This window comes from Martinezella sp. CNPSo 3957 (assembly GCF_057784395.1).
On the sequence record NZ_JBXSOU010000008.1, the window covers coordinates 53593 to 110455 of the forward strand.

General features: G+C 58.9%; 51 protein-coding genes and 2 tRNA genes (1 of these 53 cut by a window edge). 32 read left to right on the forward strand and 21 right to left on the reverse strand.

Annotated elements, in window-relative coordinates:
- Positions 1 to 1980, reverse strand: the 5' portion of a protein-coding gene (locus AC13QE_RS19095) for a bifunctional 2',3'-cyclic-nucleotide 2'-phosphodiesterase/3'-nucleotidase (protein WP_488484857.1). The gene continues 9 nt to the left of window position 1, outside the view; the window shows 1980 of its 1989 coding nt (coding positions 1-1980); its start codon is at positions 1978 to 1980; the stop codon falls past the left edge of the window.
- 137 nt (positions 1981 to 2117) lie between these two features.
- Positions 2118 to 2477: a PilZ domain-containing protein gene (locus AC13QE_RS19100; protein WP_112337591.1), complete on the reverse strand. Its 360-nt coding sequence runs from the start codon at positions 2475 to 2477 to the stop codon at positions 2118 to 2120.
- Positions 2478 to 2636: 159 nt separating this feature from the next.
- On the opposite strand from AC13QE_RS19100, the gene AC13QE_RS19105 reads away from it, so the two are divergent.
- Positions 2637 to 3440 (forward strand): endonuclease/exonuclease/phosphatase family protein, encoded by an 804-nt coding sequence (locus tag AC13QE_RS19105; RefSeq protein ID WP_488484858.1) that lies wholly within the window; start codon positions 2637 to 2639, stop codon positions 3438 to 3440.
- Between the two features lie 6 nt (positions 3441 to 3446).
- Here AC13QE_RS19105 and AC13QE_RS19110 read toward each other — a convergent pair whose 3' ends face one another.
- Entirely contained in the window at positions 3447 to 3908 is a 462-nt protein-coding gene (locus tag AC13QE_RS19110) for an Lrp/AsnC family transcriptional regulator (RefSeq protein WP_488484859.1), read from the reverse strand.
- A gap of 152 nt (positions 3909 to 4060) precedes the next feature.
- Here AC13QE_RS19110 and ald point away from each other — a divergent pair, with 152 nt between their 5' ends.
- Positions 4061 to 5179 carry an alanine dehydrogenase gene (ald, locus tag AC13QE_RS19115; RefSeq protein WP_095434729.1) on the forward strand — a complete coding sequence of 373 codons (1119 nt, stop codon included), beginning with the start codon at positions 4061 to 4063 and terminating at the stop codon, positions 5177 to 5179.
- 17 nt (positions 5180 to 5196) lie between these two features.
- Here ald and AC13QE_RS19120 read toward each other — a convergent pair whose 3' ends face one another.
- The 5 genes from AC13QE_RS19120 to AC13QE_RS19140 all read right to left on the reverse strand — a co-directional run bounded on the left by AC13QE_RS19120 (position 5197) and on the right by AC13QE_RS19140 (position 9056).
- On the reverse strand, positions 5197 to 5706 hold the full coding sequence (locus AC13QE_RS19120) for a DUF1203 domain-containing protein (protein ID WP_488484860.1): 510 nt from the start codon (positions 5704 to 5706) through the stop codon (positions 5197 to 5199).
- 81 nt (positions 5707 to 5787) lie between these two features.
- Positions 5788 to 6402: a GNAT family N-acetyltransferase gene (locus AC13QE_RS19125; protein WP_488484861.1), complete on the reverse strand. Its 615-nt coding sequence runs from the start codon at positions 6400 to 6402 to the stop codon at positions 5788 to 5790.
- Positions 6357 to 7214: a 3-mercaptopyruvate sulfurtransferase gene (gene sseA, locus AC13QE_RS19130; protein ID WP_488484862.1), complete on the reverse strand. Its 858-nt coding sequence runs from the start codon at positions 7212 to 7214 to the stop codon at positions 6357 to 6359. Before sseA ends, AC13QE_RS19125 begins: the two co-directional genes overlap by 46 nt.
- A gap of 59 nt (positions 7215 to 7273) precedes the next feature.
- Positions 7274 to 8011 carry an alanyl-tRNA editing protein gene (locus AC13QE_RS19135; RefSeq protein ID WP_488484863.1) on the reverse strand — a complete coding sequence of 246 codons (738 nt, stop codon included), beginning with the start codon at positions 8009 to 8011 and terminating at the stop codon, positions 7274 to 7276.
- Between the two features lie 4 nt (positions 8012 to 8015).
- The gene (locus AC13QE_RS19140) at positions 8016 to 9056 is read right to left on the reverse strand and encodes a cysteine synthase A (RefSeq protein WP_112415176.1); all 1041 of its coding nucleotides are present in this window, start codon (positions 9054 to 9056) and stop codon (positions 8016 to 8018) included.
- Positions 9057 to 9362: 306 nt separating this feature from the next.
- Here AC13QE_RS19140 and AC13QE_RS19145 point away from each other — a divergent pair, with 306 nt between their 5' ends.
- Positions 9363 to 10193 (forward strand): SDR family NAD(P)-dependent oxidoreductase, encoded by an 831-nt coding sequence (locus AC13QE_RS19145; RefSeq protein ID WP_488484864.1) that lies wholly within the window; start codon positions 9363 to 9365, stop codon positions 10191 to 10193.
- A 44-nt stretch (positions 10194 to 10237) separates the two neighbouring features.
- On the opposite strand, the gene AC13QE_RS19150 is transcribed toward AC13QE_RS19145, so the two are convergent.
- Positions 10238 to 11266 (reverse strand): methyltransferase, encoded by a 1029-nt coding sequence (locus AC13QE_RS19150; protein ID WP_488484865.1) that lies wholly within the window; start codon positions 11264 to 11266, stop codon positions 10238 to 10240.
- Between the two features lie 574 nt (positions 11267 to 11840).
- Here AC13QE_RS19150 and AC13QE_RS19155 point away from each other — a divergent pair.
- Positions 11841 to 12953, forward strand: coding sequence for a sn-glycerol-3-phosphate import ATP-binding protein UgpC (locus AC13QE_RS19155; protein WP_488484866.1), 1113 nt, complete (start codon positions 11841 to 11843; stop codon positions 12951 to 12953).
- Between the two features lie 188 nt (positions 12954 to 13141).
- On the opposite strand, the gene AC13QE_RS19160 is transcribed toward AC13QE_RS19155, so the two are convergent.
- From AC13QE_RS19160 to AC13QE_RS19170, 3 genes are all read right to left on the reverse strand, one after another.
- Positions 13142 to 14056, reverse strand: coding sequence for an ABC transporter permease subunit (locus AC13QE_RS19160; RefSeq protein WP_488484867.1), 915 nt, complete (start codon positions 14054 to 14056; stop codon positions 13142 to 13144).
- Positions 14057 to 14063: 7 nt separating this feature from the next.
- Positions 14064 to 14948: an ABC transporter permease subunit gene (locus AC13QE_RS19165; protein ID WP_132716453.1), complete on the reverse strand. Its 885-nt coding sequence runs from the start codon at positions 14946 to 14948 to the stop codon at positions 14064 to 14066.
- Positions 14949 to 15046: 98 nt separating this feature from the next.
- The gene (locus AC13QE_RS19170; protein ID WP_132716454.1) at positions 15047 to 16399 is read right to left on the reverse strand and encodes an extracellular solute-binding protein; all 1353 of its coding nucleotides are present in this window, start codon (positions 16397 to 16399) and stop codon (positions 15047 to 15049) included.
- Between the two features lie 325 nt (positions 16400 to 16724).
- On the opposite strand from AC13QE_RS19170, the gene AC13QE_RS19175 reads away from it, so the two are divergent.
- Positions 16725 to 17282, forward strand: a complete 558-nt coding sequence (locus AC13QE_RS19175; RefSeq protein ID WP_488484868.1) for a sugar O-acetyltransferase — start codon at positions 16725 to 16727, stop codon at positions 17280 to 17282.
- 10 nt (positions 17283 to 17292) lie between these two features.
- On the opposite strand, the gene AC13QE_RS19180 is transcribed toward AC13QE_RS19175, so the two are convergent.
- Entirely contained in the window at positions 17293 to 17604 is a 312-nt protein-coding gene (locus AC13QE_RS19180; RefSeq protein ID WP_488485008.1) for a hypothetical protein, read from the reverse strand.
- Between the two features lie 116 nt (positions 17605 to 17720).
- Here AC13QE_RS19180 and AC13QE_RS19185 point away from each other — a divergent pair.
- From AC13QE_RS19185 to AC13QE_RS19195, 3 genes are all read left to right on the forward strand, one after another.
- Positions 17721 to 17795 (forward strand) — tRNA-Asn (locus tag AC13QE_RS19185).
- A 296-nt stretch (positions 17796 to 18091) separates the two neighbouring features.
- Positions 18092 to 18496, forward strand: a complete 405-nt coding sequence (locus AC13QE_RS19190; protein WP_488484869.1) for a DoxX family protein — start codon at positions 18092 to 18094, stop codon at positions 18494 to 18496.
- Positions 18497 to 18807: 311 nt separating this feature from the next.
- Positions 18808 to 18996, forward strand: a complete 189-nt coding sequence (locus AC13QE_RS19195; RefSeq protein ID WP_488484870.1) for a hypothetical protein — start codon at positions 18808 to 18810, stop codon at positions 18994 to 18996.
- 186 nt (positions 18997 to 19182) lie between these two features.
- Here the strand turns inward: AC13QE_RS19195 and AC13QE_RS19200 are convergent, their stop codons facing one another.
- Complete coding sequence (locus AC13QE_RS19200; protein ID WP_488484871.1) at positions 19183 to 19374, reverse strand: hypothetical protein; 192 nt, start codon at positions 19372 to 19374, stop codon at positions 19183 to 19185.
- Between the two features lie 339 nt (positions 19375 to 19713).
- Positions 19714 to 20820, reverse strand: a complete 1107-nt coding sequence (locus tag AC13QE_RS19205) for a porin (protein ID WP_459459144.1) — start codon at positions 20818 to 20820, stop codon at positions 19714 to 19716.
- A gap of 988 nt (positions 20821 to 21808) precedes the next feature.
- Here AC13QE_RS19205 and AC13QE_RS19210 point away from each other — a divergent pair.
- Positions 21809 to 21882, forward strand: a tRNA-Cys gene (locus AC13QE_RS19210).
- Positions 21883 to 22376: 494 nt separating this feature from the next.
- On the opposite strand, the gene AC13QE_RS19215 is transcribed toward AC13QE_RS19210, so the two are convergent.
- Together AC13QE_RS19215 and AC13QE_RS19220 are read right to left on the reverse strand one after the other, a co-directional pair.
- Complete coding sequence (locus tag AC13QE_RS19215; RefSeq protein ID WP_488484872.1) at positions 22377 to 22820, reverse strand: hypothetical protein; 444 nt, start codon at positions 22818 to 22820, stop codon at positions 22377 to 22379.
- A gap of 576 nt (positions 22821 to 23396) precedes the next feature.
- On the reverse strand, positions 23397 to 23837 hold the full coding sequence (locus AC13QE_RS19220; RefSeq protein ID WP_112338269.1) for a Rap1a/Tai family immunity protein: 441 nt from the start codon (positions 23835 to 23837) through the stop codon (positions 23397 to 23399).
- A gap of 454 nt (positions 23838 to 24291) precedes the next feature.
- On the opposite strand from AC13QE_RS19220, the gene AC13QE_RS19225 reads away from it, so the two are divergent.
- The 5 genes from AC13QE_RS19225 (at position 24292) to exoR (ending at position 32283) form a co-directional block, all read left to right on the forward strand.
- Complete coding sequence (locus tag AC13QE_RS19225) at positions 24292 to 24942, forward strand: protein-L-isoaspartate O-methyltransferase family protein (protein ID WP_112610129.1); 651 nt, start codon at positions 24292 to 24294, stop codon at positions 24940 to 24942.
- Between the two features lie 253 nt (positions 24943 to 25195).
- Positions 25196 to 26068, forward strand: a complete 873-nt coding sequence (locus AC13QE_RS19230) for a PopZ family protein (RefSeq protein WP_488484873.1) — start codon at positions 25196 to 25198, stop codon at positions 26066 to 26068.
- Positions 26069 to 26190: 122 nt separating this feature from the next.
- Entirely contained in the window at positions 26191 to 29034 is a 2844-nt protein-coding gene (locus tag AC13QE_RS19235; RefSeq protein ID WP_488484874.1) for a valine--tRNA ligase, read from the forward strand.
- A 504-nt stretch (positions 29035 to 29538) separates the two neighbouring features.
- Positions 29539 to 30798, forward strand: a complete 1260-nt coding sequence (locus tag AC13QE_RS19240; RefSeq protein ID WP_488484875.1) for an OmpP1/FadL family transporter — start codon at positions 29539 to 29541, stop codon at positions 30796 to 30798.
- 681 nt (positions 30799 to 31479) lie between these two features.
- A complete protein-coding gene (gene exoR, locus AC13QE_RS19245; protein WP_112338273.1) occupies positions 31480 to 32283 on the forward strand; it encodes an exopolysaccharide production regulator ExoR in 804 nt (267 codons plus the stop codon).
- A 63-nt stretch (positions 32284 to 32346) separates the two neighbouring features.
- Here the strand turns inward: exoR and xth are convergent, their stop codons facing one another.
- Positions 32347 to 33138 (reverse strand): exodeoxyribonuclease III, encoded by a 792-nt coding sequence (gene xth / locus AC13QE_RS19250; RefSeq protein ID WP_488484876.1) that lies wholly within the window; start codon positions 33136 to 33138, stop codon positions 32347 to 32349.
- 129 nt (positions 33139 to 33267) lie between these two features.
- Positions 33268 to 33600 carry an iron-sulfur cluster insertion protein ErpA gene (gene erpA / locus AC13QE_RS19255; RefSeq protein WP_015339680.1) on the reverse strand — a complete coding sequence of 111 codons (333 nt, stop codon included), beginning with the start codon at positions 33598 to 33600 and terminating at the stop codon, positions 33268 to 33270.
- Positions 33601 to 33908: 308 nt separating this feature from the next.
- Between erpA and AC13QE_RS19260 the strand changes: the two genes are divergently transcribed.
- The 13 genes from AC13QE_RS19260 (at position 33909) to AC13QE_RS19320 (ending at position 49224) form a co-directional block, all read left to right on the forward strand.
- Positions 33909 to 35126, forward strand: a complete 1218-nt coding sequence (locus AC13QE_RS19260) for a deoxyguanosinetriphosphate triphosphohydrolase (protein WP_488484877.1) — start codon at positions 33909 to 33911, stop codon at positions 35124 to 35126.
- 55 nt (positions 35127 to 35181) lie between these two features.
- Positions 35182 to 36942: an arginine--tRNA ligase gene (gene argS, locus AC13QE_RS19265; protein ID WP_132716711.1), complete on the forward strand. Its 1761-nt coding sequence runs from the start codon at positions 35182 to 35184 to the stop codon at positions 36940 to 36942.
- A gap of 61 nt (positions 36943 to 37003) precedes the next feature.
- Positions 37004 to 39745, forward strand: a complete 2742-nt coding sequence (locus AC13QE_RS19270) for an SPOR domain-containing protein (protein ID WP_488484878.1) — start codon at positions 37004 to 37006, stop codon at positions 39743 to 39745.
- A 123-nt stretch (positions 39746 to 39868) separates the two neighbouring features.
- Positions 39869 to 40882: a beta-N-acetylhexosaminidase gene (gene nagZ, locus AC13QE_RS19275; RefSeq protein ID WP_488484879.1), complete on the forward strand. Its 1014-nt coding sequence runs from the start codon at positions 39869 to 39871 to the stop codon at positions 40880 to 40882.
- A gap of 74 nt (positions 40883 to 40956) precedes the next feature.
- Positions 40957 to 41754 (forward strand): segregation and condensation protein A, encoded by a 798-nt coding sequence (locus AC13QE_RS19280; RefSeq protein ID WP_051043255.1) that lies wholly within the window; start codon positions 40957 to 40959, stop codon positions 41752 to 41754.
- A 42-nt stretch (positions 41755 to 41796) separates the two neighbouring features.
- A complete protein-coding gene (gene scpB, locus AC13QE_RS19285; protein ID WP_488485009.1) occupies positions 41797 to 42483 on the forward strand; it encodes an SMC-Scp complex subunit ScpB in 687 nt (228 codons plus the stop codon).
- Positions 42484 to 42730: 247 nt separating this feature from the next.
- Complete coding sequence (locus tag AC13QE_RS19290; RefSeq protein ID WP_113233363.1) at positions 42731 to 42943, forward strand: twin-arginine translocase TatA/TatE family subunit; 213 nt, start codon at positions 42731 to 42733, stop codon at positions 42941 to 42943.
- Between the two features lie 55 nt (positions 42944 to 42998).
- The gene (tatB, locus tag AC13QE_RS19295; protein ID WP_488484880.1) at positions 42999 to 43721 is read left to right on the forward strand and encodes a Sec-independent protein translocase protein TatB; all 723 of its coding nucleotides are present in this window, start codon (positions 42999 to 43001) and stop codon (positions 43719 to 43721) included.
- Positions 43718 to 44545: a twin-arginine translocase subunit TatC gene (tatC, locus tag AC13QE_RS19300; RefSeq protein ID WP_132716469.1), complete on the forward strand. Its 828-nt coding sequence runs from the start codon at positions 43718 to 43720 to the stop codon at positions 44543 to 44545. The genes tatB and tatC overlap by 4 nt, the downstream gene beginning before the upstream one ends.
- 99 nt (positions 44546 to 44644) lie before the next feature.
- The gene (serS, locus tag AC13QE_RS19305) at positions 44645 to 45928 is read left to right on the forward strand and encodes a serine--tRNA ligase (protein ID WP_488484881.1); all 1284 of its coding nucleotides are present in this window, start codon (positions 44645 to 44647) and stop codon (positions 45926 to 45928) included.
- An 11-nt stretch (positions 45929 to 45939) separates the two neighbouring features.
- Positions 45940 to 46704 (forward strand): 5'/3'-nucleotidase SurE, encoded by a 765-nt coding sequence (surE, locus tag AC13QE_RS19310; RefSeq protein WP_015339691.1) that lies wholly within the window; start codon positions 45940 to 45942, stop codon positions 46702 to 46704.
- 4 nt (positions 46705 to 46708) lie between these two features.
- On the forward strand, positions 46709 to 47362 hold the full coding sequence (locus tag AC13QE_RS19315; RefSeq protein ID WP_041677382.1) for a protein-L-isoaspartate(D-aspartate) O-methyltransferase: 654 nt from the start codon (positions 46709 to 46711) through the stop codon (positions 47360 to 47362).
- Between the two features lie 170 nt (positions 47363 to 47532).
- On the forward strand, positions 47533 to 49224 hold the full coding sequence (locus tag AC13QE_RS19320) for a peptidoglycan DD-metalloendopeptidase family protein (protein ID WP_488484882.1): 1692 nt from the start codon (positions 47533 to 47535) through the stop codon (positions 49222 to 49224).
- Between the two features lie 85 nt (positions 49225 to 49309).
- Here the strand turns inward: AC13QE_RS19320 and AC13QE_RS19325 are convergent, their stop codons facing one another.
- A complete protein-coding gene (locus AC13QE_RS19325) occupies positions 49310 to 50182 on the reverse strand; it encodes an ATP-binding protein (protein ID WP_488484883.1) in 873 nt (290 codons plus the stop codon).
- A 205-nt stretch (positions 50183 to 50387) separates the two neighbouring features.
- On the opposite strand from AC13QE_RS19325, the gene yajC reads away from it, so the two are divergent.
- The 5 genes from yajC to AC13QE_RS19350 all read left to right on the forward strand — a co-directional run bounded on the left by yajC (position 50388) and on the right by AC13QE_RS19350 (position 55242).
- Positions 50388 to 50735, forward strand: a complete 348-nt coding sequence (yajC, locus tag AC13QE_RS19330) for a preprotein translocase subunit YajC (protein WP_488484884.1) — start codon at positions 50388 to 50390, stop codon at positions 50733 to 50735.
- Positions 50736 to 50893: 158 nt separating this feature from the next.
- Positions 50894 to 53437, forward strand: coding sequence for a protein translocase subunit SecDF (gene secDF / locus AC13QE_RS19335; RefSeq protein ID WP_488484885.1), 2544 nt, complete (start codon positions 50894 to 50896; stop codon positions 53435 to 53437).
- Between the two features lie 4 nt (positions 53438 to 53441).
- Entirely contained in the window at positions 53442 to 53828 is a 387-nt protein-coding gene (locus tag AC13QE_RS19340) for an Mth938-like domain-containing protein (RefSeq protein WP_069611981.1), read from the forward strand.
- Positions 53829 to 53843: 15 nt separating this feature from the next.
- Positions 53844 to 54704, forward strand: a complete 861-nt coding sequence (locus AC13QE_RS19345; RefSeq protein ID WP_488484886.1) for a phytoene/squalene synthase family protein — start codon at positions 53844 to 53846, stop codon at positions 54702 to 54704.
- A gap of 76 nt (positions 54705 to 54780) precedes the next feature.
- Positions 54781 to 55242 (forward strand): hypothetical protein, encoded by a 462-nt coding sequence (locus AC13QE_RS19350; protein ID WP_488484887.1) that lies wholly within the window; start codon positions 54781 to 54783, stop codon positions 55240 to 55242.
- Between the two features lie 121 nt (positions 55243 to 55363).
- Here the strand turns inward: AC13QE_RS19350 and trmFO are convergent, their stop codons facing one another.
- The gene (gene trmFO / locus AC13QE_RS19355) at positions 55364 to 56800 is read right to left on the reverse strand and encodes a methylenetetrahydrofolate--tRNA-(uracil(54)-C(5))-methyltransferase (FADH(2)-oxidizing) TrmFO (protein ID WP_488484888.1); all 1437 of its coding nucleotides are present in this window, start codon (positions 56798 to 56800) and stop codon (positions 55364 to 55366) included.
- Between the last annotated feature and the right edge of the window lie 63 nt (positions 56801 to 56863).

Genomic DNA, 56863 nt, shown 5'->3' on the forward strand with positions numbered 1-56863 from the left:
CAGCCGGTAGCTGCGGAAGCCGTCGGCACCTTCGCCGGCATCTTCGATCTTCACGCTCTTGACCTGATCAAGGAAATCCTTGGCCTTCGGCGAACTCTGGAACCGGACGGTCGTGTCCGCCAGCGGCTTGAAGGTCCAGTTGCCGTCGGCGGTCGGGTTGATCGTGCCCTGCTCGTGGACATAGCGCACGATAACGTCGCGGTTGGTGTCCGGCGCCTGATAGACCACCTTGTCCGCCGCGATTTCCGGGAAGTTGCCGCCACCGCCGGCGCGGTAGTTGTTGGTGACGACCAGGAACTTCTGTGCGGGGTCGATCGGCTTGCCACCGAACTGCAGGTTCTGGATGCGGTTTGCATCGGCATTCAGAACCTTGCCGTCATCGCCGAAGCGGCGCGGCTGCGAGAGGTCGATCTGGTAGGTGACGCCGTCGATGACATCGAAATTGTAGGAGGGGAAGCTGCTGTTGATCAGATCCGCATCCTTGGCGCCGGGCTGCACCTGGTTGAACATCGCAGCCGACATTTCCAGCCAGTTCTTGACCTGCGCGCCGTTGATGACGACGGCCTGCACGGTGTTCGGGTAGAGGTAGAGATCGGCGACGTTCTTGATGGCGATATTGCCGGCGGGAACATCCGTATAATAATCGGCGCCGTTGCGGCCGCCGCATTTGAAGGGGGCAGCAGCCGAAAGAACCGGCAGGTCCTTGTACTGCGTCTCCTTCAATATGTTCTTGATGTACCAGATCTGCGCCTGGCTGACGATCTGGACAGAGGGATCGTCGGCGACCAGGGCGAAGTAGGAATAGAGCGGCGCGGAGGTCTTGCCGACAGGTGTGCGGACATAGGTCAGCGTCGCCTCATGCTCCGCCTTGGCGGCTTCGACGACTTCCTTCTTGTCGGCGACATCGGCGACGACCTTCTTCTTGTCGTCGCGATGGTAGATCGGGCGTGCCTCGGAAGTAAAGTCGACGATCTTCCAGCTCTTGCCGTCCTTTTCGAGCAGCAGGTCGATGAGGCCGAGATGCGAACCCCAGAAGCCGGCCATGACGGCGGGCTTGCCATGCAGCGTTCCCTTGATTGGATCGGCGTCCTTGATGCCGTCCCAGGTCTTCGGGCCAGGGAAGACGAGATGCTGGTGGCCGGTGAAGACAGCGTCGATGCCGTCGACCGCGGCGACATAGAGCGAGGCGTTTTCCATCTTCTCGCTCTGGCCGCTGCCGTCGATGCCGGAATGAGAGAGGGCGATGATGATATCGGCGCCTTCTGCCTTCATGACCGGGACCCAGGCCTTGGCGGCTTCGACGATATCGCGCGTCTGCGCCTTGCCTTCGAGGTTCTTGATGTCCCAGAGCATGATCTGTGGCGGCACGAAGCCGATGAAGCCGATCTTGATCGGGCTTTCATTGCCGGCGCCGTCCTTGATCTTCTTTTCGAGGATCAAATAGGGTTTGAAGAACAGGTCGTCCTTGGTGGGGTCGGAGGCAAGTTGGCCCTTGGTCAGGTTGGCGCAGACGAAGGGGAAGTTCGCGCCGGCCAGCACCTTGAACATGAAGTCGAGGCCGTAGTTGAATTCGTGGTTGCCGAGCGTGCCTACGGAATAGCCGAGCGTGTTCATCGCCTTGATGACAGGATGGACGTCGCCGTCCTTCATGCCGTGCTGATAGGCCATGTAATCGCCCATCGGATTGCCCTGGAGCACGTCGCCATTGTCGATGAGGAGCGAATTGGTGGCTTCGGCGCGGATATTGTCGATGATCGTTGCCGTACGCGTCAGGCCCATCGTGTCGTTCGGCTTGTCGGCATAATAGTCATAGGGGAAGACGTTGACGTGAATGTCGGTCGTTTCCATAAGGCGCAGATGCGCCTGGTTGCTCGCAGCGCGGGCGGCGAAAGGATGCAGCACGATCAGCGCCGCTGTGGCACTGAGGCCTTGCAGCAGGGAACGGCGCGACATGCTGGGCAAATCCAGAATGGAAGACATAAAACACTCCTTCAACGATGGGGCTATGGTCCGTCGATCATCTCTCGGGCGAGGGAGATTAGGACGATTTTTGAAGGTGTGCACCAGGAATGTGACAGGCTTATTGTGGATCGTAGCCGGCTCACGCCGACATGCTATCAACGTTTGAGAACCGGCTTCATGTCCTTGTGGAAAAAGCGGAAATAGGACGCGACCTTAGCCGAGGCATTGGACGAGCGGTCGAATTCGATGCCGATGCGGCCGTTGTGAGCCCAGCGCACGAAACCATCCAGGAGGCCGATGTCGTCGCATTCGACGCGAACCTTGCTGCCAGCGGCGGCATAAAGCGGCGCCTGCAGATCGAGCGCGATGCCGCTGGTCGAAATATCGACAACGCGGCCGGTAACAAGCTTGGTGAAATATCGAACCTGGCCCATGAGCCGCGCATGGTGGCGCGACGAGCCGCGCGTCTTGATTTTCAGATTGCCCTGAATGGGAGATTTCGAAGAGAACTGCATGATGTTGTCCCGGCTCATCCGTCTTTTCTCGCTTTGGATATCAGATGTGCCTTGCGGGATGTTTAGCATAATCGCTAAAATTGTAGCCGGGCGTCCCGAATCGGTACCGCATCGCGATGGCCGCTGCGATCGGCGGTGTGACTATGAGAGGTGCAGGATATGCGTATCGTTTCATTGAATGCATGGGGCGGCCGGCTGCATGAGCCGCTAGTCCCCTATCTCGTTGATATCGATGCGGATGTTCTCTGCCTACAGGAAATGGTTCGCACGCAGGGAGCAGAGGCCGATTGGCTGGTCTATCGCGATCACGGCATCGAGCTCTTGCAGCGCGCCAATCTCTTCGAGGAACTGAAGGCTGCTTTGCCGGCTCACGATGCTTTCTTCCTCCCCGTAGCGCGAGGCGACCTTTTCGATGGGGACCGGCGATTCGATTCCGAGTTCGGACTGGCAACCTTCGTGCGCCGGACCTATCCGGTCATCGGCCAGGCAGCCGCCTTCGTTCATGGTGAATTCTCGGCTGATGGCTATGGGCCTCATCCGCGTTCGCGCAATGCCCATTGCATCCGCCTGTTCGACTATGAGCGCGGCTACCCGATCACGATTGCCCATATGCATGGCCTGCGGGATCTGGAAGGAAAGGGTGACACGCCCGCTCGTCGTCATCAGGCAAACGCGTTGGTCGATCTCATCCGGCAAGTAAAGCACGAGGGTGACAGGCTCGTCGTCTGCGGCGATTTCAACCTGCTGCCCGGCAGCGAGACCTTCGATATTCTCGGCTCACTTGGCCTTATTGATCTCGTCACTTCGCGGGGACATGATGACACGCGCACGTCCCATTACAAGAAGCAACCGCGCTTTGCCGACTACATGCTGGTGACGTCCAATGTCGAGGTGATCACTTTCGATCCTGTCGCAGAGCCTGAAGTCTCGGATCACCGCGCTTTGCTGTTGGATTTGAAATAGGAAAGGTCACAGGCCGACGTTTGGCCGGTCGATGATTTCGCGCAGCGCGAAGCTCGAATTGATCTTCACGACATGAGGCAGGGCCGAGAGCCAGTCGCGATGGATGCGTTCGTAGTCCTCAAGGTCGCGCGCGGCGACCCGCAATATGTAGTCGTATTCGCCCGACATGAGGTAGCAGGACAGCACGTTGGGGCAGCGTTTTACCGCCGTTTCGAATTCCGAAAGCGTCTTGGCGAACTGGCCGGACAGCGAGATGTGTACGAAGGCGATCATCTTGTAATCAAGCGCCTTGTGCGAGAGATGCGCGTGATAGCCGTCGATGACGCCGCTCTTTTCCAGAATATCGAGCCGCCGCGAACAGGCCGAGGGTGAAAGACCAACCTTCTCGGCCAGTTCCGCATTGGTGATCCGGGCATTCTGCTGAAGTATCCGCAGAATCGAATGATCTATGGCATCTAGGTCGGACATTCGAAGAACTTTCGAAAAAACTCCTGTTCGCGCAATAAATCACGAAAAATGACGGCAGCGCAAATCGTCTTTGCAAGGACATTGCGGCGCGGTGGTGGTCTGATTTCAGTTGGAGAAAATGAAAGACGCAAAAGCATTCGAGGAGGAATGAAATGCGCGTTGGCTGCCCGAAGGAAATCAAGAACCACGAATACCGCGTCGGTCTGACGCCCGCGTCCGTTCGCGAATATGTCGCTCATGGCCATGAAGTCTGGGTCGAGACCAAGGCCGGTGCCGGCATCGGTGCCGACGATCATGCCTACATTGCCGCAGGCGCCAAGATCGCCGCAAGCGCCAAGGATATTTTCGAGAAGTGCGACATGATCGTGAAGGTCAAGGAGCCGCAGCCCTCCGAATGGGCGCAGCTTCGCGAGGGACAGCTTCTTTACACCTATCTGCATCTTGCGCCCGATCCGGAGCAGACCAAGGGGTTGCTCGCCTCGGGCGTCACCGCCGTTGCCTATGAAACTGTGACCGATGAGCGCGGCGGCCTGCCGCTGCTGGCGCCGATGTCCGAGGTTGCCGGCCGCCTGTCGATCCAGGCGGGTGCGACGGCTCTGCAGAAGGCCAATGGCGGCCTCGGCATCCTGCTCGGCGGCGTGCCCGGCGTGCTGCCGGCCAAGGTAGCGATCATCGGCGGCGGCGTCGTCGGCCTGCATGCCGCCAAGATGGCGGCCGGCCTCGGCGCCGATGTCAGCATCCTCGATCGCTCGCTGCCGCGCCTGCGCCAGCTCGACGACATCTTCAACGGCCGCGTCCATACGCGCTATTCCAGCATCCAGGCTCTGGAAGAAGAGGTCTTTTCCGCCGATCTCGTCATCGGTGCCGTGCTGATCCCCGGCGCCGCCGCACCGAAGCTGGTCACGCGCGAAATGCTATCGGGCATGAAGCAGGGCTCGGTCATCGTCGATGTCGCCATCGACCAGGGTGGCTGCTTCGAGACCTCGCATGCAACGACGCATTCCGATCCGACCTATGTGGTCGAAGGCGTCGTGCATTATTGTGTCGCCAACATGCCCGGTGCGGTTCCCGTCACCTCGGCGCATGCCTTGAACAACGCCACGATCTATCACGGCTTGGCGCTTGCTGATCGTGGCCTGCGTGCCATCGCGGAAGACAAGCATCTCCGCAATGGCCTCAATGTGCATAAGGGCCGCATCACGAACCGGCCGGTGGCCGAAGCGCTCGGCTATGAGGCCGTTGCGCCGGAGAGCATTCTGAACGTCGCGTAAAGCCCATCGCGCGGACGTCAGATGGAGGCGCCGGCATCCGCGTATGCCGGCGCTCCTATTTTATCGATCCGGCATTGATAGCAATTGTTGCGGGCCGAGCGGACGTGGACATAGGCGATGTCGGGACGTTCGAGCAACGAAGCCGCATAGGCTGGGATGTCATCGGTGGGTGTCACGGCGCCAGTTCCGTAAACGATGCGGTCGTTCTTCCCATAGCCACGAACGATGAAATCCTTGCTGGTCATCAGCACCGGCGGCAGGACTTCTTCCGCTTCGTAACGTTGGCACGGAGTCTTATGCAGGAAGATCGGACCCGTCTCCGCATAGGGCTGCAATTCCGGGAAGGGGCGATAGGCGAAGACGAACAGCTCTTCGCCGGCATCGATATTGCGCAGGCAATGGCGGCAGGGATGGCCTGGACCATCGGAAATCATCGTCTCCGGCTGGTGACCATAGGCATCTGCGCCGCCGTTCCACAGAAGTTCGGCGTCGGACGTAGGCATGGCTGCAAAGGCGATGGAAATCATGGCAAAGCTCCTTTCGAGATTTGCCATGTGATGCGCCGGCGCGAGGCGCGAAGCCACCCGATTCCTGCGGCTACAGCGCCCCTAGCCCTTCTTGGCGAGCTCGAGCAGTTCCTTGTCGCTCAGCGGCCTGACGATGCCTTCTCCGGTCGAAATCGGCGAAAATCCGAACATCTGATAGAGCTGCAATGCCCTTGGATGATCGAGATTGTTCGTCGTCGTCACGATCCGCTGCGGGTTCAGCGTCCAGATGGCATAGAGCGACTGCAGCAGGAACCATTTGCCGATTCCGAGGCCGAGCGTGTTTTCGATGAGGCCGAAATGGCTGAGCTCGATCGTCTCGTCGTCCTGGCGGAAATATTCGAAGAATCCGCCCGGCGCGCCGTTGACGTAAAGCACGCTAATATCGTTGCGCCGGTCGTGAAGGACAGCGGTCAGTTGCTCGTCGGAGAGGCGCAGACGCTCCACCCAATGCCAGCGGGCACCGACCTGACGATAGAGATAGCGGTAGAAGGGCAACGGAATACCGGGCGCGCGCATGATCGCGGTCTGGATATTGACCGGCACCGGCAGGCTGGCCTTGGGCGGCGCGGTCATTTCCAGACGGGTGATGTGAACTTTGATCGACGAGGGCGTCTTCACGGCTATGATGCTCAATCTTGACCGGTGACGATAGGCGTATCCGCCCGGCTGCCCCATTCCGACCAGGAGCCGTCATAGAGCTTGTTGTTGCCATGGCCGAGGGATTCGAGCGCCAGCGTGATGATGGCGGCGGTAATGCCGGAGCCGCAGGTTGTCACGACGGGCTTTTCGAGATCTATGCCGGCATTCTCGATGGTTTCCCTCAATTCCGGCAGCGACTTGAACTTGCCGTTCGTGGCGAAGACGCCGGATGGCAGACTTTTTGCGCCCGGCATATGACCCGAGCGCATGCCTTCGCGCGGCTCCGGTTCGGTTGCCGCAAAGCGGCCCGCGCTGCGGGCATCGGCGATCTGCAGGGAACGGCTGTCGACGATTTCTCGCATCTCGTCGAGCGAAACGACGCGATCGGCATTGAACTTCGGCTTGAATGTCGCGGGCGCGAAGCTAGGCGTCGCCGTCTCCAGCGGCCGACCCTCGGCCTTCCAGCCATCCAGGCCGCCATCCAGTACGAAGACATTCGGCGCGCCCATGACGATGTGGAACAGCCACCAGACGCGCGGCGAGGCAAACAGGCCGGGACCGTCATAAATGACGATGCGATCGCTCTCGCTGATGCCGAGCTTGCCGACCTCTGCCGCGAAGAATTCGGGCGAGGGGACCATATGCGGCAGGTTCGTTGAATGGTCTGATATCTTGTCCTGGTCGAAGCGGATCGCGCCCGGAATATGGCCGCTGGCATATTCGGCATCGGCATCGCGCTTCTGTGCCGGCAGATAAAAGGATGCATCGAGGATGCGCAGATCTTTGGCGCCCAGCTCGCTCTGCAGCCAGTCGGCGGATACGACGAAACGGCTCTTGTCCGCTGCCATGATGATCACTCCCTGCTTTGGTTTATTGGTCTTTATATCGAGATATAGGCGCTTGCCGGTCAATTCTCGTCGGTCGGCGCGCCGAAACGGATACGGAAGCGGCGGTTTTCCTTGCCCTTCTTCTCGATCTTGGCGATGTGGATCGCGCCGACCTCCTGCGTTTCCGACACATGCGTGCCGCCGCAAGGCTGGCTGTCGATGGCTGAATCCTCGCCGATGCAGACGAGGCTGACGCGGCCAAGGCCCATCGGCGGGCGTACATTCTTGGATTTGACGATGCCGGGATTGGCGATCAGCTCCCCGTCGGTAATCCAGCGGACGAAGACGGGGTGGTTCTCGTTGACGAGCGCCATCATCTTCGCCGTTACCTCGTCCTTGTCGATCGTCTCGCCCATGTCGAAATCGACCCGGCTCTCATCCTCGCCGACCGCCGCGCCCGTGATCGGATAGGGGCAGACCACCGAAAGCAGATGGCAGGCCGTATGCATGCGCATCAGCTTGTAGCGCCGCGCCCAATCGATATGCAGCACCAGCTTCTCACCAACGATGGGCAAGGGCTGATTTTCGAGCGGGACATGAATGATGATGTCCTTGATCGGCCCATGCTTCGTTTGACCGAGCATGATCCTCGAGCCGTCGCCGCGCTCGAGGAAACCGGTATCGCCAGGCTGTCCGCCCGAAGTCGCATAAAAGCAGGTCTGATCGAGCTCGATGCCCCCGTCTTCGTGGATCGCGGTAACGACTGCTTCGGCCGTCGATAGATAGAAATCGTCACGATAGAGGGCATTGACGGTCATAAGATCACGCTGTTGTTTCGTAGGGGACGGCAATTTCAGTCCGCTTTTCCAAGTAGCCCGGCAGCGGCAGGCCCTTCGACTTCAGGAAGTCCGGATTGAAGAGCTTGGACTGATAGCGATTGCCGTAATCGCACAGGATGGTCACGATCGTATGTCCGGGACCGAGATCCCTGGCGAGACGAACCGCACCGGCAATATTGATGGCAGTCGAGCCGCCTAGGCATAGGCCTTCGTATTCGACCAGATCGAAGACGTAGGGAAGCGCTTCGGCATCGGTGACCTGATAGGCGAAATCGGGCGTGAAACCTTCCAGGTTCGCCGTGATGCGGCCCTGGCCGATGCCCTCGGTGATCGAAGAGCCGGAGGATTTCAGCTCGCCGTTCTTGTAAAATTCATAAAGGGCGGCACCTTCGGGGTCGGCAATACCGATCTTGATGTCCTTGTTAAAGGCATGCAGCCCCATGGCGACGCCGGCGAGCGTGCCGCCGGAACCGACCGAGCAGATGAAGCCGTCGATCTTGCCATCGGTATCGTACCAGATTTCCTTGGCGGTCGTCTCGATATGGGCCTGACGGTTGGCGACATTGTCGAACTGGTTGGCCCAGATCGCGCCGTTAGGCTCGGTCTTTGCGAGCTGCTCGGCCAGCCGGCCCGAGACCTTCACGTAGTTGTTCGGGTTCTTGTAGGGGACAGCGGGAACTTCCACCAGTTCGGCCCCAAGCAGTTTCAATGCATCCTTCTTTTCCTGGCTCTGTGTCTCAGGAATGACGATGACGGTGCGGTAGCCGAGTGCCTTGGCAACCAGTGTCAGGCCGATGCCGGTATTGCCGGCCGTGCCCTCAACGATGACGCCGCCCGGCCTCAGCAGCCCCTTCTTCTCGGCGTCGCGGATGATGTAGAGCGCGGCGCGATCCTTCACCGATTGACCGGGATTGAGAAATTCGGCCTTGCCGAGAATGGTCGAGCCCGTCGCCTCGGAGGCGCCCTTGAGCTTGATCAACGGCGTATTGCCAATTGCTTCGAGGACGGACGGATGGACGGTCATTGGAATCTGCCTTCTGTTCGCAACTACTGTAAGAACGGTCTTTTCCCTTCACAAGGCGGGATAGGCAAGAAATTCTGTTCCTTGCTATCTATTCGCCTCGCAAAATTCGACTTGGCGGGCGTCTCGACCTCCCTCTTTCATCCAAGTCATCGGTCTCCAATTGGTGACATTTGGTGACATCGTTTTCCCGATGACGCCGTCAGTCTGGCCGAAAGCGGCCACAATGATGCGCTATTTCTAAAATGCCACGGACGGCCGCAGTTTAAGCGTTTGATGTAGGCGGCCGCCAAGCCAAGGAGAAGAGCCATGAGCCCGTTCATCGCACGTCCTGAACACGGAGTCGTCTGGATTACCGGCGCCAGTTCCGGTATTGGCCGCGCGCTCGCGCTGAAGCTGGCAGAAGAAGGCTACAAGGTCGCCGTTACGGCGCGCAGCCACGACAAGCTTCTGGCGCTGCAGGCCGAGGCAAGCGCGCTTGCAGGCAGCATTGTCGTGCTCGACGGCGATGTGACCGATACAGAGGACATGGAGCACACAGTTGCGGCAATTGAATATCAGCACGGCCCCATTGCCCTGGCGGTTCTGAACGCCGGCGTCTATTTGCCGGCACGGGGCGAAGATCTCAATCATGAAGTGTTCGAACGCAGTTTTGCCGTCAATCTCCATGGCGTCGTCAACTGCCTCGTTCCGGCGGTGCGGCATATGCGGGCGCGGGGATACGGCCAGGTTGCCCTTGTCTCATCCGTCGCCGGTTATGGCGGTCTACCCGGCGGTGCGGCTTACGGCGCCAGCAAGGCCGCGCTGATCAACATGGCGGAAAGCCTGAACTTCGAGCTCGATCGCATGGGCATCCGCATCCAGCTCATCACCCCGGGCTATGTCGACACGCCGTTGACGGCTCAAAATAAGTTCGACATGCCTGAGATCGTGTCGGCACAGGAGGCGGCTGACGCGATCGCCGCCGGGTTGAAATCATCATCCTTCGACATCAGTTTCCCGAAGAGCATGGTCTATCGGGCAAAGCTGCTGAAGTTTCTGCCCTATAGCGTGTATTTCAGGGTGCTCAGATATTTTCTCGGAATGAGCGATAAACGCCGGCGCGTCGGCCCGCACGTCACCGCGCATCCGGCCGAATAGCGCCATCCGTCATTTCCCGCTTTCACATGGTGTTGTTGCTGACCCTAAGCAACGGCCTCCACTACCCCCATGCTCGCATGCGGAGGATAGTGCGTACGAATGAATCGCCACCCAGAAGCTCTCAGAAGTGTCGCACACTCCCGTTCTGTCCTTTCCTTCACTGTACCCCAGCACATCATATGTATGTCAAAAAGCTTGGAAGAATGCGGTTGATTGCCTTCTGGGACTACATGTTCCACTACCATCAGCCGATTGCCGGGCTTCGCCTTCAGGCGGATATTGCGCAAGATCTGTTTGCATTCCTCGTCATTCCAGTCGTGCAAGATCATTTTCAGGCTGTAAATGTCCGCTTCGACAGGGACTTCCTTGAACATGTCGCCCGCAATGTAGCTGCACCGGTCTTCCAGCTTCATTTTGGGAGCCCACAGCTGATCGAACTCAGCGACTACTTCTGGCAGATCCAAGATAGTACCTGTGAGATGTAGGTAAACTTTAAGGAACGAACACATCATATGGCCGTGGCCACCCGCCACGTCGCACCATGTCCGAACGTCAGTGAAATCATAATCGCGCAGTGCTTCCAATGCCCACTGGGATTGCACTGCGGAAAAACCCGACATAGCACGCCCAAACACTGCACCGTATCCTTCGGGGTGCGATCGGGCATAATCGAATGCCATCTGGCCAAACTCACGCATGAAACCATTCTGGCGCCCATCTTTTACCATGGCCTGTACGTGTTTCCAAATGGCCCAGTGCTCGGCCCCGCCTTCAAGCATCGCCATATAGCGAAGAGAGTTCGGTACGTCGGTGCGCAGCGTTTCACCACTTTCGGTCAGCGTGAAACGCTTATCCGCCGTTTCGTCCAGAAGCCCCAGCGATGCGAGCGCACGCAGCAGCCTATAGAGCAATAAGTCATCTAAATGGGCTTGATCCGCAACTTCTTGAGCGCTGCGTGGCGCATGGCGATCAAGGTAATCGAACACACCCAGCTGCGCGGCAGCGCACAGTGTCTGGCTACCCCATTTCCACATAAAGATCATATCCGTCACTTGTTCCGATACAGTCTTCATTTCCTAACCCTCACAGGATTTCGTTCGGCTCTGATTGGTTCACATCTGCCTGTAGAAGTCTGCTTGATATGATGTGGGAAAAAAGCATTCCGCGATGAAACTGAGCGGTGTCGTGGAGACGGTCGGCACGGACCCCAACGATATTCGACTATGCCACACGGAATGCGAGTGTCAATCAACCACTCGCGTCTCTCTATCAGCTTCTAAAAACCTGAAGGCCCTGTCGAGATGGCCCTCTCTCAGGTTTGGAAAGAACCCCTGGAAATTTCGGAGCGCTACCTCTTTGTGAATATTTGCATGTTTGACGCGGCAACTACGCAAGCAGCCGCGGCGTGATCGACAATCGCCCAGATTTTTGCTGCCGGAACAAGCAGACGATATCTGTCGCGAAATGATTCCACCAATGCGCGTTTCATCGCGAAATAGCACCCCCAACTCTCGTGAGGAAATCCGGATGCAGTTTGTGATATAAGGGGTGCTTGTCACTGTTCTGTAATGCAAATTCGCTAGCAGTCCACCCGATTGACCGGCCCGGAATTGATGGGGCCAAAATTCACAGGCGGGGAAGATTAAAATGGCGGAAATCCGCATCGAACAAGTTCGCAAGGCCTATGGCCGCAATCCGGTCGTTCATGGCGTCGACCTGAATTTCCGATCGGGCGAATTTGTCGTCATTCTCGGACCTTCCGGCTGTGGCAAGTCCACGCTGCTGCGCATGATCGCCGGTCTCGAAGATATCACTTCGGGCGAGATCATCATCGATGGCAAGGTGGTCAATCAGCTCGAGCCGCGCGAGCGCGGCTGCGCCATGGTTTTCCAGAACTATGCGCTCTATCCTCACATGGATGTCGCAGCCAACATGGGCTATGCGCTCAAGGTCGCCGGCGTGCCGCGCGCCGAGCGCGACCGCCGCATCAGGGAAACCGCCAAGATCGTCGGCCTCGAGGATTTCCTGGCGCGCAAGCCGGCCGAGCTTTCCGGCGGTCAGCGCCAGCGCGTCGCCATGGGCCGCGCCATCATCCGTGAGCCGAAGGTCTTCCTTTTCGACGAACCGCTTTCCAATCTCGATGCCAAGCTGCGCGTGCAGATGCGCGTTGAAATCCGCCGCCTGCACAAGCGCCTGTCGGCGACATCGGTCTTCGTGACGCATGATCAGGTCGAGGCCATGACACTCGCCGACAAGCTGGTCGTCATGTACAAGGGTAATGTCGAGCAGGTCGGTACGCCGCTCGAGGTCTACAACACGCCGCGCACCCGTTTCGTCGGCTCCTTCATCGGCTCTCCGGCCATGAATTTCCTGGAAGGCACTTTCGCAGCCAATGGCGAGCAATTCATCTTCGACGGCATTCCGATCGCCATCGACGCCAACATCGGCAAGCGCCATGCCGGCCAGCCGGTCGCCCTCGGCCTCCGGCCCGAACATGCACGCCTCGTTCCTGCCGGCACGCCCGGTGCCATCCCGGCAACGGTCGATTTCGTCGAAGAACTCGGTGCCGGCCGTGTCATCCATTGCGATATCAACGGTTCAAGCTTCGCCGTCGCCGTTGCCGATCATACGACAGGCCAGACCGGTCAGTCGGTTGCGCTGGAACTGCCGCAGCAGCACACGCACCTCTTCGCCCAGGATACTGGGCTTCGGCTCGACGCCGTTGCTTCGGTCACGCCGCTGAAGGTGCTGGCGAGCTGATTTCAAACATACCTTTTCAATAGATATAGCCCGGAAGTTTTCCCGACTTCCGGGCTTTTTATGTGTCTGAGGTCGACTGAGTTTAAGTGCAAGTTGGGTTTGCGTGGGGATATTCCGGCACGATACAGATGAATACTCGATCGCAGGGGACAGCCGCGCCCGCAAATGCGGCGCGGCAAGAAACGAGATTACTTCTCGGTTGCGATCAGCCCACGAACGAACCAGCGCTGCATCAGCACGACGACGGCCAGCGGTGGCAGCATGACGATCAGCGTGCCGGCCATAGCGATGTGCCATTCCGGAAGGCCGCCGATGTTCGGGATGAGCTGCTTGAGTTCGGTCACGGCGGTTGCATGCGCCGGATCGGTGGTGACGAGCAACGGCCAGAGATACTGATTCCAGGCCCAGAGGAACATGATGGTGCCGAGGGCAGCCATATTGGTGCGCGACAGCGGCATCAGGATATCGATGAAGAAGCGCAGCGCACCGGCGCCGTCCATGCGAGCGGCTTCCGTCAGCTCATCCGGTATCGTCAGAAAGAACTGGCGATAGAGGAACGTACCGGTCGCCGTGGCGATCAACGGTAGGATCAGGCCGGGATAGGAATTGAGCAGCCCGAGGTTCAGCGAGACTTCGATGCCCGTAAGCTTTGCGATGAGCCATGTGATGCCGGTGAGGTCGAGCAGCCCCTGGTAGGGTGACAGGACGTTGGCGGCAACGGCATAGGTCGGCACGATACGCACTTCGAGCGGGAGCATGAGCGTTATGAAGATCAGCCAAAAAATAAAATGGCGCCCAGGATAGCGGAAATAGACCAGGGAGAAGGCCGTTATCGCCGAAATGAGCACCTTGCCCACCGCAACGCCGGTGGCGAAGATCAGGCTGTTCAGCAGCTTGGGGCCAAGATTGGCGGTCGTCCAGGCCGTCTTCATGTTGGCCCAGAAATCCGAGCCGGGGATCAGCGACATCGGCACTTTGTTGACGTCGGCGATGTTATGCGATGCCGCAATGGCGACGATAGCCAGCGGGCCTACGGCGATGATGAAGCCGATGAACAGGATCAGATGAGTGAAGAAATTAAGGATGGGGGTGCGCTCGATCATGTCAGCCTCAACGGTAATGCACGCGCTTCTCGATGAAGCGGAACTGGAAGATGGTCAGCAAGACGATCAGCAGCATGAGAATGATGCTTTGCGCCGCCGCCCCGGAAAAATCGAGACCTTTGAAGCCGTCTGAATAGATCTTGTAGACCATGAGGTTGGTCGAGTTGTGCGGGCCGCCCGATGTCATGATGTCGACGATGCCGAATGAATCCTGGAAGCTTTCGGTGATGTTGATGACGAGCAGGAAGAAGATCGTCGGCGTGATCAACGGGAACTGGATATCCCAGAAGCGGCGGAGCACGCCGGAGCCGTCCATGGCGGCCGCTTCGATCAGCGAGCGTGGAATGGCCTGGAAGGCGGCGAGAAAGAAGATGAAGCTGTAGCCGATATATTTCCAGGAGAAGGCGGCGATGACCGAGGCCATGGCGGCGTTGCCATCGAGACCCGGATCCCAAAATCCCGGCCAATAGTGATTGACGATGGACATGAAGCCGGCTTCAGGCGCCAGGATGAAGCGGAAGGCCATGGCCGATGCGGGAGCAGCGATGCCGTAAGGCCAGATGAGCACGACACGGTAGATTTTCGAGCCCCGCAGCTGCCGGTCGGTCAGTGCAGCGAGGATCAGCGCGACCACCATGGAAATCGCGGTGCTGATGGCTGCGAAGGCGATGCTGATCGTGACCGAGTTCCAGTAGTCGGAATTGGCAAGGATGGATCTGAAATTATCGAGCCCCACCCAGATATTGCCGCCGCCCCAGGGCTGCTGCAGCGTTAGGGACCAGAAGATCGCCTGACCGGCCGGCCAATAGAAAAAGGTGAAGATTAGGAGCAGCTGCGGCACTGCGAACAGGATGCCGACGCTCCACTTGTTGAAAGTTACTCGCTTTTCCATTGTCTCTTCCGGCTTGGAATTCCGATGGCACTCTTGCCCTCATAACGAACGTCCGCCGGGAAACCCCGACGGACGCTGCGTGGCACGAGTTCTGCTGCTTACGGCAGCTGCTTGCCCTTGTAGGTGGCTTCGAAGCGCTCGAGCACGGCATTGCCGTTCTTGGCGAGATTGTCGATGCCTTCCTGGACGCTGACCTTGTTGGCAAAGATGGCCTGCATCTGGTTGCCGAATTCAGCGCGGATCTGCGTGAAGTTGCCGAGACGGATACCGCGGGTAATCGGGGTCGGCTCGGAAGCGGTCAAGCTGGCGATGGCGACTTCGCGGCCCTTATAGGGAGCCTTGTCGTAGAAGCCGGAGGACTTCATGAATTCAAAACCGGAATTCGTAACCGGGATGTAGCCGGTATTGGTCGACCAGAAGAGAGCGGTCTTGGGGTCGTGGATGAAGTTCAGGAACGCAGCGGCGCCCTTGTATTCGTCAGCCGACTTGCCGGAGAGAACCCAAAGCGAAGCGCCGCCGACCAGCGAATTCTTGCGCTCGGTGCCGGCATAGACCGGAAGCTCGGCAACATCCCAGTTCATGCCGGCTTTCTGCGTCTTGCCAACCGTGCCGTGGTCGCCGACCGAGGTCATGATCATCTGGCAATCGCCCGCTGCAAAGGCCTGAACCATGTCCTGGCCGAGGTCCTTGGACTTGATCTTGATGAGGCCCTGATCGTACCAGCTTTTGAGGTCGGTCACATATTTGACGAACTTGGTCTTGTTGACCTCAAGGCGGGCGTCGAGGCCATCATAGCCGTTATTCTTTGTGGCGATCGGCTGATTGTGGATGGCAGAGAACTGTTCCATCAGCTGCCAGCTTTCGTTGCCGGAGATGTTGATGGCCATCGGGCAATCATAGCCGGCACCCTTAAGCGCCTTCATGTCTTCGGCGGCTTCTTCCCAGGTCTTCGGAGCGGCAGTCTTGCCGATCTTCGCGAAGGAGTCCTTGTTCCAGTAAAGCAGGGCGGTCGAGGAGTTGAACGGGAAGGAGAGCAGCTCGCCCTTCGACGTTGCATAGTAGCGTGCAATGCCGGGGAAATAGTCGTTCCAGTCGATCTTGTAACCGTTTTCGGACATCAGCTTGCCGGCCGGATAATAGGCACCGGAGAGCATCATGGTCGCAGTGCCGGCATCGTAGACCTGAACGATTGCGGGCTGCTTGCCGGCGCGGAAGGCGGCGATGGTGTTCTGCAGGGCGGCGTCATAGTTACCCTGGCTGACGCAGGAGACTTCATAATCCTTTTGGGAATCGTTGAAGTTCTTGCAGAGCGTCTGAACGACGCGCTCAAGGTCGCCCGACAGACCGAACCAGAAATCGAACTTGACCGGAGCTGCTGCAGCCGGCATCGCCAGAGCGACGCTCATGACGCCAGCGGCGGCGGCAGAAATGTAATTTTTAAGTTTCGACATATCCCTATTTCCTTTTGAAAGCTCGGAACCGGTGGTCTTGCGCAAGTCCGCGGTAGCGCGGGTTATAGACAAGCTGTGTGACAGTTTGTTGTGGGCAAGAATCCCGCATTGACGGGCTTTTTCACAAGGGCAGCGGCTCAATGGAGCAGCGTTCATTGCAGGATCGTGCATTTGAGGTTTTGCTAATCAAGGGATGTGGGCTGCGCACGTTCACCCATAGATTGCAGTGCGATCAAGAAGGCGCGATGGTCTTCCTTGCCTCTGCCCCGGGCGGTGTTGCAAGATCGCCGCCGGGACGTTTGGAAGGCATTAGAGGAATGAGAATATGGGTCTCGGCGAGCGGCAGAAAATGGCGGCGGGGGAGTGGTACTGTTGTTTCGATCCGGAACTCGATGCCTTGCGCTGGCAGGCACGCGAGGCTGTGCATGCACATAATACAATGCCGCCCGCCCAGCGCGGCAATCTTGCGCCGGCTTTGTCTGCGCTCTTTGCCGAGATCGGCGAGAGCGTCTTCATCGAGGCGCCGTTTCATTGCTCCTATGGAATCAATATCTCGCTCGGCCGCCGAGTCTACATGAATGCCGGCTGCACCATCCTCGACAGCGCCAGCGTCCGCATCGGCGAAGGCAGCATGCTGGGGCCGGGCGTCCATATCTATTGTGCCGAACATCATAAGGACGCTGAATTGCGCGGAGCGGGCATGGAGATCGCACGGCCGGTAACGATAGGTAGAAGCGTCTGGATCGGCGGTGGAGCGATCCTCGTCGGCGGCATTATGGTAGGCGATGGCGCGATCATCGGCGCCGGCGCGGTGGTCACCAGGGATGTTGCCGCCGGTGCCACTGTTGTCGGCAATCCGGCTCGGCCAGTTCGCGCGGGATAGGATAAAAGAGTTAGTTTGCCGGGCGGCGTTTTCGCGTCCACCATACGGCGAAGCGGCGGCGCCAGCGGCGCACCATGGGCATATCGTGCGAGAGCACGATGAAGCCCAATGGCAGCATCCAGAAACCGAGCACCGGCAAGAAGCCGAGCAGTCCGCCGAAAATCAGCGCTATCCCTACGCCGACGCGGGCAAGGCGCGATCGGGGCAGGGGGATTCTCACAGAGCCGAAAACCAGCTCGCGGGTCGCGGGATCAATGCCAAAACGGCGGGTTTTCCGGCCATTCCGATCGGCATTTGCTGTCGTTTTGCTTTGATCGGTCATCCACAGGAAATGGTGGCGGGAGGAAATAATGCAAGAGAATTCATTTTTTTTGAAAAAACCGCTTGGCAAATCGGGAAAGCATTTGTATTACCCCGCTCACACCGCGCCAAGCGCATTCCCTGGTAGCTCAGCGGTAGAGCATTCGACTGTTAATCGACAGGTCGCCGGTTCGAATCCGGCCCGGGGAGCCACTTTTTTCCACAGAACTGAAGTAGATAACGGCGCTAGAGCGCTCGGTTGGATGTAGTTCCGCTTCTGCGGTTCTCAAGGCTGGTCAATGTGGCCGGGCTTATAGCAGCGCATTTTTGCAGTTTTATTGCATCTGTCTCGCGGTAGTGATTTCCGCGGAGGCTCGTTCGGTTCGATCACCGCATCTTCGTTGACCTGTCTTTCCCATTCATGCCAGATTGCCGCCACTTGTCAGCCAGGCACCAATGCCGGCGGGCAATTCGGGGATATCGGCCAAATTCGGCGGATTGGGGATAAAATGGCTGAGAATACGAGCTTTCGTGGTGGGGTGGCGCTGGGCTGGATTCTGAGCGCGATCGTAATTCTTGCATTAGCGGCCGATGCGGCTGTCGATCTCTTGGTGCCGTCATTGATTGGCCCGCAGATGGCGGAGACGGGCTTTCCCGCTAATCTGGCTACGGTGGTGGGTTTGATCATCCTCGTCAGCGTTGCTCTTTACGCAATTCCGCGCACCGCGGTTCTTGGAGCGATCCTTGCGACCGGCTTCTTCGGCGGTGCCATTTGCACCCATTTACGTCTCGGAGAAATCGGTTCTCCACCACAACTTATCAGTTTATTGCTCGGCATCATGGCGTGGGGTGGTCTCTATCTTCGGGATGAACGTATTCGGTGCCTGCTGCCCCTACGTTCGGTGAGTGGCTGAAAGTCGGCCCGGGCCTCACTTGCAGTTTTTTGCGGTGCAATAACAGTATCTTGCGCCGCAACTTATCTCGGCGGCAACCGCGAATGATAGCGGGCTAAAGGGATTGTTCCAACATGAGACATCAACGAGCTGCAAGAGCTTGGGGAGCCGAATTCCGGGCTGGTATATGTGGTATTTCTGAAAAAATTAGTTCAAGGTATGGTTGCTCTCGCGAATGTGAGCGCATGTTCATGTGCCGTTAATGCGATGCGGCACATGAACGTAATGCGCGATCTGCGCAGCATAGTCCCCCAATGCTTTAGAGGTTCGACATGAAAAATCTGATTCTTGCTTCTGCAGTAGCTGTGGCGTCCGTCTTTGCCTTCAGCGTGCCGTCCGAGGCTGCTCCGATGCATCATCGTCATTATCATCAGCACCATCATCATCGCTGTCATGTAAAGAAGGTAAAGCGCAAGGTTCATGGACGCTGGGTTATCCGCCATGTGCGCGTCTGCCGCTGATCGGAAGCGCTAGGAAGCGGCGCGGATTCCTCTTAAAACAATAAGGCCGCCGCCGGAGTTCCGGTGGCGGCCTTATTGTTTGTGTTATTCCTGGAAGTGACCCGCCGCCTACCTTGTGTCCGGCGTGAGCTCGGCAGGTATCATTCCGATAAGGCAACCGGCCGCACTAAGGCCGAATCTCGAATATCACGCCGCCATGGCGGCGATGATGATAGCGACGGTCGTCCCGCCATCCGTCATCCCAATGGCGGCGGCGATCCCAGCCGCGGTCACCATGCCAGTGACGGCGATCGCGATCACGCCAGTGGGGACGGTCGCGATCACGCCAGCGGGGACGGTCGTCATCGCCCCATCGGCGCGATCCTTGCTCTTGCACAAAAATAAGATCCGACGCTCGCGATATAGATGGACTGCTCGGCGGCGCGGCCATCGCGGGCAGGGCGGCGGGTAGCGCGGAGCCTATAGCCAGCGTCACGCTCAAGGCGAGTGAAGCAAGGTGGTGTTTCAAGTTTCCAACTCCTGTATTCAGCCATGTCCCTTTTCATCGCTAAACGTCAGGGCGGCGACTAGGTTCCCCTTTTCGTTGACTGGAGATCCTTGTGACACGCGTATTGATTGCAGGAGGAGCCGCTGATTGCGGGTGCTACAATAAAAAAGGGGGCAGGCAGGGAAAGCCGGCCCCCTTCCTTCTCTGATCGGAGGTCAAGTCTGATCAGGTTAGAAGTTGCGTTCGAAGCGCAGGATGCCCGAAACAGTGTCGTCGTGGGCATAGTCATAGTGAACGTAAGTCAGTTCCGGCTCGACCAGGAGGTTCTTGACCGGGTTGAACTTCAGGTTCGTGGTTGCTTCGAAGATCTTCGAGTCGCTGTAAGCAAGCTGCAGGTTCCACTTCAGCTTATCGTTGACAGGAACGCCGACGCCGCCCCAGACAGCCCAGTCACCCCAGCCGCACTTCGATGCGTTGACGGTGCCGTTCGGCGCCGTGCAGGCGGAGACGTCCTGGTTGGTGCCGGCATACTTGTTGAGCTTGTCGCCGTCGGTGTTCCAGCCGCCCATCAAGAAGGCCGTGAATGCGCCAAAGTCAGCATCGATACGAGCCTTGATGGCGCCTTCTTCGACGATCGAGTCATAACCGCCGACAACCTTGAAGCCCCATGCGCCGGACTTGAAGCCGGCACCGGCAACGACGTCCGGAGCGTAGTGGTTCGTCCTGTCGTCCGTCCACCAGCTTGCACCATAAGATGCCGAACCGGTCGTAGCAGAATTGGAATCTTCAAGCGAGATCACAGCCGAGAAGCCGTTGCCACCGTCATATTCATAGGTCAGCTGGTTCAGTTCGTACGGGCCGTCATAGATCACGTCGTCGTTGATGACGTCGCCGGCGTAGCCGATGTACAGGTTGTACTGCGAGTCCTTCTTACCAACCGTAAAGCCGCCGAGGCTGATGTAAGACCACAGCAGGTTGGTGGAGGTGGAGCCGCCATCGTTCCAGTCCCAGCGAACGATGGTTTCGGTCTTCAGCGGACCGTATTCAGTGTCGGTTGCGGTATCGACGTTCAGTTCGGCGCGCGTATGCCACAGCGTGCCCTGATGGCTGTCACGGTTGTAGGCGTTGTACCACTCACCTTCGGTACGTACCTTGCCGCCGATCTTGAGGCAGGTTTCGGTGCCCGGGATGAAGAAGTAACCAGCACCGTAAGCGTCGCAGATGCGGACGTATTCCAGCGGCTCCGGCTCAGCTGCTACGATCGCATCAGCCGCGTGAGCACCGGATACTGCTGCAAGCGCAGCAGCGGAGCCGAGAAGAAGGCTCTTGATGTTCATAATAACTCCAATCTTTCTTGATTGGGCATGAGATATCGCGCCGAAAAACGACGTGCCCAACCCCATCCCGTTCATGTTCCCTATCAGTAGGTGCGAAGTAATAAGCCTCGCGAACTATTTCCTGAACCCGCTTCGGTGATTTGGCAAGATACTAAGGGTATGGAACTATATGTGTACTACTTGAAATCCGACGTTGTTGCAAAAATGACGCAATTCGCGGAGCCTCCGCGACCACAACGCCGTTGGATCGCACCTGAATAGGCTTTGTTCCACGAACAAGAAAAGCGTTTACGCCTCCGCGCGCTAGAGGCGGCGGCGGCCCGATGTGGGTGGTGACCCCGAGACATTTTACCGAGCCATGAGTGTTGAAATAATTGTCGGGTGGAAAAACTGAGCATCATCCTATAGCGGAGAAGATGACAGCTCGTCTGGCATTCCACCTCGTTGCGATTGCAGCTATCTGGCCGTGGTGCGTCCGACGACATTACTGGGGGCGTAGTCTCGTCGGACGCGGCACTGTCCGGTCTGTGGGTGGCGTACAAACCGGTAGTACTAATTCTAGCATCTACCTTAGGTGCCTATAACCTACCTGAATGGGCTGGCATCAACCGCACCTTCGGACGGGTGACGATCCCCCTAATCGGCAATGTTCTTTTGCTCCTAAGACCCGGTTGGTTCGCGATAATTCGGGGCGATTGGCAGAGCATCCGGGTTCGCCCGTTGTAGGCAGCTGCGCCTCATGTTGCAGTCGGTCTTTGCCGATGCAAAGGAAGGATCGGGTAGGCGCCTCTGATTGTCTATATCGGGCGTGTCCCGTCGGCCTGAAACCGAGCCGCGCGTTAAGGCCGAGGGGGTCGGCATTTTGCTCGCCCGCATGAGCAAATATCTTTTCGGAATGAAAAAAGGACAGGATTCGGAATGAACCCTCTTGCGGTTTTCTTTGGATCATTCTAAATCCGCGCCACCACAACGCAAATTGCTTTCGGATGGCCTCGTGGCGGAGTGGTTACGCAGAGGACTGCAAATCCTTGCACCCCGGTTCGATTCCGGGCGAGGCCTCCACTCTACTCAAGAGAGTCACTTATCTATTTGAGTTTTCCTGCATTTCTATTCAGGTGTCGCAACTAGAACCATACCGTTTGGTAAGGTGCGGCAGTCCGTGCTCGTTTTCACCCATCTGCCGCTAGCAGTTTCGCTCCCATCCGCTCCCAATCAATCGTGTTGACAGTCAGTCGTGCAAGGCGAGCTCCCTGCATTCCAGTTATAGATCTTGGGCGTCCTGCCATCCTTCCAGCCGAACATAGCTTCGAGCATCGAATCGCTGGCGCCGTTATGCGCTTGGTCGGTCGCCAGGCCTTTTGGAATTGAATGCGCGGTGCAATACGGAGGGTCGGCTTGTGTAAACCACTTCAAATCGCGGTTCCCGAGACCCTTGATAGCTTATGGCGTGATGAGCTTCTGTCTGAATACGGAACGGCTCCACCATAGCCGGTACGTGGCAGAGATTGCAGGTGAAGCTGAGTCGATAAGACAGAGCGAAGCGCAAAATAGCCGTGTTACGAGGCTGGCACTCCCATGCTCCCGAGAATGCCACGCTCAATCAAGCCCGTCGATTTGCATTCTCCCACAATGGGCTGTCCGTCAAATTGGCGCATAATCTTAAAATCGGTGTTCACGGTCACCTGGATTTTACCTTTGGACACTTCTCGAACAAAAACGTTCAGCGTTCCGGAGCGGCTAACATCGACTGCTAAACCACCTTGGCCGCAATCTGCATACGCCGTATCAACACCAGACCGCTCGGCATAAATTACGCCACTGTCCTTCTCGATAGTCTTGATTTGGACGTTGTTGCTGGTGAAGAACGCTATCAGCTTCTCCCATGCCTGATCCTTAGTGAGAGCGAACGTCTCGCTGTTCTTGAAAACGGTTGTCTTTGGTGGCGTGGCGCAAGCGGAGAGAACCGCCAATGCAGCGGTCGAAAGCAATCTATAGTTCATGAAATACCCCTATGTCCCCGCAGCAATTCAACCAGAGCGAGGGGCGCCTGTCGAGTCACTCCTGCAAATATCCCATGACGAATAAGCCGGTCGCAAAGGATGTGGCGGATGGCCTCGGAAGCCCATCATTTCATCAGCTTCAACATGTCGTCCGACAGAGTAACCTGCACTGATTAGGCGTTGCGGAGCTTCAGCCGCGGCAGCTGTAAACGGCTCGGTCTCGCCGGTTACAGCCTGGCGAATATGTGCCAGTGAATTCGCGATCCATTAAAAGCAAAAGCGGTCCAGTCTAGGGAAAAAACTGGGCCGCCTTTTGCTGGACTAGAGGTCAATCAAATTCAGCATGCTAATTATAAGCTGTACTTAGTATTTGTCAACGGAGATGCGAGGCTGTGCTTTCGTGTATCGCGCACGGTGTTCTCCACTTGATGGCAATCCTCTCTCGCAAGATCGTCTCCGCCGTGCATTCGGTTCGCAATATTGGCGGACAGGGCCGTCACCTGGATTGGTGCTCGAAAATTTGGGACATGTCCGCAGCGGCGTTGCCGCATGGAATATCGGGCCTTGCTGGCGGGCCTATTCCTCAAGGCATGGAAAGGCGAATTTGTAGGCGCGCGCGATCAGAGAACTGGCGGGCCGTTCCAGTTGCCAGGAGTGCTCCGCCATCCATTTGCAGGCTATCGTCGTTGCCTTTGTATTGCTGAGCTCGGGCGGCAGACAGAAAGCGCCCACGAACTGTTGAAGGTAGCGCTCGTAGCGCGACGAGTTCTTAGGCGTCTGCTTCGTGGCCCGGATCGTCAGGTTCTTCGTTCGCTGGGCCTCGTCGAGAATGCCCTGAATATAGACCGAAGCGAGCGTTCGGTCCTCTTCGCACCATTCGTCGAGCTGCTTTCCGGTAACGACATGTCCGATGATTGGGGCTGTGTCCTTCGCCTCGTCCTCGCTTGATGTTTCCTCGCTCAACGCGACTTGGGGCAGGAGAAGGAGAAGCGCTGCGGCGAAGAGCGAAAGCCTCATTCGGAAAACCTACATCATCGAGGAAAGACTCGCGGCCAGAAAAACCACCAGCGGCAGCGACGTTACGACGAAAAGAACGAGAGAAACAGGCATCCCAGCCACCTTCTATTCAAATTTCATATCTGGGCCGAATGGCTTCGGGCCGGAAGGTCGATTGGTCACCACACGGGTCCAACGCATTGAAGCGTGGTCGCGCGAAGTTAACATTTTGCTAACGGGTGTCCCGGTCCGGAGCGTGGCGCATCCGTAAGATGTCGCATATCCCGGATGCAGGGCGCTGACTCGTAGCTGACTTGTATTTGCGGATGTCAATTGTTGTTCGTCGGCGACGCCTCGCCATGAATCTCTGCGGCTGTTGCCGCAATGCCTTGAAAGCGCGGCGTCAGGCGATTAAGACACGCGTAACAGAAAGCAGAGCCAGCTCGTTCTGGCACCAAGGGCGCAAGAGGATAAGATGGATTTCGAAGCAGCGCGCGTGAAGATGGTCGAGAACCAGATCCGGACGACGGATGTCACCTCCCATTCCGTGTTGAATGCATTTTTCGCCGTGCCGCGCGAAAATTTCGTACCGGAGAAGTCGAAGCTCCTGGCCTATGTCGATTGCGATATCGAGGTCGCTCCTGGCCGTTTCCTGATGGAAGCCTCGCCGCTCGCAAAGTTGCTGCAGCTCGGCGCCATTACTAAGGATGACAAGGTTCTCGATGTCGGCTGCGGCACGGGTTATGTGTCCGCCGTCCTGTCGCTTCTCGCCGGTAAGGTTATCGCGCTTGAATCCAACGAGGAGCTCGCGGCTCAGGCGAAGGCTAATCTTGCCGCGCTTGGCTACGACAATGTGACCGTCGTTGGCGGAGACCTTGAAAAGGGTCATGCCGCCGATGCACCCTATGATGTGATTTTCCTCAACGGTTCGATCGAACAATTGCCGCAGGGCCTGCTGGACCAGCTCGGCGAAGATGGCCGCCTTATCACCGTTATCGGCTACGGCCATGCCGCCCGCGCCACCGTTTTCATGCGCGAACGCGGTGCGTTTTCGGAAAATGTCTTCTTCAACGCCTCGATCAAGCCGCTGCCGGGCTTTGCCAAGGCCAAGGAATTCGTCTTCTGATTTCCTGAACGGTCCGATGATTGAGTTTGCGACAGGCGCCTTCGGGTGCCTGTTTTTTATTGTCGCGCCCTGTGGCAGAATCACGCTTAGCAGAGCGATTCGTCGTGATCGTAACAAAACTGTGCATCACCGGGTTTAGTGCTTTTCAGGTGATTTTGTTCCCGAAGACAGTCATCTAGGGTGGCCCTGATTCGGGTGCCGCCTGGCGAGTTTATGGTGCGAGTTTCCGGTCGTCGAATATGGGAAAACGGGGATGAATATGGCTCAGCCAAATGTAGTGCGTGAACCGTCCATGGAAGAAATTCTGGCGTCGATCCGCAGGATCATCGAAAGCAACGAACCCGTAGGTGCCAAGCCGACCCCCGTGACGCATTTTGCCGGCTCCGGCGTGCGTGACGACGACATTCAATTGACTGTGGATGAAGAATTCGCCGCCGCCGATCGCGCACGCGCTGCCGAGCAGGATCCGCGTTTCGTTGCGGCAAATTCGCAGGTGCCTGCTGTCGAGCCAGAAGCTGCAGGCCGCGGTCTATCGCTGGCCGATGTTGCAGCGCGCGTGCGCGCTGCCTCCGAACGCAATACCGCCGCCTTGCTGAATGCCGGGCGGGAGCCGCAGCCGCGCGAGCTGCCGCCGGCCATAGCCGCACGCCTCGCCGAGGTGCATGTCGAGCCGATCGCCGATGTCCCTCTGAGACAGGCCATTGCAGATGTTGCCGCACCGGTCGCTCAGCCTGTTATGCGGGCGGTGGCCGAGGGTGAACCTGAGATGGAAGCGCAGAGGCCAATGGCTGCTTCTACGGCGCCTCAGGTCGCAGCACCCGTCGAGGCACCTATTTTTGAGGCGCCGGAACCAGCCGTTGCCATGGAAGTGGAAGCGTCCCTGCCATCGGCCCAGGCCGTGTCTGTGTCTCCACTGCTGTCGGAAGCCGCCGGCGCACAGGTTTCCCGCTCGTTCGAGGAGTTGGCCGCCATCGTGGACGGCGGTCCGCGCCGCTCCCTTGACGAGTTGGCCCAGGAGATGCTGCGCCCGATGCTGCAGGAATGGCTCGACGATAATTTGCCGACTCTTGTGGAGCGCCTCGTGCGTGAGGAAATTGAAAGGGTGGCTCGCGGTTCGCGCCGCTGACCAGCCTGAGCTTCGGGTAGCCGATCCGCCGCTCCGGGCTCCGGGGCGGCTTTTTTATTGACTTGCCCACAGCCATCCTATTTACAACCCGCATCACTCAGTCCTCTAGATCCGGTCCTAAAATGCTCGACAAAACATATGATTCCGCCACCGTCGAACCGAAGATCGCCCAAAAATGGGATGAGGCCGACGCCTTTCGCGCCGGCGCGAACGCCAAGCCGGGCGCGGAAACCTTCACGATCGTCATACCGCCGCCGAACGTGACCGGTTCGCTGCACATGGGCCATGCGCTGAACAACACGCTGCAGGACATCATGGTGCGGTTCGAGCGCATGCGCGGCAAGGACGTTCTCTGGCAGCCGGGCATGGACCATGCCGGCATCGCCACGCAGATGGTCGTCGAACGCCGTCTCGCCGAACGGCAGCAGCCGGATCGCCACAAGATGGGACGCGAAGCCTTCATCCAGAAGGTCTGGGAGTGGAAGGACGAGTCGGGCGGGTTGATCTTCAACCAGCTGAAGCGCCTCGGCGCATCCTGCGACTGGTCGCGCGAGCGCTTTACCATGGACGAGGGCCTGTCAAAGGCCGTTCTCGAAGTCTTCGTCACACTCTACAAGGAAGGTCTGATCTATCGCGACAAGCGGCTGGTCAACTGGGATCCGAAGATGCTGACCGCAATTTCGGACATCGAAGTCGAACAGCACGAGGTCAACGGCAATCTCTGGTACCTGCGTTATCCGCTGGAACCCGGCGTCACCTATCAGCATCCGATTGCGTTCGACGAAGAGGGCAAACCGACGGAGTGGGAAACGCGCGATTATCTCGTCGTCGCCACCACGCGTCCCGAAACCATGCTCGGCGATACCGGCGTTGCCGTTAATCCGGAAGACGAACGCTACAAGCCGCTCGTCGGCAAGCATGTCATCCTGCCGATCGTCGGTCGCCGCATCCCGATCGTTGCCGACGAATATCCGGATCCGACGGCCGGAACGGGCGCGGTCAAGATGACGCCTGCGCATGATTTCAACGACTTCGACGTCGGCAAGCGCCGCGGCCTGCGCGTTGTCAACATTCTGACGCCGGAAGCGACCATCACCATCAAGGACAACGAGGATTTCCTTGAAGGTCTCGACAACCCTGCAGCCCTGCACGGGGCCTGGGACGAGCTGGAAGGCAAGGACCGCTTCGAGGCGCGCAAGATCATCGTCCGCATTTTCGAGGAATCGGGCCTGCTGGACAAGATCGAGCCACACAAGCACATGGTTCCGCATGGCGACCGTGGCGGCGTGCCGATTGAGCCGCGCCTGACGGAACAGTGGTATGTCGACGCCAAGACGCTCGCCGAACCGGCGATCGCCTCGGTCCGCGAAGGGCGCACGAAGCTCGTTCCGAAAAGCTGGGATAAGACCTATTACGACTGGATGGAAAACATCCAGCCATGGTGCGTTTCCCGTCAGCTGTGGTGGGGCCATCAGATTCCGGCCTGGTATGGTCCCGATGGCCAGGTCTTCGTCGAAAAGACCGAGGAAGAGGCACTGCAGGCCGCGATCCAGCATTATCTGTCGCATGAAGGGCCGATGAAGGCCTATGTCGAGGACCTGCTGGAGAACTTCAAGCCGGGCGAAATCCTGACGCGCGACGAAGACGTGCTCGACACGTGGTTCTCGTCGGCGCTTTGGCCTTTCTCGACGCTCGGCTGGCCGGATGAGACGCCGGAATTGGCACGCTACTATCCGACGAACGTCCTCGTCACCGGCTTCGATATCATCTTCTTCTGGGTTGCCCGCATGATGATGATGAGTCTTCACTTCATGAAGGACGAGGGTGGTGAGCCTGTCGAGCCGTTCAACACGGTCTATGTTCACGCCCTGGTGCGCGACAAGAACGGGCAGAAGATGTCGAAGTCCAAGGGCAACGTCATCGATCCTCTTGAGCTGATCGATCAGTACGGCGCCGATTCGCTGCGTTTCACGCTGGCGATCATGGCCGCGCAAGGTCGCGACGTGAAGCTCGATCCTGCCCGTATCGCCGGCTACCGCAATTTCGGCACCAAGCTTTGGAACGCGACGCGCTTTGCCGAAATGAACGGCGCTAAGAGCGATCCGCATTTCGTGCCGGAAGCCGCAGAGCTCACCGTCAACCGCTGGATCCTGACGGAGCTGGCGCGTGCAGAGCGTGACGTGACCGAGGCGCTGGAAAGCTTCCGCTTCAATGATGCGGCAGGCGCTCTCTATCGCTTCATCTGGAACCAGTTCTGCGATTGGTATCTCGAGCTGTTGAAGCCGATCTTTAATGGCGAAGATGAAGGCGCCAAGGCGGAGGCACAATCTTGTGCAGCCTATGTGCTCGAAGAGACCTACAAGCTGCTGCATCCATTCATGCCCTTCATGACCGAGGAGCTCTGGGCTCATACGGCGGGCGAGGGCAGGGAACGCGACGGCCTGATCTGCCATGCGGATTGGCCGGCACCGTCCTATGCCGACAATGTCGCCGCCGATGAAATCAATTGGCTGATCGATCTGGTCTCCGGCATTCGTTCCGTTCGCTCGGAAATGAACGTGCCGCCGGCTGCAACGGCACCGCTGGTCGTTGTCGATGCCAACAGCCTGACGCGCGAGCGCCTGTTCCGTCATGACGCCGCCATCAAGCGGCTGGCGCGCGTGGAATCGGTTTCGCTAGCCGATACCGCACCCAAGGGTGCCGCCCAGATCGTCATCGGCGAGGCGACCGTCTGCCTCCCGCTCGGCAACCTCATCGATCTCTCGGCAGAGAAGGCGCGTCTCGAAAAGGCAATTGCCAAGAACGACCAGGAGATCGCCCGCATTACCGGCAAGCTTTCGAACGAAAAGTTCGTTGCCAATGCCAATCCGGACGTCGTCGCTGCCGAGCGCGAGCGTCTTGGCGAACTCGAGGGGCAACAGTCGAGCCTCAAGGTGGCGCTGGCCCGGGTAAGCGAAGCCGGCTGAGAGGCATTTGCATAAACCAATGTTTTCGCTCAAAGGCGGATGTGCGACCAAATGTGAAAAGCGTCGCAATCGAAGCTGAGACATCGGCGTCGCGTTAGGAAACAGAGATCGAAGAATCGAAAAAGGCATGCGGTATTCGCCGCGTGCCTTTTTTGTCTATTGCCTCGATTCGATGGAATGAACCGGATCTATGCCCCAGATCCGCCGCCAGTTTCGCACAGGCGAAACAGATTACTCATAAAGTGCTTGATACAATCGAAAAGCAAAACTGTTGTCATATTGTAACAGAATTGTTGCTGTGAAGAATGAAAATCTCTCTGGGGCTCGAAAATGCTGTTTCGGAAGAAAAAATCACCTACGCCAAGAGATTTTGAGAGGCGGGGTTCGTCTTCTTACGTAAATCAATCGCTCTCTTACATGGCCGGTGCTCTTGTGCGCCACATTGCCAATTCACGCGATCATCGCAACAATCAAGCCACTGAATGCACATGTGGGGGAGATACAATGGCATTTTCTGTTGCGCTGAGGAGCGCACTTACACTCGTTATTAGCTCGTCTTTTGCCAGCGCTGCCTTTGCGGGCGGCCTTGATCGTGGCGGCTATGACATCGATCTACTCTTCGACAAGGGCCGCTACGCTTTCGAGTCGGGTGTTACCTATGTCATGCCGGACCGCAAGCTGAAGAACGCGAAGGATATCAATCCGGCCAACGGCAATCTCAATAATCGTAGCCGTTCGAACGATCCGTCCGAAAATTTCGCAATCCCTTATGTCGGCTTCAAGATCGGCATTACCGACAATATCGACTGCATGGCCGACTATTCGCAGCCCTTTGGCGCACATCTGAACGAAGGCCTGAATTGGGCTGGTGCAAACGACGAGACCAAGGTCAAGCTGACGACGAATAACTATTCGGCCACCTGCTCGTACAAGTTCGACGCAGGCCCAGGCCAGCTGCGCCTGATCGGCGGCGGCTTCTATCAGGAAGTCAGCGGTTACAAGTCACGCCTCGTATATGCTACGCCGGCTCCAATCTCCGCCATTTACAACGGCACGGGCTCGCTTGACATAGACGACCACGGCTGGGGCTGGCGTGCAGGCGTTGCCTATGAAATTCCGGAATATGCCTTCCGCACCAGCCTCGTCTACAACAGCCGCGTCAAGTACGACAACCTGAAGGGCACGGTTGACCTAACCGAGGTGCCGCCGCCCGTCCGTCCCGGTTTTGCGGGCAAGGTCACCTCCGTTTTCGGTTCCGCCGATGCGCCCGACTCCCTCGAGTGGAAGATACAGACCGGCATCGCGCCGGACTGGCTCGCTTTCGGTTCGGTCAAGTGGACAAACTGGAGCCTTCTGCAGAGCATCGCTTTTTGCCCGACCTCGACGCGCAGCATCTCCTGTCGGGCTAATGGTCCAACCGAGCTGACCTCGCTTGACCTGTTGTACAAGGACGGCTGGACTATTACCGGCGGCATTGGACACAAGTTCAATGACAAATGGAGCGGCGCCGTCAGCCTGACCTGGGATCGCGGCACAAGCGATGGCTATGGCATGAACTCTGATACATGGACCCTTGGCGCAGGCGTTGCCTACAAGGCGACCGAGCATGTTCAGTTCAATTTCGGCGGCGCTCTCGGCCTGATGACCAATGGCAGGTCCGGAACGATCACACGCGGCGGCGGCACCTATGGCGATGATGCGACCTATAGCTATGGAAACGACCTGGTCGCCGCTCTTCAGACATCGGTGAAAGTCAGCTTCTAACGATAAACCCTTATATTGAGGGAGCTTATCTGCCGATCCTTCATCTCTTAACCAGCGTCGCGAGCTCTCACGGGTTTCGCGACGTTTTTCATAGGATCGGGAAAAGTGGAGCGTAAACCGGGTCTTCTGCCTGATTTATGGTTAAAGAAATCTCAAGTCCGATAAAATTTTTGTGACGAATTAGCAACACTCTATTTCAAGACATTGCAGCCACGTGATGAGATTACAATTTGTCCATTTCCCGCCACAAATGGGGAGCAGCGATTACGCAGGCATAGGGGCAAGCCTTATAGAAAGTGCGTAAGCGGTTGATGGGTGAACTTCCACTTTGGCATAAGCAAAAATCTGGGATCGGAGCCATGATGTTTCCGACGCGGGGGAAAAATCGTTGTCTGCCAAGGGAAGTCGTCAGCCGGACGATCTTTGATTTCCATTATCGGAAGACGATTGCGAACGCTGCTTCGGCGGCGGGGCGTGATTGCGGCCGGACAAATGCTGGTTTGGACATAATTGCAAGCTATGCTCGCAAATGTGGCAAACAGCATCGGTTGGACGCCACAGGAGCCGCCCTCTCGAAGGACGATCCAGTCTCGTGCGCCATCAGGGAAAACATTCGTGAAACTGGCGGCGTTTGTGCAAGCGCCGTAACAGGTCCGAATGGAGCGAAAGAAATCGACTGTTATGTTTAAGTCCGAGTTCATATCAGCGAGAGTTATGATGCTCAGCCTGTCTCTTGCCACTGCGGTGGTGCTGGCAGGGCAAGCCAAAGCATTCGACATCAATGCCGGCGTCACCAAGGAATCTGGTCCGTTCGATCTCTTCAAATTCGGCTTCAAGGCCTATAAGAACGGGCAGAAGGAAGAGGCGGTCGAAGCCTATCGGTATGCCGCCGAAAAGGGTCATACCGGCTCCCGCTGGGCTCTGGCCAACATGTATGCCGATGGCGATGGCGTGACGCAGAACGATTTCGAAGCTTTCAAGATCTATAGCGAGATCGCCCAGCAGGGCGTGGAGCCAGGTTCGGAAGACACCGGTTTCTTCATCAACGCGCTGCTGGCGCTTGCGAGCTACTACAAAAGCGGCATTCCCAATAGCCCCGTAAAGATCGACCTCAATCAGTCCCGCCAGCTTTATTTCCAGGTGGCATCCACCTTCGGCGTGCCGGAGGCACAGTTCCAGCTGGCGCAGATGATGCTATCAGGCGAGGGCGGCGCCACCAACGTTCAGCAGGCCAAGAAATGGCTGAACCAGGCGCGCAAGAGCGGCCATCCGGGCGCCATGGCCGTTTTTGGCAATCTCTTGTTCCAGGAGGGGCAATCCATTCGCGGTCTGGCCTTCATGACGGCGGCACTCGACAAGTGCAAGCCGAAGGACTGTAGCTGGATGGAAGACATGCAGGAGCAGGCGTTCTCCATCGCCAATGAGAACGACCGCCGCGTGGCCGTTTCCATGGCTCATCAGCTCGATGTCGCAGGCCCCGATTGATTGGCATTGCATCGGGCTTCCGTCCGGAAGAGACGGGTAACTTTTCCCGATCGGGATTGAAGCTTAATTGCTGAAATCCAGGTGAGCGACAACGGGGACGTGGTCGGAAGGTTTTTCCCAGGCGCGCACATGCTTCTCAATTGCCGTTCCGGTGAGGCGATCGGCTGCCTCCGGTGACAGCATCAGGTGATCGATGCGGATACCGTTGTTTTTTGGCCAGGCGCCGGCCTGGTAATCCCAGAATGAGTAAAGCTTGATCGCGTCCGTCGTCGCACGTACGGCATCGGTAAAGCCGAGATGTTCGAGCTGGCGGAAAGCCTGACGCGTCTGCGGCAGGAAGAGTGCGTCGCTCTCCCAGACCTTGGGGTCGAAACAATCATGCGGCTCGGGGATGACGTTGTAGTCTCCGGCAAGTATCAGGGGCTCTTCAAGGGCCAGGCGCTCCAGGGCGAATTTGCGCAGGCGCTCCATCCAGGCGAGCTTGTAGGGGTATTTTTCCGTATCGACCGGATTGCCGTTCGGCAGATAAAGGCAGCACACCCGCAAGGCGCCGTGTCCTTCGACGGAGAACACCGCTTCGATGAAGCGAGCCTGTTCGTCGCTATCGTCCCCCGGCAAGCCGCGCGTCACCTCATCCGGCTTGGTCTTCGAGAGAATCGCAACGCCGTTGAAGCCCTTTTGCCCATGCGTTTCGACATGGTAGCCGAGCGCCTCAATCTCCAGCCTGGGAAATCCTTCATCGACGGTCTTGATCTCCTGCAGGCAGACGATGTCCGGGTTCGAGTCCTTCAGCCACTGGCAGAGGTTCTCGATACGCGCTTTGACGCCGTTGATGTTCCAGGTGGCGATTTTCATGGGCGGCTCATTCCTTTGCTTCGCCCTGTTGTATCCGCAGCCGGTCGGCTTGACTACAGCCCATATGAAAGCCGGCCCGAAGCGAAGGCTCCTGGCCGGTCATCAAACTGTGGAAAAGCTGAGTGAGGATCAGATGGCAAAACTTGTGCCGCAGCCGCAACTTGCGACCGCATTCGGATTCTTGATCTGAAAGGATTGGCCGAGAAGATTGTCGACAAAATCGATCTCCGAGCCTGCCATATAGACCAGCGACAGCTGATCGATCAGGACGGTCGCATTGTTCTTTTCGACAATGATGTCGTCAGCTTCGGGGCCTTCGACGAGATCGAATTTATAGGAAAAACCCGAACAGCCGCCGCCTTCGACAGCGACGCGAAGAGCGCGCTTTCCGGCATCCGCGCCGACGATAGCAGCGATTCGCTTGGCCGCGGCATCCGATAGGGTAACACTTGTCTCAGTCATATCTTCCTCCTGCCGGGGTCAAGATCCGGAGAGAACCATTAAGCCGTCGAACTTTCAAACGGCTGATATTCGTAGCCTTTAACATGAAAGTCAGGCCGGCGACAGCTATGGTTTCCTGGTTGAGCCAGACGCCATTTTGCTGTTTTCTTGTCTATAGGTATGAAGGCCACAAAGCGGCGTCAATGGGCCGGGATGTAGGAAGAGCGGACATATGTCCGCATTGCCGGGCACGGGCAGGGACCGATTGCAGGGAAACGACTGTCGCGCCGATGGCGGTGCGGGAGCCAAATGCCGGAAATGGATTGATAATGACGATTGATACGCATGCATTGGGTTTCGGGTACGGGGAAAAGGCAGCCTATGCAACGAATCCCTGGGAATCGCGCGGACGGCTTTACGAAGAAGGGTCAAGCCCGACACGCTCCGAATTCCAGCGCGACCGCGACCGGATCGTCCATGCGACCGCCTTCCGGCGGTTGAAGCATAAGACGCAGGTCTTCATCGCTCAGGATGGCGACCATTACCGCACTCGGCTGACGCATACGATCGAGGTGGCGCAGATCGCCCGCGCCCTGGCGCGAGCCCTGAAGCTGGATGAGGATCTGGCGGAGGGGGTGGCACTTGTCCACGATTTCGGCCACACGCCTTTCGGTCATACGGGCGAGGATGCACTGCATGAGGTGCTGCTGCCCTATGGCGGCTTCGATCACAACGCCCAATCCCTGCGCATCGTCACCAAGCTTGAGCGCCGTTATGCTGATTTCGACGGACTCAACCTCACCTGGGAAACGCTTGAGGGCCTGGTGAAGCACAATGGACCGCTGATGACGCCTGATGGCAAGGGCATCCAAGGTCCGGTGCCGCGGCCGATCCTCGATTATTGCGAGATCCACGACCTCGAAATCGCCTCCTATGCCAGCCTTGAAGCGCAGGTCGCCGCGATCGCGGATGACATCGCTTACAATACGCACGACATCGATGACGGCTTGCGCTCCGGCTATTTGACGTTCGACATGCTGGAGGAGGTGCCGTTTCTTGCCAAGCTGATGACCGAAGTGAGAGCACGTTACCCGCATCTGGAGGCGAGCCGCTTCACGAACGAAATCATGCGCCGGCAGATCACCCGCATGGTGGAGGATGTGATCGCCGTTTCGCAGCAGGCGCTCGCTGAAATCAAGCCCCGCAATGTGGCCGACATTCGGGCTGCCGGACGGATCATCGCGACCTTCTCGCCCGAGATGGCCGAAACCGACAAGCTGATCAAACAGATGCTGTTCAAGCGCATCTACCGTCATCCCGACATCATGCGCATCCGTGCGGGCGCGGCGCAGATCGTCACGGACCTTTTCCGCGCCTATATGGAAAATCCCAGGCAGATGCAGAGCCATTACTGGGTCGATCATATTGCCGGGTTGGCGATCGCCCCCAAGGCAAGGCATGTCGGCGACTATCTTGCCGGCATGACGGACACTTACGCCATCAGCGCCCACAAGCGCCTGTTTGACCAGACTCCCGATTTGCGGTAGGCAGCGGCGGCGTCGGGCCGATAGCGGCTCGCGAAGCTAATGCGTGGACAATATGATGAACCTTTTCACCGACTTCGAAGTAAGAATTAAGAACGCTCTCGAACAAATTGATATTGTGCGGGAAAAGCGATCTGAGCTCGATTTCGGACGTATCGGCGTAGAGCCGCCTCGCGATGCAACTCACGGCGATGTCGCCACCAATGCGGCTATGGTTCTGTCCAAGCCGCTTGGCACGAATCCGCGTGCGCTTGCCGAAATCATCGTCGCCAAGCTGAAGGAAGATGCTGATGTCGCCGAGGTTTCGGTGGCCGGCCCCGGCTTCATCAATCTCCGTCTTTCGGTCGGCTATTGGCAGCGGCTGCTGTCGACGATGATCGCGGAAGGTGAAAAATTCGGCCGTTCCAAGCTCGGCGAGGGGCAGAAGGTCAATGTCGAATATGTTTCGGCCAACCCGACCGGGCCGATGCATGTCGGCCATTGCCGAGGCGCCGTCGTCGGCGATGCGCTGGCAAACCTGCTGGCCTTCTCCGGCTATGAGGTCACCAAGGAATATTACATCAACGATGCCGGCTCGCAGATCGACGTGCTCGCACGCTCCGTCTTTATTCGCTATCGCGAGGCGCTGGGCGAGCAGGTCGGCGAGATACCGCCGGGCCTTTATCCCGGTGATTATCTCGTTCCGGTCGGTGAAGCGCTCGCCAAGGAATTCGGCACCAAGCTGCGCGGCATGCCGGAAGAGCAATGGCTTCCGATCGTCAAGGAGCGCGCCATCGATGCGATGATGGCAATGATCAGGGAAGATCTGGAGGCGCTGAACGTTCATCACGACGTATTCTTCTCCGAGCGCACCCTGCATGCCAATGGTGCGGCACTGATCCGCACCGCGATCAATGATCTGACGTTCAAGGGCTATGTCTACAAGGGCGCGCTGCCGCCGCCGAAGGGGCAGCTGCCGGAAGACTGGGAAGATCGTGAGCAGACGCTCTTCCGCTCGACGGAAGTGGGTGACGATATCGACCGCCCGCTGATCAAGTCCGATGGTTCCTATACTTACTTTGCCGCCGACGTTGCTTACTTCAAGAACAAGTTCGACCGCGGCTTCAACGAGATGATCTACATCCTCGGCGCGGACCATGGCGGCTACGTCAAGCGGCTGGAGGCGGTGGCCCGCGGCGTTTCTGATGGTGCTGCGAAGCTGACGGTGCTTCTGTGCCAGCTCGTCAAGCTGTATCGGAATGGCGAGCCAGTGAAGATGTCGAAGCGTTCGGGCGATTTCGTCACCCTGCGCGAAGTCGTCGATGAGGTCGGCCGCGATTCGGTGCGCTTCATGATGCTTTACCGGAAGAATTCCGAGCCACTGGACTTCGATTTTGCCAAAGTCACCGAGCAATCGAAGGACAATCCGGTCTTCTACGTGCAGTATGCTCATGCCCGCTGCATGTCGGTCTTCCGTCAGGCCAGGGAAGCCTTCCCGGATCTCGATATAGCCTCGCTCGATCTGTCGAAAGCTGTCGTCGGCGCGATCTCTGATCCTACTGAATTGCAGTTGGTTGCGAAGATTGCGGAATTCCCGCGAATCATCGAAGCTGCAGCTCAGTCTCAAGAGCCGCATCGCATCGCTTTTTATCTTTACGATTTGGCCAGTTCCTTCCACGGACACTGGAATAAAGGTAAAGATTTACCGGAATTACGTTTTGTTAACGATAAGAACCGAGAATTGAGCATTGCCAGACTTGGGCTGGTGTACGCTGTCGCGTCGGTTTTGAAGTCGGGTCTTGGTATAACCGGGACCGCTGCACCGGACGAAATGCGATAAACGTCACCATTTACCCACATTACGCTGGCATCAGTTGAAGCGTTTTCGAGTGGAACGGGTGATGGCAGAAAAACAGTTCGCGTATCGCGCAAGCGGAAACGACAAGTTCTTTGCGGATGATGATCCGCTTGCGGAACTTGCTCGTATCGTAGGTTTCGAGCCGCGCCCCGCTGCTCAGGAGAATGCTCCGGTTCAACGGCAGGACCCTGCCTTCAACCTCGAAGACGAGCTTCTTCGCGAATTCGAGCGGTACGATACGCCGCGAATGAGTCCGGCAAATGACATTTCGGCTCCGGCGGAGCAGGTGTCGCCGCCGAGCCATGAGCAGGCGGCTCTTCCAGCTGAGCCGGTACAGGCTGAGCCCAAGTTTGAAGGGCCGAAGTTCGAAGAGCCTGTGCCGCAGCTCGTGGCTCCGATCAAGCCGACGATCGGTGCTCGCGATCTGATCGACGAGCTCGAAATGTCGATCGCGCCGGTTTTGCAGCCGGCGCAAAAGCCCGTGTCCGTCGAGCCGCAACCGGCTGCTCCGATGCTGAAGCCGACGCCGCAATCCGCTGCCGCCACCATAAGGCTGCCGCTTGCTAACTTTACGCTGGCAACCCCGGCTGCCCCGCGTGAGCAATTCACGCCGGCTGCTGTCCCCGCACCGAAGGCCGCTTCCGACGAAGCGCTGTTCGATAGCGCCGTCGATTTCGAGGCGTTCGACCCTGTGGAGCCTGCGCGCTCTCCGGAACCAGTCGCTCAGCCTGCCGTATCCCAGCCGGCTCCGGCCGTCTTTCGTGCGCCCGAGCCGCCAAAGGTGGTCAAGGCCGATCCGGCCGCTCTTTCGGCTGAGATCGATGCCCTCCTGGCCGATGTGAATCGCTATCCGGTTCCATCCAAGACCGATGCGCCGGTTGCTAAGGAAGAGCCAGCTTTCGAAGATTTCAGCGCCTCCTTCTCGGAGCTTGCAGAACTGCCGGTCGCTCCGGCCCCTGTAGCACAGCGCGAAGAGGCAAAGCCGATTACCTTCGGTGCGGAAGATCCCTTCACTGATCAGGACTTCGAATTCGATCTGGCCGATATCGAAATGGAACTTGCGGGTCTCGATTTCGCTGAGGCCGATAAGTCTTCTGCCGCACGGCAGCCGGCTCCCGCCACTCCGATGGCGGAGCCCGCCCTTTCCCGAGCAACGCCCGTTGCGCCTGCGCCTGCTGCTCCGATATTTGCTGCCGTAGCGCCCCAGCCCGTGCAGCCTATCCAAGCGTCTGCCGTAAATGCAGCGACTACGGCCGCGCCCGTATTCGAAGCCGATCAGCCACTGCCGTTTGATCCGACGGAAATCGCCGAGACGGAGGAGCGTGTCGAAACCTTCGAGGGTTCCCATGTTCCGCATCTGCCGGCAATCGAGCCGGAGGAGCCGATCGCGGTGCCGTCGGAATTTGATTTCGATCTTGATTCGGAAATGGCGAGCCTGCTCGGTACTCCCGCCAAGGAAGCCGCACCTGAGCCGATCAAGCCGGCTGTTGCGGCCGCACTTGGTGGTGCCGCTGCCGCCACTTCCTGGTCGAAGAATACGGCTGCCCAGCCTGCCGTGCCCGTCGCAAAGCAGCCGATCGAAGAGTTCGACGAGTTCGAGCGTGCACTGGAAGAGGACTTCCGCCGCAGCTATCGTGAAGCCGCGACGCCTGTCGAGAATGTCGCCAGGATGACGCTGAACCCTGCGGCCAACCGTCGCCCGGTTCGCTCCGTTCGTGGAATGGTGACGACTGCCGCTGTCATCGTGGTTCTTGGCGTCGGTGCTTACGGCGCCTACAGCTGGATCCGTCACGGCGCGCCGATCTCCAGCTTCTCGGGTGAGCCGCGCGTGATTGCAGCCGACAGCGATCCGGTAAAGGTCGCTCCGGAAAATCCAGGCGGCACCGTCGTTCCGAATCAGGACAAGGCCGTCTACGACCGCGTTGCCGGCGACAGCACAGCGGCGCCGAAGCAGAAGGAGCTTGTCTCCTCCAACGAGCAGCCTGTCGATGTCGTCCAGAAGACGCTGATTCCCGAAGCCGTATCTCCGGATGACGGCAGCGGCGATCAGGTCACGCCGACGCCGGTCGGTGAAACCGAAGATCCACGCCTGCTGCCAAACCAGAACGGCGGCAACACCAATGTCGCCGCCAACAACGACGAACAGGTGCCGTCGGTCTCGCCGCGCAAGGTGCGCACGATGATCGTCAAGGCGGATGGTTCACTGGTGCCGCGCGACGAGCCGGTTGCCGATACGACGACTGCAGCCGCCAAGCCGGCGAACAATCCGGCCGCATCCACCAGTTCGCGTCCGTCTCCAGCAAATGCCCCGGCCGCAAACCAGTCGGATGATACCGATGCCGCTAGCGCCGAGAGCACGCCGATCCGCGTCGTCAAGACGAACCCGGTTCCGACGGCACGTCCGGCGCCCGCCGCCAAGGCGAACACGGCTGCTCCGGTCCAGGAAGCCCAGGCTCAAGCTCAGCCCAAGGCCCAGCCGAAGCAGGTCGCATCTGCTAGCCCGGCGGCTGCAACTCCGGCTGCCACCTCCGCTGCAAGCGGCGGCGCCTACGGTGTGCAGATCGCATCCCTGCCGACCGAGGCCGACGCGCAGAAGTCGCAGGCAAACCTCAAGGTCAAGTTCGCCAGCGTCATCGGCAACCATCCTCTGGAGATTCGCAAGGCCGATATCGCCGGCAAGGGCACATACTATCGCGTCCGCGTCGTCGCCGGCTCGAAGGATGATGCCGCTGCCATCTGCACGCGCTACCGCGCCGCTGGCGGCACCTGCCTGATTTCGAAGTAAAATCAGATACGAAACTTGGAAAACGGCGAGCATCGGCTCGCCGTTTTCATTTTGGAGCGCTGTTCCTGTGCATCTCCGCTTGACGTCACTCGCATTTCCCGGCGCAAGCCTTATGATTCGGATATGACCGAATCGAAATCCATGATCCTTGGCTGTAGCGGCCACACCATCACCCCCGAAGAGCGATCCTTCTATCAGGGGGAGCAGCCCTGGGGCTTCATTCTGTTCGGACGCAATATTTCCGAGCCGGCGCAGATCGCCGATCTCGTTGCGTCTCTTCGTGATAGCGTCGGCCGTGACGCACCGGTTTTCATCGATCAGGAAGGCGGCAGGGTGCAGCGTATCCGTCCGCCAATCCTGCAACATTATCCCTCGGGGCAGGCACTCGGCGATATCTATCGCCAGGATCGCGAACGAGGCCTGCGTGCTGCATGGCTGATGTCGCGGCTCCACGCCTTCGATTTGCTGAAGTTTGGCATCAATGTCGATTGTCTGCCGGTACTGGACGTGCCTGTGGAGGGATCGAGCAACGTCATCGGTAATCGCGCCTATGGCTCCGATCCGGTAACGGTGACGGAGATGGGGCGCGCTGCCGCGGAAGGCCTGAAAGCCGGCGGCGTGCTGCCAGTGATGAAGCATATGCCCGGCCACGGCCGCGGCTTTGCCGATTCGCATCACGAACTGCCCGTTGTCTCGGTTCCGCGCGCGGAGCTGGAGGCACATGATTTCGCGCCTTTCGTGGCTCTCAAGGACGAGCTGATGGCGATGACGTGCCATGTCGTCTTCACCGATATCGATCCGGAGAACCCGGCCACGACGTCGCGCAAGGTGAACGAGGAGATCATTCGCGGCTATATCGGTTTCCAGGGACTGCTCCTGTCGGACGATACCTCGATGAATGCGCTGAAGGGCACGATCGGCGAGCGCGCAGCAAATATTGTTGCGGGCGGATGCGATATCGTGCTGCACTGCAATGGCGTCATGGCCGAGATGCACGAGGTGGTTCGCAATGTTCCCGCGCTGGCGGGTGCGTCGCTGGCAAGGGCCAAGGCGGTCGAAGCGGCATTCGGCAGGAATGACGGGGCTGATGAGGCCTCGATACGGGCGGAATTCGACGCGATTTTCGCCATAGCGTAAAACCGGGCTTCGAGGAACGGACGGGTGACAGAGTGAACGGCAGCACGGACAAGCTTCAGCAGGCGGCAACGCCGATGGACAAGCTCTGGCAGGAAGGTGAGGCGCAGCGCGGCTCGCACGAACCGTCGCTTGTCGTCGATCTTGCCGGCTTTGAAGGACCGCTCGATCTGCTGCTGCATTTGGCGCGCACCCAGAAAGTCGACCTTTCCCGTATCTCCGTTCTGGCGCTTGCCGAGCAATATCTTCAGTTCATCGACAGCGCCCGGCGCATCCGTATAGAGCTTGCGGCCGATTATCTCGTCATGGCCGCATGGCTCGCCTATTTGAAATCCAAGCTGCTCATCCCGCAGCAGAGCAAGGAAGACGGGCCGACGGGCGAGGAGATGGCGGCAACGCTTGCCTTCCGCCTGAAGCGCCTTGAGGCCATGCGCGATGCCGCAACCGATCTCGTCAATCGCAACCGCCTCGGCCGCGATATCTTCGCGCGCGGCGCGCCGGAGCATATTCCGGATCGCCGCCAATCGGCCTTCGATGCCAGCCTTTATGATCTCCTGACCGCCTATGCCAGCCTGCGCCAGCGCCAGGCCGTGACCCAGGTGACGATCGAGAAACGCCGGGTCTGGTCGCTCGCCGATGCCCGCGTCATCCTTGACCGCATGATCGGCGAAATTACCGATTGGACAGCCCTGGAGCATTATCTGCTGAGCTATATGACGACTTCAAGCGAGCGGGCGACGGCGATCGCCAGCGCTTTCGCAGCTTCGCTCGAACTAGTGCGCGAGGGGCAGCTGGAAATTCGTCAGGAAGGCGCGTTTCAGCCGCTTTACATGCGGCGCGGGCCGAAGCATTCGTCACTGGAAGCAGCGGAATAGGGCAGGGAACGCGTGACGGAACCGGACGACGAACAGCAGCATGTGGGGTACGAGGCGGAGACGCCCGATGTGGACGATCGCCTGCTGAGCGAGGCCGAGCGCATCGCCGAAGCGTTGGTTTTCGCCTCGGCGCAGCCGGTTTCCGAAGCTTTCATTGCAGAGCGCGTGGCGCGTGGCATCGATATTCCAGCCATTATGCAGAAGCTCAAGGCCGATTACGCGATGCGTGGCGTCAATCTCGTGCAGGTGGATGGCGCCTGGGCCTTCCGCACAGCCGCAGATCTCTCCTTCGTGATCCGGCGTGATGAAAGTGAGGTACGCAAGCTGTCCCGTGCTGCGCTGGAAGTGCTGGCCATTATCGCCTATCACCAGCCCGTCACGCGTGCCGAGATCGAAGATATCAGGGGCGTGCAGACCTCCAAGGGTACGCTCGACGTGCTGATGGAAGCCGGCTGGGTCCGCTTCCGTGGTCGTCGTCGCACGCCGGGACGGCCGGTGACGCTCGGCACGACGCGCGATTTCCTCGATCATTTCGGCCTGGAAGAGCTGCGGGATCTGCCTGGTCTCGAAGAGTTGAAGGGGGCAGGGCTGCTCTCGGGCCGTATCCCGGCGAATTTTAACATTCCCTCGCCATTGATGAGTGATGAGCTCACCGAGGATGAAGATCCGATCACGCAGCTGGATCTGGAGGAACTTGGCATCCTGCCACCGAGCGGCTCAAGCGATTGAACCATCGGCCGGCTCCTGAAAGGCGACCGCAATCGCATCGGCAGAATTTTCGCGAAACGGAGCGTCAGGTCTCTCTTTCGCCATCAGCGGGTGCGAATATAACAATCATCCTCTCGGCTTGGAGACGTTCGGTCGCCCGCATCGGCGTTCGCTATCCCGATATGCGTGGATGTACTACATTTTCGTGTTTGAAAAACATCCGCAAACGTCTTACATCGAAAAGACACTGTAATTGGGAGTTAAAGCAATGGGTTCTCTAAGCATATGGCACTGGCTCATCGTCCTGGCCATCGCGCTGTTGTTGTTCGGCCGTGGAAAGATCCCGGAGCTGATGGGTGACGTCGCCAAGGGCATCAAGAGCTTCAAGAAGGGTATGAACGACGACGAGGATACTTCGGCGCAGCCGACGTCGGCGACGACGTCCCGCACGGTCGAGCACAAGGCTGACGAAACGAAGTAATCATGTCCGGCAGGCGTCAAACTAAAAGGTTTGCCGCAGGCCCAGGAGCCTTTGCATGTTCGATATAGGCTGGTCCGAGCTGGTGGTTATTGGCGTCGTGGCCTTGGTGGTGATCGGCCCCAAGGAATTGCCGGCGACCTTGCGGACAATCGGTAAGATGACGGCGCGGGCCAGGAAGGTCGCTGGCGACTTTCGTGCCCAGTTTGATGAAGCCATGCGCGAGGCGGATCTGGACGACGTGCGCCAGACGATCGCCGACGCTCAGAAGCTCAATCCGGTCAACTCACTGCGGGAAGCCATGAACCCGCTGCGGGAAATGGGCAATGAGATAAAGGCCGATCTGCAGCGTGCGGCAACGCCGGACAAAGCAGCTCCGGCCGCGACTCCGTTGCCGTCTGAGCCGGTTCCCGGTGTGACGTCCGGCCTGCCGGAAGCTCTTGCGGCCTCATCTCCGACGTCTGCCGCTTCGAGCAACCCGTCGCCGGCGGCTGCCGAGACAGTGGCGGCAGTCGTTCCGCAGCCGGTGGCCGCCGTGAGTGAAGCTGCCGAGAAGCCGAAGGCCGCTCGCAAGCCTCGCGCCAAGGCCCCGGTCAAGACCGAGGATGTTGCGGCCGCTGCCGTTCAGACGCCGATCGTGACGGAAAAACCAAAGCGAGCCCCGCGCAAGGTCGCGACCGCTGCTGCCGTAGAGAAAGCGCCTCCAGCTCCCAGGAAGCGTACCACTGCGACAGCCAGCAAGGAGACGCCTAGAACGCCCAAGAAGAAGGACCAGGCATGACGGGTGACATCGACGATAAGCCACAGCCGCTTATCGAACACCTCATGGAATTGCGCACGCGGCTCATTTGGTCGCTCGTGGCTTTTTTCATTGCCTTCATTGGCTGTTTCGCAGTGGCGAAGCATCTCTTCAATTATCTTGTCTATCCCTATAAATGGGCCGTCGAATGGGCTCATCTCGATCTCGCGAAGTCCGAACTGATCTACACGGCGCCGCAGGAGTTCTTCTTCACCCAGGTGAAGGTCGCCATGTTCGGCGCTCTGGTCATCTCCTTTCCAATCATTGCCGCGCAGATCTACAAATTCGTCGCGCCAGGCCTCTATAAGAACGAGCGCAACGCCTTCCTTCCGTTCCTGATCGCGTCCCCCGTCTTGTTCCTGATGGGCGCCGCACTTGTCTACTTCTTCTTCACGCCCATGGTCATGTGGTTCTTCCTGAAGATGCAGCAGACGCCGGGCGACGGCCAGGTGGGTATCGCGCTGATGCCGAAGGTCTCGGAATATCTGAGCCTCATCATGACGTTGGTCTTCTCTTTCGGGCTCGTCTTCCAGCTCCCCGTCATTACGACGCTGCTGGCGCGGGTCGGCTTGCTGACGTCGACCTGGCTTGCTGAAAAGCGCAAATTCGCGATCGTTTTCGCCTTTATCGTCGCCGCCGTGCTGACACCGCCAGATCCGATGTCCCAGATCGGCCTTGCACTGCCGACGATCCTTCTCTACGAGATTTCCATCTACGCGGCGAGACTCGTGGAGCGCCAACGTAGCCGGCAAACGCTTGAAGAGAGTGGCGGGACTTCCGAGATCACCAAGACGGACGACGTCTAGGCGAGGAAGGTTCAGCCTCGTTTCCCAGCTATTGCCGTTTCGACCTCCGACCGAAGCCTCGGTCGGAGTTATACTTACGTCAAACGACCTGGAACGAAGATGCTTGATATCAGATGGATTCGTGAGAATGCCGAAGCTTTCGATGCAGCGCTTGCAAAGCGCGGTGCGGAGCCTCAGTCGCAAAGCCTCATAGCGCTCGATGAGAAGCGCCGCTCCGTCATTCAGTCTGTCCAGGACATGCAGTCTCGCCGCAACGCTGCGTCCAAGGAAATCGGCGCGGCGATGGCGCAGAAGAACAGCGAGCTTGCGGAAAAGCTGAAGGCCGAGGTTGCCGACCTCAAAGTCTCGCTTCCGGCTGCGGAAGAAGAAGAGCGCACGCTGACGGCCGAGCTCAATGATGCGCTGTCGCGCATTCCGAACATCCCGCTCGAGGACGTGCCCGTCGGTAAGGACGAGCACGACAACGTCGTCAAGCATGCCTGGGGCGCCAAGCCAACCTGGAACCATCAGCCGAAAGAGCATTTCGAGATCGGCGAAGCGCTCGGCTATATGGATTTCGAGCGCGCAGCAAAGCTGTCAGGCTCGCGCTTTACGGTGCTGACCGCTCAACTTGCTCGTCTTGAGCGCGCGCTTGGCCAGTTCATGCTTGATCTCCACACCAGCGAGCATGGCTATACCGAAGTCAGCGCACCGCTGATGGTACGCGACGAGGCAATGTTCGGAACAGGTCAGCTGCCGAAATTTTCCGAGGATTCGTTTAAGACCACGGACGGCCGCTGGCTGATCCCGACGGCGGAGGTTTCCCTGACCAATCTCGTTTCCGGCGAGATCCTTGAACAAGAGAAACTGCCGCTGCGCTTCACGGCTCTGACGCCATCCTTCCGCTCGGAAGCGGGCTCCGCTGGCCGCGACACGCGCGGCATGCTGCGCCAGCATCAATTCTGGAAGTGCGAGCTCGTGTCGATCACCGATGCTGAAAGCTCCATTGCCGAACATGAGCGGATGACGGCTTGCGCGGAAGAGGTGCTGAAGCGCCTCGGCCTGCATTATCGCGTCATGACGCTCTCGACCGGCGATATGGGCTTTGGCGCACGCAAGACCTACGACCTCGAAGTCTGGCTGCCGGGGCAGGATACCTATCGCGAGATTTCGTCTTGCTCGGTCTGTGGAGATTTCCAGGCGCGGCGCATGAACGCCCGCTACCGCGGCAAGGACGATAAGAACACCAAATTCGTCCACACGCTGAACGGTTCTGGCACTGCAGTCGGCCGCTGCCTCATCGCCGTCCTTGAGAATTATCTCAATGCCGACGGCTCGGTCACTATCCCCGACGCACTCCTGCCATATATGGGTGGTCTGAAGAGGATAGAAAAAGCAGCATAATCGGGGGGGCGATGCGTATTCTTCTGACCAATGATGACGGCATTCATGCCGAAGGTCTGGCGGCGTTGGAACGTATCGCCCGCACTCTGTCCGACGATGTCTGGGTTGTCGCGCCCGAGACGGACCAGAGCGGTCTTGCCCACTCATTGAGCCTTTCCGAGCCGTTGCGCATGCGCAAGGTTTCCGAGAAGCACTATGCGCTCAGGGGAACACCGACGGATTGCGTCATCATGGCGATCCGCCAGGTGATGGACGTCAAGCCGGATCTGGTGCTTTCGGGCGTCAATTCCGGCTCGAACGTTGCCGACGACGTCACCTATTCCGGTACCATAGCCGGTGCGATCGAGGGCACCCTGCAAGGCGTTCGTTCCTTTGCGCTGAGCCAAGCCTATCTCTATGAAAATGGCTCCCGCGTCGTGCCCTGGGATGTCGCCGAAACGCATGCGCCGGCTTTGCTCAACAAGCTAATGACTGTCGATTTGCCTGACGGGACGTTCCTCAATCTGAACTTTCCGAACTGTCGTCCCGACGAGGTCGGCGGAGCGGAAGTGACCGCACAGGGCAATCTAGCCTTCAACGTGCAGGTCGAGGAGCGGGCCGATGGCCGCGGATTCCCATATTATTGGCTTCGCTTCGGCGAGCGAAACGGGATCTTCCGCCCGGGCACTGATATTCAGGCGTTGAAACAAAATCGTATTTCGGTAACGCCTTTGAAACTCGATTTGACGGATTATTCGGCGCAAGACCGCGTGGCGCGGGCGCTCGGTATGGAGTAGCGGATTGACACCTCGTTTGGTGGAAAAGGAAGGCTTTGCGGCTGTGGTTTTGCGGCTGCGGGCAGAGGGCATATTGGACATCGATCTGATGACGGCGGTCGAGCAGACGCCGCGCATGCCTTTCGTGCCGGTGCAGTTTGCCGATGATGCCTATTCCAGCCGGACAATTCCAATCGATTGCGGTGCCTTCATGGAAGGCATCGATTTGGTAGTGCGTATTCTTCACAGCCTGAAGATCAAGCCTGGCCACCGCGTGCTCGAAATTGGTACGGGCAGCGGTTTCACCGCTGCCGTCATGGGGCGGATCGTCGAGCGCGTGCTGACGGTCGATCGCTACAAGACGCTGACGACATCGGCGCAGCAGCGCATGGATGCGCTCGGCCTGCGCAATGTCATCATCCGCCAGGCGGACGGCAGCGCCGGTTTACCGGGCGAGGGCACGTTCGACCGCATACTGGTCACCGCCGCCTTTACCACGATGCCGCGCTTCTATGCAGAACAGCTGGTGTCCGGCGGCTCGATGATAGCCCCACTTATCGTCGATGAGCATACGTGTCGTCTGGTGCGCCTGACGAAGACGGGAAGCCGATTCGAGCGCGAAGAATTATTCGACGTTCCCTACCAGCCCATCGTTCCCATGCTCGCCTCCTATCTTTGAGGCCCAATTCGGGCTGATGCCCCTATGGAAACGGGCGATTGGCACCGTTTCATTTTCTATGGTTATCAATTCCTCAAAAAAACACATGCCGCACCAGTGCTTTAACCGCATGGTAAGATTAACGCGCTTTAATCGACCCATAATCGGTTGCGTCTTAAGTGGGTCGAGTCATGGGTTTCAGTCTTTCTTCAAACGTCAGCAAATCGGCAGGGAAAGTCCTGGTGGCCGTTCTTCTGGCGAGTACTGCCACAGCTTGCAGTTCGGACACGACCCGCTTCAGCGGTCTCTTTAACAAGACGGACAATGTAACGACCGGCTCGATCAACCGGCGCGGCCTCAATGGCCCGAATGGTGATCCGGTGCCGCGCGCCGACGTTGCTCAGGCGGGCGGCTACGGCCAGCAGGACTATTCGCAGCAGAGCGCGCCGGTGTCGCAACCATACCCGAATTCTCCGGCTCGCTATAACCCATCCTATTCCAGCGCGCGGGCTTCAACCGCTCCTGTCGCAATCCAGCGCACCGATCTCGCTCCTCCGAGCGCTTCCGCCAGTGCCGGTCGTCCTCGTGCGGCATCGCAGGGACAAGCCGAAGCGCTCGCGCAGCCGTTTCCCTCGTCGCGTGGAAATGGTTCCCGTGCCGCACCGGCGCTTGCTCCCGATGCGATGTCTACCGGCACGATCAAGGCCGCCGCCGCGCAGCAGATGTCTCCCGGCTGGACCACGGTCAATGCCCCGAGCGTAACGCTGCATCAGGGCGAAAACATTGCGCTGCTGTCGCGCCGCTATGGCGTTCCGGAAAAAGAAATCCTGCGCGCGAACGGCCTGCGCAATGGCGCTGCCGCGCAGCCAGGCCAGCAGATCGTCATCCCGACGATGAATGGCGCCGGTGTCTCAGGCCCAGCCAAGATGGCCGCTGAAGCGACGGACCTTTCTAAGGGGGGCAAGATGCCCGGCCCGGCCAAGGCGCCGCAGCAGGAAGCGCTTGCGCTGCCTTCCGGCAACCAGATGCGCGGCAAGTCCCAGGCCGGTCTTGCCGATCCCAATAAACTCGCCGCCGGCAATGGCAAGGGGCCGACGCCGAAGGGCACCTACGTCGTCAAGCCGGGTGACTCTTTGGCGAGAATTGCCAAGGAAAGTGGTGTTTCCGTTGCCGAACTGAAGCGTGCAAACAACATGCAGGCCGGCGACAGCATTCGTATCGGTCAGGCGCTCGCGTTGCCGCACGGTGGCGTCGCTGCCGCAGATCCGGTCAAGACCGCATCGATCGAGCCGCAGAAGGCGTCGGTCAAGCCGGGCGCACTGCCTGTGGAGCCGAAGCAGGCCGCCGCCGACCCGATCGCCAAGCAGGCACCTAAGGTTGCCGCCCATGCCGATGCGGCAGCTGATGCCCCCACCAAGCCGAAGGAAGTTGCCTCCGCTTCGCCGAGCCAGTCCATCAATGATGCCGCAAAGTCGGATGCGCAGGCCGATGCGCCTGAGGCGACCGGTATCGGCAAGTATCGCTGGCCAGTTCGCGGCGCTGTTGTCGCCGGCTATGGCGCCAACGTCAACGGCAGCCGCAACGACGGCATCGACATCTCCGTTCCAGAGGGCACGCCGATCAAGGCTGCCGAAAACGGTGTCGTCATCTATGCCGGCAACGGCCTGAAGGAACTCGGCAACACGGTCCTCGTTCGCCACGACGACGGCACGGTAACGGTCTATGGCCACGCGGATGCGCTTAGCGTCGCTCGCGGCCAGAAGGTCCAGCGCGGTCAAACGCTCGCCACGTCAGGCATGAGCGGCAATGTCAGCCAGCCGCAGCTGCACTTCGAAGTCCGCAAGAATTCGGCTCCGGTCAACCCAATGACGTTCCTTGAATAGTAGGCCTCGCGTCTCAAGGACTCTGCAAAAAGCCCGGTCAGTGCCGGGCTTTTTGTCGTTTATGGCGATGTGGATCGATTGAGGATCAATCCCGTTCCAGCACGATGCGCAGCCGGCCGGCCAGATCCTGGATATATTGCCAGGCGACGCGACCGGAACGGGCGCCGCGGGTCGTCGCCCACTCCAGGGCTTCGTGATGCATTTGAGCGCGATCGAGATCGAGCTTGAAGTGATCGGCATACGCGTCGATCATCTGCAGATAATCTTCCTGGCTGCATTTGTGAAAGCCGAGCCAGAGGCCGAAGCGATCGGAGAGCGAAACCTTCTCCTCGACGGCTTCCGAAGGATTGATGGCGGTCGACTGTTCGTTTTCCATCATGTGACGCGGCAGCAGGTGGCGACGGTTGGATGTCGCATAGAACAGCACATTATCAGGCCGTCCCTCGACGCCGCCATCCAAAGCAGCCTTCAGCGACTTATAGGCGGTGTCGTCATGATCGAAGGAGAGATCGTCGCAGAAGATGATGATGCGATGCGGCGTTGCCTTCAGGATATCGAGCAGCACCGGCAGCGAGGAAATATCCTCGCGATGGACTTCGATCAGCTTCAGTGAAACGCCGGTCGCCCGACGCACGTCTTCATGCACCGCCTTGACGAGCGAAGATTTGCCCATGCCGCGCGCGCCCCAGAGCAGCACGTTGTTGGCGGCAAAACCTTCGGCGAAACGCAGTGTGTTTTCGTGCAGAATATCGCGTACGTGATCGACGCCGCGGATGAGGGTCAGCGCCACACGGTTCGGCCGTGACACAGGCTGCAGATGAAGTCGCGTGGGGGCCCAGACGAAGCAGTCGGCGGCATTCCAGTCATTGACGGCCGGGGCCGGTCCGGCCAGGCGTTCGACAGCGTCCGCAAGGCGACGGACTTCGGCAAGGATCAGGGCGTTTTGGTCTTCAGTCACCGTTTCCTCCTGAATATTGAGCAAGAAAGTCGTAAAATGCGCGCTGTCTTGCCGGGTATCATGCTCCCTTGGGGGCTGAAAGGCTAACAGACCGGGAAAACGGTACGGTTGACGGCTGTTTTTGTTGCATTCGCCATGCGCGTAACTATATTCCGGCCACCTGACGCGGGGCCTTGTTCCCGCTAGGAGTTCAAGGGAGTTCTCGATGTTTATCACCAACGCATATGCGCAGAGCGCAACAGATTCGGCCACGAGCGCCTTCGGCGGTTCCGGCTTTGAAATGATCATCCTGTTCGTGCCGCTGGCCGTCGTCTGGTATTTCCTTCTCATCCGCCCGCAGCGTGCGCAGGCGAAGAAGCGTGACGAAATCCTGAAGAATATTCGTCGCGGCGATCAGATCGTCACCAGCGGCATCGTCGGCAAGGTTACGAAGGTGATCGACGAAAAGGAACTGGAAGTCGAGATCGCCGATGGCGTGCGCATCCGCGTTGTCCGCAGCGCTATTTCCGAGGTTCGCGTCAAGGGTGAGCCCGTCAAGGCGGACGCCGCGTAAGGCTCCTCCCGAGAGGCGGCTTCCGCCGCCGCTGCGCATCTTCCAAATTCGAGATCGACTTTCTTGAAGGATTGTGCACAAATTCAAGGTGTTACTGCGCCCTTTGCATTTTCGTTCGAAAGGGGGGCGCAGTAGGGAAGTCCTAATTCGAGAGAGCGATGCTGCACGTCTCCTGGTGGAAGACCACCCTGATCTGGTTCGTCGTTCTCTTGAGCGTGCTTCTGGCCGCTCCCAATCTGCTTGGCGAGCGCGCGCTTTCATTCCTTCCAACATGGTGGGCACACCGAAAGATCGAACTTGGCCTCGATCTTCGGGGCGGATCGCATCTGCTGCTGAAGATGGAACGGGGCGATGTCGAGAAGGATCGCCTGGAAAGCATTGTCGGCGATATCTCCACCCGGCTGCGCACCGTCAATGTCGCCTATTCAGGCCTGACCGGCACTGGCCGCAAGATCCAGCTTCGCATTAACGATCCCGCACAGATCCAGACGGCCTTGAAGGCACTGCAGCCGCTGACATCAGGGCCGGATAAGCCGTCCGCGGTTCTATCTCAGGGTGACAACGGTGCGCTGATGCTCGATATCACCGATGCTGAGATCGACAGCCATTTGTCATCGGCGATCGCACGCGCGATGAAGGTCATCCACGCCCGCATCGCACAACTCGGCGTCGGCGAACCCGTAATCCGCAGGCAAGGGTCTGACCGCATCGTCGTCCAGGTGCCGGATCTTGCCGACGCTCAGCGGCTGAAGAACCTTCTCGGCCAACCCGCCAAACTCAGCTTCCGCCTGATAGATCAGTCGATGTCGGTCCAGGACGCTATGGACAAGCAGCCACCGGCCGGGTCAGATGTGCTGTTTTCCGAAGATGATCCGCCCGTTGGCTATCTCGTGCAGCGGCAGCCGCTGCTCTCGAACATCGATTTTTCCGATGCCGTCGCGGTCGTTGACAATCAAAAAGGCGAGGGCACGGTCTCCGTCAAGCTGACGCCGGAGGCGACCCACCGCTTTGCACAATCGACGGCCAGCAATCTCGGCAGGATCATCGTTGTCGTGCTTGACGATCAGGTCATCTCCGCGGCGTCTTTGAAGACGGTCATCGCAACCGGCGAGATCGACGTTCCCGGTGATTTCACGGCCCAGGGCGCTCAGGATCTCGCCGTCATGGTCAAGAGCGGACCATTGCCCGCGACGCTGACGACGGTCGAGGAACGGACCATTCAGCCGGGCCTCGGCGGCGAAACGGCGCGTTACGGTCTGATCGCCTGCATTGCCGCCGCGGTCTTCGTCGCCGCGTTGATGATCGGTTTCTATCGCCTGCTCGGCATCATCGCGACCATCTCGCTCGTCATCAATATGATCATGGTCGCAGCGCTCATGGGGCTGCTCGGCATCACGCTGACCTTGCCCGGCGTCGCCGCGATCGTTCTTATCATCGGCATCGGCCTCGATGCGCTGGTGCTGATCTATGAGCGTGTGCGCGAGGAGGAGAAGAAGACCCATCTTCTCGTCGATGCGCTGCGCCATGGCTTCAACCGCGCAGCTGCGACCGTGGCCGACGCCAATCTGACGGTGCTGATCGTTGCTGCCATTCTCTTCTACGCCAGCACGGGGGCGGTGCGCGGCTTTGCCGCAACGCTGATGGTTGGCGTTATCTCGACCTTCTTCACCTCCTGCTTCGTCACGCGGTCGCTCGTGAATATGTGGATTTCACGCCGCAAGCCGCGCACCTTGCTTGTTGGCGTGCGCAGCGGCATTTTTGATAATGCCAATATTCGCTTCATGGGCATCCGCCGCTATACGTTTACGGTCTCCGCCGCCCTGTCCGTCATCACGCTCATTGCCTTCGCGACGGTCGGCATGCACCTCGGCATCGATTTTGCCGGCGGATCGATCATCGAGGTCCGCGCCAAGCAGGGTGTTGCCGATGTTGCGGATATTCAGACGCGCCTTGAAGCCGTCGTACCTGGCGACGTGCGTGTCGAGCGGTTGGCCGATCGGCTTGGCGCCGTGGTTCGCGTCCATGCGCAGGACGGTGGCGAGAACGCCGAACAGTCGGCCGTTTCCCAGGTGCAGGACGAATTGAGCAGGAACTACAATTTCTCTCGCGTCGAGGTCGTCGGCCCGGCGGTATCGGGCGAAATCACCATGACGGCCTCCCTTGCCGTCCTGGCGGCGCTGGCAGCAATTCTGATCTACATCTGGCTTCGGTTCGAATGGCAGTTCGCAGTCGGCGCGATCATCGCGACGCTGCACGACGTCATCCTGACGCTCGGCCTCTTCGTGCTATCAGGCATGGAATTCAACATGACCGGTATTGCCGCGATCCTGACGATTGTCGGCTATTCGCTGAACGACACGGTTGTCGTCTATGACCGCATGCGCGAAAACCTGAAGCGCTATTCGCAGATGCCGTTGCCGATTTTGATCGATGCCTCCATCAATCAGACATTATCTCGTACCATTCTGACATCTGCGACGACGCTTCTGGCGCTGCTCGCGCTCTATATTTTCGGCGGCGAGGTGATCCGTGCCTTCACCTTCGTCCTGCTTTTCGGCGTCGCGGTCGGCACTTTCTCGTCGATTTATATTGCGGCGCCCGTGCTGATCCTGTTCAAGCTGCGGCCGGATAAGTTCCAGACCGGCGGCGAAAGCAATGGACCCGCAGCCGGCAACATCCAGTCAGGCAAACCAGCGGTGTGATACAGTGGCTAAAGGTATAGAAATCCGAAACGCGCATTTCCCCGGACGCGCGCCAATCGATGCTTACGGAAATGGCGGCTTTCGCTTTGCCGACATGTCGCATCGCGGCTCGCTGCTTTGCCTGCCCTCGGGCATCTACGGCTGGGACATGCTGCAGGGCGATGCGCTGACGCCGGATCGCTTCCAGAAGGTTCTCGATGAAGCTGCCGAGATCGAAGTGCTGCTCGTCGGCACCGGCATGGAGCTGCGACCGCTTCCCGCCGAGTTGAAGGCTGCCCTGCGTGGAAAGCAGATTTCATCCGACCCGATGAGCACCGGCGCTGCCGTGCGCACATTCAACATCATGCTGTCCGAATCGCGCGCCGTGGCCGCCGCGCTGATCGCCGTCTGATATTCGGATCCAGGTATGACAATAACAGCTGCGCCCCGTAGCAACCGGGACATCTGCCTCGCAACGCTTCGCGACACCGATCGCGATCGCTATCTCGCCTGCCTGCTGGCGCCGGAAGAGAAGCGTCCTGCGCTGGCCGCACTCTATGCCTTCAATGCAGAGCTGGCGCGCGTGCGGGATCTCGTGCACGAGCCGCTGCCCGGCGAGGTGCGCATGCAGTACTGGCGCGATCTCCTGGAGGGGCAATCTCACGGATCGAGCGAAGCCAATCCGCTGGCCTCCGAGCTTCTGACCGCGATCGAAGAATATCGCTTGCCGCGCCAGACGCTGATCGACATGATCGATGCGCGCATCTTCGATCTTTACGACGATCCTATGGAAAGCCGCAGCAGCCTGGAAGGCTATGCCGGCGAGACGGCATCTGCTCTCATCCAGCTTGCAAGCCTGGTCTTGTCTGCAGGCGAGGCGAAGCGCTCCGCCGATGCCGCCGGCCATGCGGGCGTTGCTCAGGCAATCGCCGGCTTGCTGCTTCTGATGCCGCTTAATCGCCATCGCGGCCAGGTGTACCTTCCGCTGGAGATTCTCTCGGCGACAGGGCTAGATCGCGACAGTTTTCTCGCTGGTGAAGACAAGCCGCGCATTTCGGCAGCGGTCGAAGCCTTTGCCGGTCTTGGTCGCGAGCATCTCGCCAAGGCGAAAGCAGCAGGCCCTGTACCGCAGGCGGTATTCCCCGCCTTTCTGCCTGTTGCCTTGGCCGAGCCTGTCCTGCAGAAGGCACAGAAGCTTGGTGCCGGCATCTTCGATCGATCCCTTGTGCTGCCGCAATGGCGCCGGCAGCTGCGCATGGCGATAGCATCGATCACAAAGAAAATCTAAAATACACCAAGCTCGCGCAAGTCTCGGCGTTTATGGAGATGGCCGGCACTTGATTTGCATTTCAGGGGGATCTGCCGTGGGTATTGTCGTCTGGTGCATATTGTTCGCGATCGTCATCTTCATTGCCTATTACGCGACGCGCATGGCATCGCAGAACAAGGAAGATGGCCTGTACGATACCGGCCTTGCCATTCTGGAATTCGGCCGCGCTTTTCCGACCGAAGCGATCCGGCAACTGCAGACGACAGCAGACGGGCAGGCGGTCTTCGTGCGCCTGCATGACGACAAAGCCGGCTTCATGCGCAACGTGCGCAATCATTTCAGCGTCCATCTGATCGAGCCGGGCAGGGCGCGCGCCAAGATTTCGGCAACCGGTCATGGGCTGACGATCGATTTTCTGGATGTGCCGCATCACAACGGCACGTTCGAGTTCAAGACGCCAACGGAAGCTGCGGAGGTCTCGCTCTGGCTGCTCGGCAATTACGTCGCCGGCGAGGACGCGAAGCTCGATCACCACGCACCGCCGGCAGCAAGCTGAAGATCATGAAAGTCCGTTAGAACGTTTGCGCTTTTCTTTGAATCGCGAAACGCTCTATCCTTTTGATTTACGCAATTCCGGACGGAAAACCGCTTCGCACTTTTCCTGGAATTGCTTTAGCTCAGGCGCTTTCCGCCAACACGGGCGCCTGTACGCCAAGCCACGTGGCGCAGTCGGCAAGTGCACGCTTGGCGATCAGCTGCCGCTTCATGATGGTCTTGTCCTTGCCGCGGAAGCGCTTGACGCCCTCCGGCTTGACGATCGAGCCCGGCTCCAGCTCCGGGAAAAGCCCGAAATTAATATTCATAGGCTGGAAGGAGCGCTTGCCCGGCTCCTCGTCCGAAACGATATGGCCGCCGGTAATGTGGTTCAGCAACGAGCCGAGCGCCGTGGTGGACGGTGGCAGCGAGGGAGCTTCACCCTTACGCTCCGCTGCCGCGAAGCGGCCCGCAAGCAGGCCGATGCTGGCGCTTTCGACATAGCCTTCGCAGCCAGTGATCTGGCCGGCAAAACGCAGGCCCGGCCGGGATTTCAGCACCAGCGAGCGGTCGAGCAGGGTCGGCGAGTTGATGTAGGTATTGCGGTGCAGGCCGCCGAGGCGGGCGAACTCCGCATTTTCAAGGCCCGGAATGAGCCGGAAGATCTCTGCCTGCGCGCCATATTTCAGCTTCGTCTGGAAACCGACCATGTTGTAGAGCGTGCCGAGCGCATTATCCTGACGCAGCTGCACGACGGCATAGGCCTTGACCGTGGGATTATGGGCATTGGTGAGCCCCATCGGCTTCATCGGCCCGTGGCGCAGCGTCTCACGGCCGCGCTCCGCCATGACCTCGATCGGCAGGCAGCCATCGAAATAGGGCGTTCCTTCCCATTCCTTGAAGCCAACGGCATCGCCGGCGATCAGCGCATCGAGGAAGGCATTGTATTGAGCCTCGTCCATCGGGCAGTTGATATAGTCTTTGCCCGTACCGCCGGGACCGACCTTGTCATAACGCGACTGATACCAGCAAATGTCCATGTTGATGCTGTCGCGATAGACGATGGGCGCGATGGCATCGAAGAAGGCGAGCGCATCCGCGCCGGTTTCGGCCTGGATGGCGCTGGCAAGGCCGGGTGCCGTCAGCGGACCGGTGGCGATGATTGCCTGATCCCATTCCTTTGGCGGCAGGCCTTCAATTTCCTCGCGGACGACTGTGATCAGCGGATGGGTTTGCACTGCCTGCGTCACGGCGGCCGAAAAGCCGTCGCGATCGACAGCAAGCGCGCCGCCGGCCGGCACCTGGTGCTTGTCTGCACATGCCATGATGAGCGAACCCGCCATGCGCATTTCCGCATGGATGACGCCGACGGCATTGCTGGTAGCATCGTCGGAGCGGAATGAGTTGGAGCACACCAGCTCGGCAAGATCGTCCGTCTTGTGGGCTTCCGTGCCGCGCACCCCGCGCATTTCATGCAGGATGACCGGAACGCCGGCATTGGCGATCTGCCACGCGGCTTCCGAGCCCGCGAGGCCGCCGCCGATAACGTGAATGGGGGAGTGGGAGGTGATCTGTGTCATGCGCGCGTCATTATCACGGGCGGGCCGGCGATCCAATGCCTTGCTAAGGCATGTCGAGCAAAA

What these genes read in the sequence shown, in the direction of transcription:
- AC13QE_RS19100 (WP_112337591.1), bottom strand. Translation starts at nt 2,477, where the DNA reads ATGCAGTTCTCTTCGAAATCTCCCATTCAGGGCAATCTGAAAATCAAG.
- AC13QE_RS19105 (WP_488484858.1), top strand. Translation starts at nt 2,637, where the DNA reads ATGCGTATCGTTTCATTGAATGCATGGGGCGGCCGGCTGCATGAGCCG.
- AC13QE_RS19110 (WP_488484859.1), bottom strand. Translation starts at nt 3,908, where the DNA reads ATGTCCGACCTAGATGCCATAGATCATTCGATTCTGCGGATACTTCAG.
- ald (WP_095434729.1), top strand. Translation starts at nt 4,061, where the DNA reads ATGCGCGTTGGCTGCCCGAAGGAAATCAAGAACCACGAATACCGCGTC.
- AC13QE_RS19120 (WP_488484860.1), bottom strand. Translation starts at nt 5,706, where the DNA reads ATGATTTCCATCGCCTTTGCAGCCATGCCTACGTCCGACGCCGAACTT.
- AC13QE_RS19125 (WP_488484861.1), bottom strand. Translation starts at nt 6,402, where the DNA reads ATGGGGCAGCCGGGCGGATACGCCTATCGTCACCGGTCAAGATTGAGC.
- sseA (WP_488484862.1), bottom strand. Translation starts at nt 7,214, where the DNA reads ATGGCAGCGGACAAGAGCCGTTTCGTCGTATCCGCCGACTGGCTGCAG.
- AC13QE_RS19135 (WP_488484863.1), bottom strand. Translation starts at nt 8,011, where the DNA reads ATGACCGTCAATGCCCTCTATCGTGACGATTTCTATCTATCGACGGCC.
- AC13QE_RS19140 (WP_112415176.1), bottom strand. Translation starts at nt 9,056, where the DNA reads ATGACCGTCCATCCGTCCGTCCTCGAAGCAATTGGCAATACGCCGTTG.
- AC13QE_RS19145 (WP_488484864.1), top strand. Translation starts at nt 9,363, where the DNA reads ATGAGCCCGTTCATCGCACGTCCTGAACACGGAGTCGTCTGGATTACC.
- AC13QE_RS19150 (WP_488484865.1), bottom strand. Translation starts at nt 11,266, where the DNA reads ATGAAGACTGTATCGGAACAAGTGACGGATATGATCTTTATGTGGAAA.
- AC13QE_RS19155 (WP_488484866.1), top strand. Translation starts at nt 11,841, where the DNA reads ATGGCGGAAATCCGCATCGAACAAGTTCGCAAGGCCTATGGCCGCAAT.
- AC13QE_RS19160 (WP_488484867.1), bottom strand. Translation starts at nt 14,056, where the DNA reads ATGATCGAGCGCACCCCCATCCTTAATTTCTTCACTCATCTGATCCTG.
- AC13QE_RS19165 (WP_132716453.1), bottom strand. Translation starts at nt 14,948, where the DNA reads ATGGAAAAGCGAGTAACTTTCAACAAGTGGAGCGTCGGCATCCTGTTC.
- AC13QE_RS19170 (WP_132716454.1), bottom strand. Translation starts at nt 16,399, where the DNA reads ATGTCGAAACTTAAAAATTACATTTCTGCCGCCGCCGCTGGCGTCATG.
- AC13QE_RS19175 (WP_488484868.1), top strand. Translation starts at nt 16,725, where the DNA reads ATGGGTCTCGGCGAGCGGCAGAAAATGGCGGCGGGGGAGTGGTACTGT.
- AC13QE_RS19180 (WP_488485008.1), bottom strand. Translation starts at nt 17,604, where the DNA reads ATGACCGATCAAAGCAAAACGACAGCAAATGCCGATCGGAATGGCCGG.
- AC13QE_RS19190 (WP_488484869.1), top strand. Translation starts at nt 18,092, where the DNA reads ATGGCTGAGAATACGAGCTTTCGTGGTGGGGTGGCGCTGGGCTGGATT.
- AC13QE_RS19195 (WP_488484870.1), top strand. Translation starts at nt 18,808, where the DNA reads ATGAAAAATCTGATTCTTGCTTCTGCAGTAGCTGTGGCGTCCGTCTTT.
- AC13QE_RS19205 (WP_459459144.1), bottom strand. Translation starts at nt 20,820, where the DNA reads ATGAACATCAAGAGCCTTCTTCTCGGCTCCGCTGCTGCGCTTGCAGCA.
- AC13QE_RS19215 (WP_488484872.1), bottom strand. Translation starts at nt 22,820, where the DNA reads ATGAACTATAGATTGCTTTCGACCGCTGCATTGGCGGTTCTCTCCGCT.
- AC13QE_RS19220 (WP_112338269.1), bottom strand. Translation starts at nt 23,837, where the DNA reads ATGAGGCTTTCGCTCTTCGCCGCAGCGCTTCTCCTTCTCCTGCCCCAA.
- AC13QE_RS19225 (WP_112610129.1), top strand. Translation starts at nt 24,292, where the DNA reads ATGGATTTCGAAGCAGCGCGCGTGAAGATGGTCGAGAACCAGATCCGG.
- AC13QE_RS19230 (WP_488484873.1), top strand. Translation starts at nt 25,196, where the DNA reads ATGAATATGGCTCAGCCAAATGTAGTGCGTGAACCGTCCATGGAAGAA.
- AC13QE_RS19235 (WP_488484874.1), top strand. Translation starts at nt 26,191, where the DNA reads ATGCTCGACAAAACATATGATTCCGCCACCGTCGAACCGAAGATCGCC.
- AC13QE_RS19240 (WP_488484875.1), top strand. Translation starts at nt 29,539, where the DNA reads ATGGCATTTTCTGTTGCGCTGAGGAGCGCACTTACACTCGTTATTAGC.
- exoR (WP_112338273.1), top strand. Translation starts at nt 31,480, where the DNA reads ATGTTTAAGTCCGAGTTCATATCAGCGAGAGTTATGATGCTCAGCCTG.
- xth (WP_488484876.1), bottom strand. Translation starts at nt 33,138, where the DNA reads ATGAAAATCGCCACCTGGAACATCAACGGCGTCAAAGCGCGTATCGAG.
- erpA (WP_015339680.1), bottom strand. Translation starts at nt 33,600, where the DNA reads ATGACTGAGACAAGTGTTACCCTATCGGATGCCGCGGCCAAGCGAATC.
- AC13QE_RS19260 (WP_488484877.1), top strand. Translation starts at nt 33,909, where the DNA reads ATGACGATTGATACGCATGCATTGGGTTTCGGGTACGGGGAAAAGGCA.
- argS (WP_132716711.1), top strand. Translation starts at nt 35,182, where the DNA reads ATGAACCTTTTCACCGACTTCGAAGTAAGAATTAAGAACGCTCTCGAA.
- AC13QE_RS19270 (WP_488484878.1), top strand. Translation starts at nt 37,004, where the DNA reads ATGGCAGAAAAACAGTTCGCGTATCGCGCAAGCGGAAACGACAAGTTC.
- nagZ (WP_488484879.1), top strand. Translation starts at nt 39,869, where the DNA reads ATGACCGAATCGAAATCCATGATCCTTGGCTGTAGCGGCCACACCATC.
- AC13QE_RS19280 (WP_051043255.1), top strand. Translation starts at nt 40,957, where the DNA reads ATGGACAAGCTCTGGCAGGAAGGTGAGGCGCAGCGCGGCTCGCACGAA.
- AC13QE_RS19290 (WP_113233363.1), top strand. Translation starts at nt 42,731, where the DNA reads ATGGGTTCTCTAAGCATATGGCACTGGCTCATCGTCCTGGCCATCGCG.
- tatB (WP_488484880.1), top strand. Translation starts at nt 42,999, where the DNA reads ATGTTCGATATAGGCTGGTCCGAGCTGGTGGTTATTGGCGTCGTGGCC.
- tatC (WP_132716469.1), top strand. Translation starts at nt 43,718, where the DNA reads ATGACGGGTGACATCGACGATAAGCCACAGCCGCTTATCGAACACCTC.
- serS (WP_488484881.1), top strand. Translation starts at nt 44,645, where the DNA reads ATGCTTGATATCAGATGGATTCGTGAGAATGCCGAAGCTTTCGATGCA.
- surE (WP_015339691.1), top strand. Translation starts at nt 45,940, where the DNA reads ATGCGTATTCTTCTGACCAATGATGACGGCATTCATGCCGAAGGTCTG.
- AC13QE_RS19320 (WP_488484882.1), top strand. Translation starts at nt 47,533, where the DNA reads ATGGGTTTCAGTCTTTCTTCAAACGTCAGCAAATCGGCAGGGAAAGTC.
- yajC (WP_488484884.1), top strand. Translation starts at nt 50,388, where the DNA reads ATGTTTATCACCAACGCATATGCGCAGAGCGCAACAGATTCGGCCACG.
- secDF (WP_488484885.1), top strand. Translation starts at nt 50,894, where the DNA reads ATGCTGCACGTCTCCTGGTGGAAGACCACCCTGATCTGGTTCGTCGTT.
- AC13QE_RS19345 (WP_488484886.1), top strand. Translation starts at nt 53,844, where the DNA reads ATGACAATAACAGCTGCGCCCCGTAGCAACCGGGACATCTGCCTCGCA.
- trmFO (WP_488484888.1), bottom strand. Translation starts at nt 56,800, where the DNA reads ATGACACAGATCACCTCCCACTCCCCCATTCACGTTATCGGCGGCGGC.